At 43.3% G+C, this 53,312-nt stretch carries 50 protein-coding genes, 4 tRNA genes and 1 pseudogene (1 of these 55 only partly in view); 30 read left to right on the top strand and 25 right to left on the bottom strand.

The window, feature by feature from the left end; genetic code table 11:
• Positions 1 to 105 precede the first annotated feature (105 nt).
• From OCV82_RS10005 to OCV82_RS09960, 10 genes are all read left to right on the top strand, one after another.
• Positions 106 to 1,074, top strand: a complete 969-nt coding sequence (locus OCV82_RS10005; protein ID WP_004320565.1) for a DUF4465 domain-containing protein — start codon at positions 106 to 108, stop codon at positions 1,072 to 1,074.
• 1 nt (position 1,075) lies between these two features.
• The gene (locus OCV82_RS10000; RefSeq protein WP_004320567.1) at positions 1,076 to 2,977 is read left to right on the top strand and encodes a PKD-like domain-containing protein; all 1,902 of its coding nucleotides are present in this window, start codon (positions 1,076 to 1,078) and stop codon (positions 2,975 to 2,977) included.
• Positions 2,978 to 2,985: 8 nt separating this feature from the next.
• Positions 2,986 to 5,040 carry a DUF4971 domain-containing protein gene (locus OCV82_RS09995; RefSeq protein ID WP_004320569.1) on the top strand — a complete coding sequence of 685 codons (2,055 nt, stop codon included), beginning with the start codon at positions 2,986 to 2,988 and terminating at the stop codon, positions 5,038 to 5,040.
• An 84-nt stretch (positions 5,041 to 5,124) separates the two neighbouring features.
• Positions 5,125 to 6,204: a glutaminyl-peptide cyclotransferase gene (locus OCV82_RS09990; protein ID WP_004320571.1), complete on the top strand. Its 1,080-nt coding sequence runs from the start codon at positions 5,125 to 5,127 to the stop codon at positions 6,202 to 6,204.
• On the top strand, positions 6,201 to 6,701 hold the full coding sequence (locus tag OCV82_RS09985; RefSeq protein WP_004320573.1) for a transposase: 501 nt from the start codon (positions 6,201 to 6,203) through the stop codon (positions 6,699 to 6,701). Before OCV82_RS09990 ends, OCV82_RS09985 begins: the two co-directional genes overlap by 4 nt.
• On the top strand, positions 6,698 to 8,776 hold the full coding sequence (locus OCV82_RS09980; RefSeq protein ID WP_004320575.1) for a TonB-dependent receptor: 2,079 nt from the start codon (positions 6,698 to 6,700) through the stop codon (positions 8,774 to 8,776). Before OCV82_RS09985 ends, OCV82_RS09980 begins: the two co-directional genes overlap by 4 nt.
• Positions 8,777 to 8,780: 4 nt before the next feature.
• On the top strand, positions 8,781 to 9,920 hold the full coding sequence (locus OCV82_RS09975) for an ABC transporter substrate-binding protein (protein ID WP_004320576.1): 1,140 nt from the start codon (positions 8,781 to 8,783) through the stop codon (positions 9,918 to 9,920).
• Positions 9,921 to 10,901: a FecCD family ABC transporter permease gene (locus OCV82_RS09970; RefSeq protein WP_004320577.1), complete on the top strand. Its 981-nt coding sequence runs from the start codon at positions 9,921 to 9,923 to the stop codon at positions 10,899 to 10,901.
• Positions 10,898 to 11,656, top strand: a complete 759-nt coding sequence (locus OCV82_RS09965; RefSeq protein ID WP_004320578.1) for an ABC transporter ATP-binding protein — start codon at positions 10,898 to 10,900, stop codon at positions 11,654 to 11,656. Before OCV82_RS09970 ends, OCV82_RS09965 begins: the two co-directional genes overlap by 4 nt.
• Positions 11,653 to 12,249: a DUF2284 domain-containing protein gene (locus tag OCV82_RS09960; RefSeq protein ID WP_004320579.1), complete on the top strand. Its 597-nt coding sequence runs from the start codon at positions 11,653 to 11,655 to the stop codon at positions 12,247 to 12,249. Before OCV82_RS09965 ends, OCV82_RS09960 begins: the two co-directional genes overlap by 4 nt.
• An 80-nt stretch (positions 12,250 to 12,329) precedes the next feature.
• On the opposite strand, the gene OCV82_RS09955 is transcribed toward OCV82_RS09960, so the two are convergent.
• From OCV82_RS09955 to OCV82_RS09925, 7 genes are all read right to left on the bottom strand, one after another.
• Positions 12,330 to 13,730: an OmpA family protein gene (locus OCV82_RS09955; RefSeq protein ID WP_005680020.1), complete on the bottom strand. Its 1,401-nt coding sequence runs from the start codon at positions 13,728 to 13,730 to the stop codon at positions 12,330 to 12,332.
• A 54-nt stretch (positions 13,731 to 13,784) separates the two neighbouring features.
• Positions 13,785 to 15,242, bottom strand: a complete 1,458-nt coding sequence (gene mobV / locus OCV82_RS09950; protein WP_007482776.1) for a MobV family relaxase — start codon at positions 15,240 to 15,242, stop codon at positions 13,785 to 13,787.
• A 217-nt stretch (positions 15,243 to 15,459) separates the two neighbouring features.
• Positions 15,460 to 16,305, bottom strand: coding sequence for a helix-turn-helix domain-containing protein (locus tag OCV82_RS09945; protein WP_005680022.1), 846 nt, complete (start codon positions 16,303 to 16,305; stop codon positions 15,460 to 15,462).
• Complete coding sequence (locus OCV82_RS09940) at positions 16,295 to 16,885, bottom strand: hypothetical protein (RefSeq protein WP_005680023.1); 591 nt, start codon at positions 16,883 to 16,885, stop codon at positions 16,295 to 16,297. The genes OCV82_RS09945 and OCV82_RS09940 overlap by 11 nt, the downstream gene beginning before the upstream one ends.
• Positions 16,876 to 17,277: a hypothetical protein gene (locus tag OCV82_RS09935; RefSeq protein WP_005680024.1), complete on the bottom strand. Its 402-nt coding sequence runs from the start codon at positions 17,275 to 17,277 to the stop codon at positions 16,876 to 16,878. Before OCV82_RS09935 ends, OCV82_RS09940 begins: the two co-directional genes overlap by 10 nt.
• The gene (locus OCV82_RS09930) at positions 17,274 to 17,720 is read right to left on the bottom strand and encodes a hypothetical protein (protein ID WP_005680025.1); all 447 of its coding nucleotides are present in this window, start codon (positions 17,718 to 17,720) and stop codon (positions 17,274 to 17,276) included. The genes OCV82_RS09935 and OCV82_RS09930 overlap by 4 nt, the downstream gene beginning before the upstream one ends.
• Before the next feature lie 27 nt (positions 17,721 to 17,747).
• Positions 17,748 to 18,797 (bottom strand): hypothetical protein, encoded by a 1,050-nt coding sequence (locus tag OCV82_RS09925; protein WP_005680026.1) that lies wholly within the window; start codon positions 18,795 to 18,797, stop codon positions 17,748 to 17,750.
• A gap of 238 nt (positions 18,798 to 19,035) precedes the next feature.
• Here OCV82_RS09925 and OCV82_RS09920 point away from each other — a divergent pair, with 238 nt between their 5' ends.
• Both OCV82_RS09920 and OCV82_RS09915 read left to right on the top strand, forming a co-directional pair.
• Complete coding sequence (locus OCV82_RS09920) at positions 19,036 to 19,647, top strand: recombinase family protein (protein WP_005680028.1); 612 nt, start codon at positions 19,036 to 19,038, stop codon at positions 19,645 to 19,647.
• 263 nt (positions 19,648 to 19,910) lie between these two features.
• A complete protein-coding gene (locus OCV82_RS09915) occupies positions 19,911 to 20,204 on the top strand; it encodes an HU family DNA-binding protein (protein WP_255204174.1) in 294 nt (97 codons plus the stop codon).
• An 87-nt stretch (positions 20,205 to 20,291) separates the two neighbouring features.
• Here the strand turns inward: OCV82_RS09915 and OCV82_RS09910 are convergent, their stop codons facing one another.
• The 5 genes from OCV82_RS09910 to OCV82_RS09890 all read right to left on the bottom strand — a co-directional run bounded on the left by OCV82_RS09910 (position 20,292) and on the right by OCV82_RS09890 (position 22,457).
• Entirely contained in the window at positions 20,292 to 20,672 is a 381-nt protein-coding gene (locus OCV82_RS09910) for a single-stranded DNA-binding protein (RefSeq protein ID WP_005680031.1), read from the bottom strand.
• A 683-nt stretch (positions 20,673 to 21,355) separates the two neighbouring features.
• Positions 21,356 to 21,613 (bottom strand): hypothetical protein, encoded by a 258-nt coding sequence (locus OCV82_RS09905; RefSeq protein ID WP_005680032.1) that lies wholly within the window; start codon positions 21,611 to 21,613, stop codon positions 21,356 to 21,358.
• On the bottom strand, positions 21,597 to 21,956 hold the full coding sequence (locus OCV82_RS09900; RefSeq protein WP_005680034.1) for a hypothetical protein: 360 nt from the start codon (positions 21,954 to 21,956) through the stop codon (positions 21,597 to 21,599). Before OCV82_RS09900 ends, OCV82_RS09905 begins: the two co-directional genes overlap by 17 nt.
• A gap of 11 nt (positions 21,957 to 21,967) precedes the next feature.
• On the bottom strand, positions 21,968 to 22,144 hold the full coding sequence (locus tag OCV82_RS09895; RefSeq protein ID WP_005680036.1) for a hypothetical protein: 177 nt from the start codon (positions 22,142 to 22,144) through the stop codon (positions 21,968 to 21,970).
• Positions 22,145 to 22,163: 19 nt separating this feature from the next.
• On the bottom strand, positions 22,164 to 22,457 hold the full coding sequence (locus OCV82_RS09890; protein ID WP_005680037.1) for a hypothetical protein: 294 nt from the start codon (positions 22,455 to 22,457) through the stop codon (positions 22,164 to 22,166).
• A gap of 71 nt (positions 22,458 to 22,528) precedes the next feature.
• Here OCV82_RS09890 and OCV82_RS09885 point away from each other — a divergent pair, with 71 nt between their 5' ends.
• Positions 22,529 to 22,657: a hypothetical protein gene (locus OCV82_RS09885; protein ID WP_004301204.1), complete on the top strand. Its 129-nt coding sequence runs from the start codon at positions 22,529 to 22,531 to the stop codon at positions 22,655 to 22,657.
• 611 nt (positions 22,658 to 23,268) lie between these two features.
• Here OCV82_RS09885 and OCV82_RS09880 read toward each other — a convergent pair.
• The gene (locus OCV82_RS09880) at positions 23,269 to 23,553 is read right to left on the bottom strand and encodes a hypothetical protein (RefSeq protein WP_154044239.1); all 285 of its coding nucleotides are present in this window, start codon (positions 23,551 to 23,553) and stop codon (positions 23,269 to 23,271) included.
• Between the two features lie 389 nt (positions 23,554 to 23,942).
• On the opposite strand from OCV82_RS09880, the gene OCV82_RS09875 reads away from it, so the two are divergent.
• From OCV82_RS09875 to OCV82_RS09855, 5 genes are all read left to right on the top strand, one after another.
• Positions 23,943 to 24,845 carry a helix-turn-helix transcriptional regulator gene (locus tag OCV82_RS09875; protein ID WP_154044238.1) on the top strand — a complete coding sequence of 301 codons (903 nt, stop codon included), beginning with the start codon at positions 23,943 to 23,945 and terminating at the stop codon, positions 24,843 to 24,845.
• 1 nt (position 24,846) lies between these two features.
• Entirely contained in the window at positions 24,847 to 25,161 is a 315-nt protein-coding gene (locus tag OCV82_RS09870; protein ID WP_154044237.1) for a hypothetical protein, read from the top strand.
• Between the two features lie 2 nt (positions 25,162 to 25,163).
• A complete protein-coding gene (locus OCV82_RS09865; RefSeq protein ID WP_262543438.1) occupies positions 25,164 to 25,379 on the top strand; it encodes a hypothetical protein in 216 nt (71 codons plus the stop codon).
• Positions 25,380 to 25,661: a hypothetical protein gene (locus tag OCV82_RS09860; protein WP_262543435.1), complete on the top strand. Its 282-nt coding sequence runs from the start codon at positions 25,380 to 25,382 to the stop codon at positions 25,659 to 25,661.
• 303 nt (positions 25,662 to 25,964) lie between these two features.
• Complete coding sequence (locus tag OCV82_RS09855) at positions 25,965 to 26,603, top strand: HU family DNA-binding protein (RefSeq protein WP_154044236.1); 639 nt, start codon at positions 25,965 to 25,967, stop codon at positions 26,601 to 26,603.
• A 61-nt stretch (positions 26,604 to 26,664) separates the two neighbouring features.
• On the opposite strand, the pseudogene OCV82_RS15170 reads toward OCV82_RS09855, so the two are convergent.
• Positions 26,665 to 29,157, bottom strand: a pseudogene (locus OCV82_RS15170) (family 78 glycoside hydrolase catalytic domain); the annotation flags it as partial.
• A 263-nt stretch (positions 29,158 to 29,420) separates the two neighbouring features.
• Between OCV82_RS15170 and pyrB the strand changes: the two are divergent.
• From pyrB to OCV82_RS09815, 6 genes are all read left to right on the top strand, one after another.
• A complete protein-coding gene (gene pyrB / locus OCV82_RS09840; protein WP_154044235.1) occupies positions 29,421 to 30,362 on the top strand; it encodes an aspartate carbamoyltransferase in 942 nt (313 codons plus the stop codon).
• A gap of 26 nt (positions 30,363 to 30,388) precedes the next feature.
• Complete coding sequence (gene pyrI / locus OCV82_RS09835; protein ID WP_204400978.1) at positions 30,389 to 30,847, top strand: aspartate carbamoyltransferase regulatory subunit; 459 nt, start codon at positions 30,389 to 30,391, stop codon at positions 30,845 to 30,847.
• 2 nt (positions 30,848 to 30,849) lie between these two features.
• The gene (locus OCV82_RS09830) at positions 30,850 to 31,416 is read left to right on the top strand and encodes a flavin reductase family protein (protein WP_154044233.1); all 567 of its coding nucleotides are present in this window, start codon (positions 30,850 to 30,852) and stop codon (positions 31,414 to 31,416) included.
• A 7-nt stretch (positions 31,417 to 31,423) separates the two neighbouring features.
• On the top strand, positions 31,424 to 32,152 hold the full coding sequence (locus OCV82_RS09825; protein ID WP_235340824.1) for a porin family protein: 729 nt from the start codon (positions 31,424 to 31,426) through the stop codon (positions 32,150 to 32,152).
• A 42-nt stretch (positions 32,153 to 32,194) separates the two neighbouring features.
• On the top strand, positions 32,195 to 33,475 hold the full coding sequence (gene glyA / locus OCV82_RS09820) for a serine hydroxymethyltransferase (protein ID WP_154044232.1): 1,281 nt from the start codon (positions 32,195 to 32,197) through the stop codon (positions 33,473 to 33,475).
• Between the two features lie 93 nt (positions 33,476 to 33,568).
• Complete coding sequence (locus tag OCV82_RS09815) at positions 33,569 to 34,285, top strand: OmpA family protein (RefSeq protein ID WP_154044231.1); 717 nt, start codon at positions 33,569 to 33,571, stop codon at positions 34,283 to 34,285.
• A 37-nt stretch (positions 34,286 to 34,322) separates the two neighbouring features.
• Here the strand turns inward: OCV82_RS09815 and OCV82_RS09810 are convergent, their stop codons facing one another.
• From OCV82_RS09810 to OCV82_RS09800, 3 genes are read right to left on the bottom strand one after another with little or no spacing between them, the layout of a single operon-like run.
• Entirely contained in the window at positions 34,323 to 35,159 is an 837-nt protein-coding gene (locus tag OCV82_RS09810) for an N-acetylmuramoyl-L-alanine amidase-like domain-containing protein (RefSeq protein ID WP_154044230.1), read from the bottom strand.
• Positions 35,149 to 35,781 carry a trimeric intracellular cation channel family protein gene (locus tag OCV82_RS09805; RefSeq protein WP_375338092.1) on the bottom strand — a complete coding sequence of 211 codons (633 nt, stop codon included), beginning with the start codon at positions 35,779 to 35,781 and terminating at the stop codon, positions 35,149 to 35,151. Before OCV82_RS09805 ends, OCV82_RS09810 begins: the two co-directional genes overlap by 11 nt.
• A 22-nt stretch (positions 35,782 to 35,803) precedes the next feature.
• On the bottom strand, positions 35,804 to 37,318 hold the full coding sequence (locus OCV82_RS09800) for a DUF3078 domain-containing protein (protein ID WP_154044229.1): 1,515 nt from the start codon (positions 37,316 to 37,318) through the stop codon (positions 35,804 to 35,806).
• Between the two features lie 307 nt (positions 37,319 to 37,625).
• On the opposite strand from OCV82_RS09800, the gene OCV82_RS09795 reads away from it, so the two are divergent.
• The 4 genes from OCV82_RS09795 to OCV82_RS09780 all read left to right on the top strand — a co-directional run bounded on the left by OCV82_RS09795 (position 37,626) and on the right by OCV82_RS09780 (position 43,718).
• Positions 37,626 to 39,224, top strand: coding sequence for a CTP synthase (locus OCV82_RS09795; protein ID WP_154044228.1), 1,599 nt, complete (start codon positions 37,626 to 37,628; stop codon positions 39,222 to 39,224).
• Between the two features lie 21 nt (positions 39,225 to 39,245).
• The gene (gene yidC, locus OCV82_RS09790) at positions 39,246 to 41,102 is read left to right on the top strand and encodes a membrane protein insertase YidC (protein WP_154044227.1); all 1,857 of its coding nucleotides are present in this window, start codon (positions 39,246 to 39,248) and stop codon (positions 41,100 to 41,102) included.
• A 95-nt stretch (positions 41,103 to 41,197) separates the two neighbouring features.
• A complete protein-coding gene (locus OCV82_RS09785) occupies positions 41,198 to 43,303 on the top strand; it encodes a S9 family peptidase (RefSeq protein WP_154044226.1) in 2,106 nt (701 codons plus the stop codon).
• A gap of 4 nt (positions 43,304 to 43,307) precedes the next feature.
• On the top strand, positions 43,308 to 43,718 hold the full coding sequence (locus tag OCV82_RS09780) for a secondary thiamine-phosphate synthase enzyme YjbQ (protein WP_154044225.1): 411 nt from the start codon (positions 43,308 to 43,310) through the stop codon (positions 43,716 to 43,718).
• A gap of 67 nt (positions 43,719 to 43,785) precedes the next feature.
• Here the strand turns inward: OCV82_RS09780 and OCV82_RS09775 are convergent, their stop codons facing one another.
• The 8 genes from OCV82_RS09775 to rlmD all read right to left on the bottom strand — a co-directional run bounded on the left by OCV82_RS09775 (position 43,786) and on the right by rlmD (position 49,130).
• Positions 43,786 to 44,436, bottom strand: coding sequence for a carbohydrate-binding family 9-like protein (locus OCV82_RS09775; RefSeq protein ID WP_154044224.1), 651 nt, complete (start codon positions 44,434 to 44,436; stop codon positions 43,786 to 43,788).
• Between the two features lie 129 nt (positions 44,437 to 44,565).
• Complete coding sequence (locus tag OCV82_RS09770) at positions 44,566 to 46,071, bottom strand: TrkH family potassium uptake protein (RefSeq protein ID WP_154044223.1); 1,506 nt, start codon at positions 46,069 to 46,071, stop codon at positions 44,566 to 44,568.
• A gap of 44 nt (positions 46,072 to 46,115) precedes the next feature.
• Positions 46,116 to 46,190 (bottom strand) — tRNA-Pro (locus OCV82_RS09765).
• A 44-nt stretch (positions 46,191 to 46,234) separates the two neighbouring features.
• Positions 46,235 to 46,309: transfer RNA gene (locus OCV82_RS09760), tRNA-Pro, on the bottom strand.
• A 43-nt stretch (positions 46,310 to 46,352) separates the two neighbouring features.
• Positions 46,353 to 46,427, bottom strand: a tRNA-Pro gene (locus tag OCV82_RS09755).
• Between the two features lie 35 nt (positions 46,428 to 46,462).
• Positions 46,463 to 46,537 (bottom strand) — tRNA-Pro (locus tag OCV82_RS09750).
• Positions 46,538 to 46,758: 221 nt separating this feature from the next.
• Entirely contained in the window at positions 46,759 to 47,682 is a 924-nt protein-coding gene (locus OCV82_RS09745; protein WP_154044222.1) for an RluA family pseudouridine synthase, read from the bottom strand.
• 23 nt (positions 47,683 to 47,705) lie between these two features.
• Positions 47,706 to 49,130 (bottom strand): 23S rRNA (uracil(1939)-C(5))-methyltransferase RlmD, encoded by a 1,425-nt coding sequence (gene rlmD / locus OCV82_RS09740; protein ID WP_154044221.1) that lies wholly within the window; start codon positions 49,128 to 49,130, stop codon positions 47,706 to 47,708.
• Positions 49,131 to 49,399: 269 nt separating this feature from the next.
• Here rlmD and ppdK point away from each other — a divergent pair, with 269 nt between their 5' ends.
• Together ppdK and OCV82_RS09730 are read left to right on the top strand one after the other, a co-directional pair.
• The gene (ppdK, locus tag OCV82_RS09735) at positions 49,400 to 52,120 is read left to right on the top strand and encodes a pyruvate, phosphate dikinase (protein WP_154044220.1); all 2,721 of its coding nucleotides are present in this window, start codon (positions 49,400 to 49,402) and stop codon (positions 52,118 to 52,120) included.
• 329 nt (positions 52,121 to 52,449) lie between these two features.
• On the top strand, positions 52,450 to 53,312 hold the 5' portion of the coding sequence (locus OCV82_RS09730) for a tyrosine-type recombinase/integrase (RefSeq protein ID WP_115648708.1). The gene runs 634 nt beyond the window's last position; the window shows 863 of its 1,497 coding nt (coding positions 1-863); it begins with the start codon at positions 52,450 to 52,452; its stop codon lies off the right edge, out of view.

Below are 53,312 nucleotides of genomic sequence, written 5' to 3'. Positions count from 1 at the left end.
GTGTTTTCATGAATGCTAATCTTTCTTTTGTCAAAATACTCGGTTTTATATCAATTTTAGTATAAACCTGTCCTACTTTATGTGTAGGACGCTTAATATTTACGTATGAAAAAGAATTTTAGATTCTTGGCAATGGCTGTTGTAGCAATGGCCGCCGCAGTGTTCACGGGATGTTCATCCGACGATGACTTCCTTGCTCCGTATGAGGAGAGTGCGATTCAAACCCGCGCGATAAGTTCTACCAATGCGCTTATCGATTTTGATAACGTACCTTCCAGCGTAATGGCTTCTGACCAGTATGGAAACAATCTCTATTCTGCCACGGCCAACGGCAAGCAGGTAACGACCGGCTACATCACTCAAATCGGGCAAACCGGTACGTACATTCAGTTCCCGATTAACTATTTGGAACAAGAATGGGTAAGCGGACAGCCTTGGGAATATGAATTTTGGAATGGTGGTTTTGCCATCTCTAATTTCCATAATCTGACACAGGGGGATTATCAAAACCAATGTAGCGTGTACTGGCCCAACGGCGGTCATAGCGGTAAAAATTTTGCTGTAGCTTTCGGTTATAGCGATTCATACAATGATTCACAAGCAACCTATGACAAATGTGCGAAGATTTACCTGACCGATGCAACCGGCTACAGAGTCGTTACCACAAACACTCCTGTCAAGGGTACACCGAAATATGGTAAATTCAACAGCGTATGGGTTTGTAATACGACTTATACCTACTTAGTCATGAAGGATGGCAACTCGTTTACACAAGGCTCTTTGTCGGCACAAAAAGGATGGTTTAAGGTGGTATTTGTTGCGTTGGATGCGACGGGTAAACCTACAGGTAAGGAAGTAGAATACTATTTGGCAAACTTCGATTCCAGTAAAGATGCAGAATCAGGTTTGACCAATAAAATCCGTACCGGATGGAATCAAGTGGATTTAAGCGGTTTAGGTGACAGCGTATGTACTGTAGCTATCAATTTCGAAGGAAGCGATTCAAGCGCATACGGATTGAACACTCCTGCTTACGTTGCTATAGACGATATTGATGTAACCGTAAACGAATAACATGAATTTGGGGCAAATGCTTTTTAACGGCAAGTGCAAAGTATTTGCCCCTTTTTATTATATCCCAATGGAGATTGGAATCAAATACTTTCTTCAAGGGAATTTCAGCATTAAAATTATAAATATAATGAAGAAGTATTTGCTTTTATTCTCCTTGACGATATTTCTATTTGCATGCAACAAAGACGAAGAAATATCGCAGGACGTGATATTGCCTCCTGTCATTGAGTTGGATAGCGAGGACGGAATCTACGTTGTAAAGATAGGAAAAGAGGTCGTTATTGAGCCGACCTATCAGAATGTCGATTACGCCGTTTATTCATGGAAATGCAACGGTCGTATCATTTCCGACGAGCCTCAATTGAAATACATTTTCAACGAATGCGGTTCGTATTACGTTACCCTGCGTGTGGATACGAGGGATGCCAGCACAGAGGAAGAAATTCGTGTGGATGTCAATGAATTGGCTCCGCCCGTTATTTCATTGGTAACCCCCTCTATAGGGCTTAAAGTTGTCGCAGGACGTGAGTATATCCTTACACCCGACATTCAAAATGCAGAAGGAGCTACTTATTTGTGGACTCTTAACGGAAACGAAGTCGGAACGGAAAATACTTATACATTCAAGCAAGATGAGTTGGGAACTTATGAACTGACCTTAACCGTAACAAATGAAGACGGACAATCAAAGAAGACAGTTTCTATTGAGGTTGTCGATAAACTTCCGATTGAAATCGTAGTTCCGTCATCTTTATATTTTACCGAGAATAATACCAAATACGTAGAATTAGGACGTACTTTGTTTGTCCGCCCCTTTGTATCAATAAGTGCCGAGCCTTCTTATCAATGGAGTTTGGACGGGCAACCGATTGAGGGAGCCAATTCTTTGGTTTACGGTTTCAAACCCGCTAAAACCGGAGAACACACGCTTACCTTTACTGTGAAATACGACAATCAAGATACAAAAGCAGTGCTCACCCGTAATATTTCGGTCTCCGGTGTCGATGAAGTCAGTGTCAATATTCCGGTGAAATGTTGTGAAGCGGCCGGAAAAAGACCTTTTGCTGCCGGAAATTCCATTTACAGCAATAAAGTATATGAATTTGTTCCGGCTCCGGGACAATTTGTAAACGAAACGAATACAGCAGGTTTCAATGGGGAAAGCACGCACGAAGCAGCCTGTGCTTACGCACAAAAACGTCTTGATAATGAACAATATGTTTCTCTCGGAGGTTGGGGAGGATATATTGTAGTAGGATTCGACCACAGTATCGAAAACAAAGGCGGTTATGATTTTTCCATCAAAGGAAATGCCTTTGATTCGTCAAATGAACCGGGCATTGTATGGGTAATGCAAGATGTCAATGGAGACGGCTTGCCCAACGATGAATGGTATGAACTGAAGGGTTCTGAATATGGAAAACCCGAAACCATTCAGGACTATGCCGTAACTTATTTCCGTCCCGGTCCCAACATGGACACCCAATGGCAAGACAACAAGGGAAATAAAGGGGCGATTGACCGTCTCGGCAACTATCACCCGCAAGAGTTTTATTATCCTTTGTGGATTGAAGAGGATTCCTATACGTTATACGGCACATGCCTGAAAGCACGTACCGAACAAAGCCCGTCGACAGGCATGTGGTCCAATAATCCGTTCGGGTGGGGATATGCCGATAATATTGGTGATGATATGCCCAATAAAGACAATCCTAACGCGGGAGCACTTGGAAACTATTTTAAGATTTCCGATGCGCTCAATATCGACGGCACGTCTGCAAACCTTTCCCATATCGACTTTATCAAGGTGCAGACCGGAGTCAATGTAAAAGCCGGATGGTTAGGGGAAAATTCCACGGAAGTTTTCAAGTTCTGTGATGAAAACAACAATAACGACAAATAAAATTCATTATGAACAAAATATATCATTTCATCCTATTCTGTTTCGCTACGCTCTGCCTTGCTGCATGTAGTGATGACGACCCTGAAGTAAGCGGAATAGACGGCAAGGATCACTTCATCTCCGAGTTTGCTCTAACTGTAGATGGCATTACCTATCAAGCCATGATAGTCGGGGACAAGATTACAGTTGAGATACCTTATAATACCAGTCTGAAAGGGGCTACCGTAGAGTATGCCCTTTGCGAGGGAGCCTCTATTAACCCGAATCCATCGACCATAGAGGATTGGGAGAATGAATGGAAATTCGTAGTTACCTCCAAAATGCAGGATAGCAAAGTATATTCCTATACTTATCAATATACAGACATCGAACAGAGCGGCAGCGTAGTACTTGCCACGCAAGCCGAGGTTGATAATTTTGCAAAGACAGGAATAAACAAAATCGAAGGCAGCCTGACCATCGGAACGGCAGACGGAGAAGAAATCACCAATCTGGACGGACTTGCCAACCTGAAACAAATCAGTAACTCCCTTGTCATCAATCCGTCTTACAAAGGAACGGATTTGACCGGGTTGGATAATCTGGAACAACTCGGAAGTTTCAAATTAGGTTCGACAACTTCTGCCAGTAAAAACATAATGCTCAAAACGGTTAATCTGCCCTCTTTGCTTGGAGTGACCGGTGATTTTGTCGTTAACAGTTCTGTCATTGAAAAAATATCTATACCCAAAGTCGAGTTCATTGGTGAGGATATGTATATAACTTCCGATGCTTTACTTGATTTGGATGCAAATGCCGTTGAATCTGTCGGAGCTTCCTTAATTGTCAAAGGTTCGGTAGCACAAAAAGAATCAGCGACAACCGAAGCCATTGTTTTCTCAGCGCTCAAACAGGTCGGGAATGAACTTACAATCCAATATTTTCCCAAACTGCAAGGAATTTATCTACCGGCATTGGAAAGTGTGGCCGGTACTGCCTCATTCTCCGATATGTCCTCCATCGGAAGTCTTGCAATGACCGAATTACATTCGGTTGGAGGACTAACTATAAAAAATTGCAAAGAAATTTCCATTGTTGAACTTCCCGGTCTTATTTCCTGCGGAGAGACCAGTGTGGATGCGAATAAAGTCAATAAACTCAATATAGCTTCTTTGAAAGATGTACTCGGTGATATGACTTTAACTAATCTGCTCATAGAAGAACTGGATTTGTCCCAGATAAATTTTAACGGAAATACACTTACCCTACAATGTAAGCAACTAAATAAAATCGTAGGATCGGAAACATTTAACGGTAGCCTTTTTCTACTTCCTAAAGATTGTCGATTGACAGAATTTACGTTGGAAGGAATCTCAAATATACAGGGTGACTTCCAATGCATAGATTATTTTTATGTAAAAGAATTTGTTATGCCATTTATTCGTGTGGCAGGAGATATGACTATTGCATTGAATTCGGGAAGTGTTAATACGGCGGCGGAAATCGAATTTCCTAAATTGCAGGAAATTGGAGGGACCTTAACATTAGGGACAAATAGGAATGCAAATAATATTACCTTCCCGTTATTGAAAAAAATTCTCGGTTCATGTTCAGTTACGACTTACAAACTTAAGAATGATATTGAGTTTACCAATCTGGAAAGCATTGGAACGGATGGAGCTGATGCACAAATTAAGTTTGAGATTGAGGCTACTAATATTCTATGTCCCAAATTAAAAACGATAAATGGGAAGTTTGATATTGCAACATCTTCTTTTATGTTTGATATGGAAGTAGATAAAGTATCTTATCCTAACGTAGAATCAATATCCGAAAATCTTTCAATAACATGCCCGTATTCTGATTTTGGTTCTAATGGTATTTTGTCCATTGATTTTTCAGGTCTCAAATCAGCAAAAGGGATTAGTATAAGCGGGCAAGGAGATGTTACTGATTTCAGTTCTTTCAAATACCTGTTTGAAAACAATGTTCTAACAGGAGAATCTCAATGGTCTGTCAAAGAATGTGGTTACAACCCCACTTTCCAAGAGATGAAAGACGGGAAGTACAAGCTTGCCGAATAGATAACGAAACAATAAATTTTCTGCCAATCCTCGGTATGCTTACCGTAAGGTAAGCTGCCGGGGATTAACTATAAAAATAACGGTATGACCTATCACCAATTGAAATATCTGCTATGGAGCGTAGTTGTCGGAGTGACACTATCCTTGACATCCTGCATGAAGTGGGACTACGGCGATGCCGTGGAAGATTTCAACGCCACGGGAGCCGGACTGTTCATCACCAACGAGGGCAACTTCCAGTACGGCAATGCTACCTTGTCCTATTACGACCCGGCAACCAAACAGGTGCAGAACGAAATCTTCTTCCGTGCCAACGGCATGAAACTCGGCGACGTGGCACAGTCGATGACCATCTACGACAACAAGGGCTGGGTCGTGGTGAACAACTCCCACGTGATTTTCGCCATCGACCTGAACACCTTCAAGGAGGTAGGACGCATCGAGAACCTGACCTCACCGCGCTACATTCATTTCCTAAGCGACGAAAAAGCATACGTCACCCAATTGTGGGACAACCGCATCTTCATCATCAACCCGAAGAAATACGAAATTACCGGCTATATTCAAGTGCCGGACATGACGATGGAAAGCGGCTCGACGGAGCAAATGGTGCAGTACGGCAAATACGTCTATTGCAACTGCTGGAGTTACCAGAACCGCATCATCAAAATCGACACCGAAACCGATCAAGTAGTCGATGAACTGAAGGTCGGCATACAACCGACATCGCTGGTCATGGACAAGTACAACAAAATGTGGACGGTGACCGACGGCGGTTATGAGGGCAGCCCCTACGGTTACGAAGCCCCGTCGCTCTACCGCATCGATGCCGAGACCTTCACCGTGGAGAAGCAGTTCAAGTTCAAGTTGGGCGACTGGCCCTCGGAGGTGCAGCTCAATGGCGACAGGGACAAACTCTACTGGATCAACAAGGCCATTTGGAGCATGGACGTGACAGCCAGCCATGTGCCGGTACGTCCGTTCCTCGAATACAGCGGCACGATTTATTACGGACTGACGGTAAACCCCGCCAACGGAGAAGTGTACATCGCCGATGCCATCGATTACCAGCAGCAGGGCATGATATACCGCTACTCGCCCGAAGGGAAATTGATAGATGAATTTTATGTCGGGATTATCCCCGGTGCATTTTGTTGGAAATGAAGAATAAATTGCGGCATATATACCATATTATTTTCATCACGAAAAGACAGGAGATGACGATTCCAATGACAACCAAAGGAATGATTCTCGATCAGATGGTACAAATTTTCACAAGGAAAGGCTGTCATGTCTATGCCTGCAATGCTTTTCTCAATCATGTTCATATACTTGTAGAGATACCATCTCCCACGGACTTCGCAAAGATTATCAATAAAGTAAAAAGTTCTACAGGCGTTGTCTATCGAAAATATCCGGAATATGCGGATTTTTCAGGATGGGCAGCCGGATTTGATTCGTTTAGCGTGTCATTCAATGATCTGAATCGGGTAAAACACCACATTGAGAAACAAGAGACGGTTCATCAGGAACTTTCATTCGAGGACGAATACGACCAACTGCTTGAAGAAAACGGATTCAATGCCTATCAAGATTTTATGCGGGCATCATTCTCTGCATATGCTGCGGTAAATAACCATATTAAAAACAAAAGGAAATGACATATACAAAATATTTACTTTTCTCAATATTGGTTGTCTGTCCATCCGTGCTGTCTGCGCAGGGAATCACCCGGCGTATTCACCAGATAGACGAGGTGACCGTATGGGGCAAACGGCCGATGAAGGAAATCGGCGTGCAGAAGACGAAGTTCGATTCACTCGCACTGAAAGAAAATATCGCCCTCTCGATGGCGGACATCCTGACGTTCAACTCGTCCGTGTTTGTCAAGAGCTACGGCCGCGCCACGCTCTCGACCGTCGCCTTCCGAGGCACGTCGCCCAGCCATACGCAGGTGACGTGGAACGGGATGCGCATCAACAACCCCATGCTCGGCATGACCGACTTCTCCACCATTCCGTCCTACTTCATCGACCAGGCATCGCTGCTGCACGGTACTTCATCGGTGAACGAAACGGGCGGTGGACTGGGCGGTCTGGTCAAACTCGGCACGGCTCCTGAAGTCGCTGAAGGGTTCAACGCCCAGTACGTGCAGGGCATCGGCTCGTTCAAGACCTTCGATGAGTTCGCCCGCTTCACCTACGGAAGTGAGCGGTGGCACGTCTCCACCCGTGCGGTCTATTCTTCCTCGCCTAACGATTACAAGTACACCAACCACGACAAAAAGATAAACATCTACGACGAGGATAAGAACATCGTCGGACAGTATCACCCGAAAGAGCGCAACCGCTCCGGGGCGTTCAAGGACCTGCATTTGCTTCAGGAAGTGTATTACAATACCGGGAAAGGCGACCGTTTCGGGCTGAACGCCTGGTATATCAACTCCAACCGGGAACTTCCGATGTTGACGACCGACTATGGAGATGCAACCGACTTCGAGAACCGCCAGCGAGAACAGACGTTCCGCAGCGTCTTGTCCTGGGATCACATGAAAAGCAACTGGAAACTCGGCGTGAAAGGCGGTTACATACACACATGGATGGCCTACGACTACAAGCGTGAGGTCGCACCTGACAACTGGGCGTCGATGACCCGCTCCCGCAGCAAGGTAAACACGTTTTACGGTCAGGCGGAGGGAGAGTATTCTTTGGATAAAAAATGGTTTTTCACCGCCAATGTATCGGCACACCAGCATTTGGTACGGAGCGAGGACAAGAACATCATCTTGCAGGACGGTGGCAAGGCCATCGTGGGCTATGACAAGGGGCGCGTGGAACTCTCCGGCTCCGTATCCGCCAAGTGGCAGCCGATAGACCGCTTGGGTATGTCGGTGGTACTGCGGGAAGAGATGTATGGTTCCGATTGGATTCCACTCATTCCGGCTTTCTTCATTGACGGTATCATTTCCCCGAAAGGAAATGTGATGCTGAAAGCATCCATATCGCGTAACTACCGTTTCCCAACTCTGAACGACCTATACTTTTTGCCGGGAGGTAATCCCAACCTGAAAAACGAACAAGGTTTCAGTTATGATGCCGGGGTGAGTTTCGATGTCGGCAAGAAAGGCATTTACAAGTTGAGCGGCGGTGCGAACTGGTTCGACTCCTACATCGACGACTGGATTATCTGGCTGCCCACCACCAAGGGCTTCTTCTCGCCCCGCAACGTAAAGAAGGTCCACGCCTACGGCGTCGAGGTCAAAGCGAACTTCGCCGTGCAGCCGGCGAAAGATTGGCTCATCGACTTGAACGGGTCCTATTCGTGGACACCCTCCATCAATGAAGGTGAGAAGATGTCGCCTGCTGACCAGTCAGTGGGCAAGCAGTTACCCTACGTGCCGAAGCACTCCGCATCGCTGACCGGACGGTTGTCGTGGCGGACTTGGGCGTTCCTTTACAAATGGGCGTTCTACTCGGAACGTTACACCATGTCGAGCAACGACTATACGCTGACAGGACACCTGCCCGAATATTTCATGAGCAATGTCTCGTTGGAGAAAAACCTGTTTTTCAAACCGGTGGACATCCAGTTAAAATTCGCCGTCAACAACCTCTTCAACGAGGACTACCTTTCGGTACTCTCGCGCCCCATGCCCGGCATCAACTTCGAGTTCTTCATCGGCATTACCCCGAAGTTCGGGAAAAACAAGAAAAAGTCCGAAAATACAAATATGTAACGATATGAAAGCATTAAAGAATTTAAGCCTGCTGTTGCTACTTGTATTGGCATTCACAGGCTGCCACAATAAAAGTTCAAAACTCGCCGATTTCAACCGAACGGTCTATACACCTGAATACGCTTCGGGGTTTGACATAAAAGGTGCAGACGGCAAAAAGAGCGTATTGGTTACCGTCACGAACCCTTGGCAGGGCGCCGACAGCATCACTACGAACCTGTTCATTGCCCGTGATGACGAAGAGGTTCCGGCGGATTTCACCGGTCAGATGCTCAAGGGGGATGCCGAGCGCATCGTCTGCATGTCCTCGACCCATATCGCCATGCTCGACGCAATCGGCGAAACGGGACGCGTAGTCGGCGTGTCAGGCATCGACTACATCTCCAATCCCGACATTCAGGCACGGCGGGACAGCGTTGGAGATGTGGGCTACGAAGGGAACATCAATTACGAACTGCTGCTCTCGCTTGACCCCGACCTCGTGTTGCTTTACGGCGTGAACGGGGCAAGCTCGATGGAGGGTAAGCTCAAAGAGTTGGATATCCCGTTCATGTATGTCGGCGATTACCTCGAAGAGTCTCCGCTGGGCAAAGCCGAATGGCTGGTGGCACTTTCGGAGGTTATCGGAAAACGGGCGGAGGGCGAAAAAGTATTCGCGGAAATCCCCGTCAGATACAATGTCCTGAAAAAGAAAGTAGCGGACAATATCCTCGACGCTCCGTCAGTCATGCTCAACACGCCTTACGGCGACAGCTGGTTCATGCCCTCGACCGAAAGCTATGTCGCCCGGTTAATCAAAGATGCCGGAGGCGATTACATCTACAAGAAGAACACAGGAAACGCTTCCGCGCCCATCGACCTCGAAGAGGCGTATCTGCTGGCCTCGCAAGCCGATATGTGGCTGCATGTGGGGATGGCGAACACGCTTGATGAACTGAAAGCCGCATGCCCGAAGTTCATCGACACCCGCTGTTTCCGTGGTGGACAGGTCTATAACAACAACGCCCGCACCAATGCTGCTGGCGGCAACGACTACTATGAGTCGGCGGTCGTAAATCCCGACCTCGTGCTGCGAGACCTCGTGAAGATATTCCACCCCGAACTGGTCGAGGAAGATTTCGTCTATTACAAGCAACTGAAATAGATGCGCTCCCGTTCCGCCATATTGTTTGCCATGCTGGCCGCCCTCACCCTTTTCCTGTTTCTGCTGGATTTGGCGGTGGGGGCAGTCGCCGTACCGCTCGGCGATGTATGGGCGGCTTTGACGGGCGGCGACTGCCCGCGGGCGACGGCGAAAATTATACTGAATATCCGACTGATTAAGGCGGTGGTCGCGTTGCTGGCCGGAGCAGCTCTGTCGGTCAGCGGTCTTCAGATGCAAACCCTCTTCCGCAATCCTCTTGCCGGCCCCTACGTGCTCGGCATCAGTTCGGGCGCGAGCCTCGGCGTGGCACTCGTCGTGCTTGCAGGCTTCGGTTCGTCGATAGGCATTGCCGGGGCGGCTTGGCTCGGAGCGGCGCTCGTGCTGGTCGTCATCGCCGCCGTCGGCCACCGCATCAAGGACATCATGGTGATTCTGATTCTCGGCATGATGTTCTCGTCGGGAGTCGGCGCGATTGTACAGATATTGCAATATCTCAGCAAGGAAGAATCCCTGAAAGCCTTTGTCATTTGGACGATGGGGTCGCTCGGCGACGTGACCTTCGACCAGCTTGCGGTACTCGTCCCGTCGATTATCGCCGGACTGTTGTTGGCGGTGGTGACGATCAAGCCGCTCAACTTACTGCTGTTCGGCGAGGAGTATGCCGTGACGATGGGGCTGAACATCCGACGCTCGCGCGGGCTGCTGTTCCTCTCCACGACGCTGCTTGCTGGTACGGTGACCGCCTTTTGCGGTCCGATAGGCTTCATCGGACTGGCCATGCCCCACGTCACGAGAATGCTGTTCCGCAACAGCGACCATCGGGTACTCGTACCGGGAACCGTTCTTTCGGGTGCGGCGGTGCTGCTTCTTTGCGACCTCGTTTCTAAAATGTTCACCCTGCCGATCAACGCCATCACCGCATTGCTGGGAATCCCCATCGTGGTGTGGGTGGTCTTGCGCAATAAATCCGTCACCGCATGATAAAGTTACACGATTTTTCCATAGGCTACGGCGAGCGCACCTTGCTCTGCGAGGTGGAAACCACCATAGAAAAGGGCAGGCTGACTGCCCTTATCGGGCGCAACGGCACGGGCAAATCGACACTGCTTCGAGCCATCGCCGGACTGAACCGCCGTTATACCGGCCGAATCCTGCTCGACGGGCATAACGCCGCCGATATGCGAGCAGCAGAAATGGCCAGAACGCTGGCATTCGTCACGACCGAGCGCACACGCATCGCCAATCTCAAATGCAAGGATGTCGTGGCTATCGGCCGCGCACCCTATACCAACTGGATTGGAAAGATGCAGGAGGTCGACAAGGAGATCGTCATGCGGTCGCTCGCCTCGGTGGGCATGGAGGCTTATGCGGAGCGCACGATGGACAAGATGTCGGACGGCGAGTGCCAGCGCATCATGATCGCACGGGCGTTGGCGCAGGATACGCCGATTATCCTGCTCGACGAACCCACCTCGTTTCTCGATATGCCCAACCGCTACGAATTGTGTACACTGCTGGCACGGCTGGCGCATGAAGAAAACAAGTGCATCCTTTTTTCCACGCACGAGCTGGATATCGCCCTCTCGCTTGCCGATGCGATAGCCCTTATCGACCCACCCCAGTTGTCGTATATGCCGACCGAAGAGATGCGCCGGAGCGGCTGCATCGAGCGGCTGTTCCGAAATAATTGTGTGACGTTCGATGCCACGACAGGATTCATAAAAGTGGGACAATGACTAAGGAATATATCATAGAGAATTTCACAGCAAATATCAGCGTGGACGAATATATTTCACGCTTCCGGGACGAAAAACGTTTTGTCGAATTTTGCAAACAATGCCCCAACTACGGTAATAGTTGGGGATGCCCGCCGTTCGATTTCGATACCGGAGAATTTCTGCGCCAATATGAATATGCCCACCTGATGGCCACGAAAATAATTCCGGTCGAGAAAAATATTCCGATAGACAGAACGCAGGAATTGATTAAACCGGAACGGCTCAGGATAGAAAGGGAATTGCTGGAAATGGAGCACAGATACGGAGGTCGGGCATTCGCCTATGTAGGAAAATGCCTATACTGTCCCGATTCCGAATGCGCCCGCAAATGCAACCGTCCTTGCCTGCATCCGGACAAAGTACGTCCCTCGCTTGAAGCATTCGGGTTCGATATGACACGAACACTCTCGGAACTTTTCGGGATAGAGCTGCTTTGGGGAAAGGATGGTATTCTACCGGAATATCTTGTGATTGTAAGCGGATTATTTCATAATTCGGCAGAAAATATTATCAGTCATACGAAGCGTAATCAGGATTCAGGAAACCTATAATCTTATTACCCTCATTGATAACAAAAGTCCCTGCAATCCGAATTATAGATTGAGGGACTCGATGAAAGTGAATGTAAAAACTAAAAGAACAACTCTACTTTCGTATGCCTGTTGACTTCGACCGGTACATGGTCGGCTATGCCGCCTCTGCTTACCTTGACGATGCGTTCGATCGGTATGCCACGCTTTTTCAATTCTGCAACGATATAATCCGCTCTCGATGTACTTAATGAACCATTAAGCACAGGAGTTCCAGTCGAACTGTCGGCCGCACCGGTTACTCTCAAGGATAATCCGTATTTCTTGGCCACGCGAGCCAGTTCATCAAGGTTAAGCATTTGGGAAGCATCCGTCAGGTGCGCCGTATTGAGGTTAAAAAAGAAATAGACAGGCGACCCGATGCAATTCCCGGCTTGTATGAGTTCCGTCCTTTCAGAGACGATTATGCCCGGTTTCTCGGCATCATCTCCGTTGTTGCCATATCCAATACTTGCAGAATCAAGCGGCGAGATTCCATCCCAATGCCGGTTTTTCAATCTTGCCCGTAGTGAGTTCAATCCGCTGTAATTATTTCTGGGATAACCTTGACGGCGGTCGGTCTCATCGTCATTAACCAGATGACCGTACTTGTCAAGCAATCCTTCTATTTCCAGAATTTTCTTCAATTCTGCGACCGTCCGTCGGTTGCGGTCGTACCAGTCTTTATAACGCTTGTTTTCTCCGGATAAGATATTGGCATGATCCACGAGCCACTCATTCTGACGAATGTAAGATGTCGCATCAACCGCGCGTTTCCAACCGACCTTTCCGAGATGAAACGTGAAACCGGCGGTCAGCGATACCATGTGGTCGCCGAGGCGGTTCGGGCGTCCGTAACCATCGAAGTCCTGAAAGGTGGTCGTGCCGGAGAGTTCCAACATGGCACTTACTCGTTTGGAAATCCGATATTCTCCCTGTACGCCATACGAAACAGTAAAGGGATTATTCCCGTTAGAGGCATTGTGCAACAGGCCGACACCGGCAAAGGGAGCAAGATTCCAGCGTACCTGTTCTTGCCGGGCATATCTGCAGCCAAGGACATTCCACAGCAGATCCGCATGGATATGGTGGTAGTCCTGATTGGACAATGTTCCATCTTTGAACTGCACACCGCTGTAATTGATACGTGCGCCGACGGACGGAGTGAACCATTTTCCGACTGCGAAACTGTACGAGGGTTTCAAGCGTCCGAAGAGGTCTTCGCAGCCGAGAGGTGTGCCGAGAAAGGCGGACGTACCCCCGGCAATACTGACAAACCAGTTGCCAGTCAGGGATGCCGGAAGTACCACTCCGTCAAGATAGACGGGCTGTATCGGTTGCAGTTCCTCCGAGACATTATAGTACGGTGTATGTTGTACAGTATCCACCTGTACGGGTTGTATACTTGCCTGTGCCTGCAACGTGCAAAGCACGGCCAATATAAAAAAGATTTGTTTCGTCATATTCCAATGATATTATTCGTTATACTTTTTGATTTGTCATGAGACGTATGCCACTTACCGTTTGGGTTTCTTGCCAATGGCCGGACGCATCATGCGGCTCGCCATCCTCATGCTGCGGAGTGCCCATGCACGGTTGTCCTCGTCCTCATCGCGCCCCCATTTCAGGTCGCTGCCGCCACCTCCGCCGCCACGAGTTTCGGCAAAAGTGGTGGCATCATCGACCATACCGAGAAACAGCATCGTCGCGCAGTGCATCACGTCTGTACCTTGTTCCGCTATGGACTGGACGAGCGAGCCGTCGAACAGTTGCCGTTCCGCCACGTCCATCTGTGCCGATACGTTCCTATACTCGCCGACCACATTTTCCAGCAGGACATCCTTGAGCAACGTGTCCACTTTGGAATGTATATCATGGGAGTATTTGTAGGCTTCCTCCTTGAGTTCCCCGGTACGTTCCTCAATGGCATCCATGTTCTCTTTCAGCTCGGCAAGCTGCCGGTCAGCCGTCTGTAACTTCTCCTGCTTGTCTGCCAGTTGCCTGTTGATGCCTGCCAGCTCTTTCTCCAGACTTTTAACTTGTGCGGCTAATTGTTCCGCATCGCCCTTGTTCGCTTTCAAATCCTGTTCGGCTGCCGATAGCAGAGCCTCTTTTTCGGCTTTCGACTTCTCAAGGTTATCGACCATTGTCGTAAGCCCCTTGACCCTGCGCTCTGCCAGACGGATGTCCGATTGAAGGGTTGCCAGCACCTTTTGGTGGCGGTCTATATTTTCCTCGATGGTCGTACATTCTTCCGATAGCATACGGCGGTATTCTTCGGTAGTCCTGTGCCGTGCGCCTGTTTCGGATATGCTTGTTCCTCTCGACATTCCCCACCTTGTATTGACTTCGGCGAAAAAGTCGGTATGAAGCTGTTTCATCCTTGCGCTGTATTCAAACTTGTCCTTTCCGGCGAATATTTCCTTGTACGCAAAGCGGCCGTCTTTGATTGGCAACAAAGTACAATGCACATGAGGGTTCAATTCGTCAAGGTGTACGATGAATGCGGCGATGTTCTGCTCGCCATATTTGCCACTCACGAATGAATAGACGTCTTTCGCCCAGCGTTCAATATCGCTCATTCTTTTGATACGGGTATTGTTCGCACCTTCATCAAAATCCACGTTCTGCGTGCCGAACGCGAGTTCGTGCATCCGCTTACGGGAACCGCCGAAAATGAAGTTCACCACCGTGCGGTACTTCGGTTCTGCCAGTCCTTCGTTGGGGTCTTTGATTCCACGCCTCTCCAATATGTCCGCCATCCGTTCGGGAATGTTGCGGCTCGTGTCAATGGGACGTACCTTGCCTCCGGGCGCAATCTCGAAGTTCAGGTGTTTGCGTGTGGGGTCGTAATTCCCCTTATTCATAGCGTACTTTTCCGCCCTTTCACTGCGGTCACGCAAATGTTCGTTGCTTTGGGCTGCGGTGATGCCTTTCGACACCTGCATATCAAGTACCTGTTTTTGATCTGCCATACTCTTTTCGTGTTGTTTGGACAATCCGTCCTGTCCCAGCTTGCTGCTTGCCCGGACAGCCTACCGACGGTCGGAGACCTATCGGGGTATTAGGCTCCCCCTTCCCTTTGTTTCGTGGCAGACGGGCAAGCCCGTGTGCCTCCTATAACCGGCAGGATAACCGTTAAGGGATGGAGGTGGATTGTTCGCGTTATACAATCTGTTTTCGACTCCCGGTTCAATCCACCATCGCCTGTGCCTTTGCCAGAAGCGATAAAAAAGGTTTGCGAAGCGATTTGAGGCGTTCTTGGTCTTCGTCCATGTCGAAGTCCGTCACTGATGCCTCGGTGTCGAGAATCAGCCCGGCGAGGTCTTTGGCGGACTCGATGAAAGCAGCCCATTCTTCACCGAGGTCAAACCGGAAGAAATCCACAAGCGGCGAACTGTCATCGAATCTCGACTTGTGCAGGATTTTTTGCAGGGCGGCGTGGGCGATGCAGCACAAGGCTGTTTCACGATGTTCCGTGACCAAAGTGCCGGAATGTGCGGAGGTCGTGTTGGAATGGGTGTCCAAACAGAGTCCGGTGTCACGGTCGGCAATTTCAGTCTTTGCCAGACTTACGAGTTGTCCACATATTACGCCAGTTTCGGCAGCGGTCGTTTTGCCGATTACCCAATCGGACAATACCTCACGGAGCTGTCTGGCAAAGTCCGGCTGCTCCTGTGCATTGCGGGGCTGTGCTGCCTGACCGGATTGTACGGTCATGGTAATGACCACGCTTTTGGGAAGCTGGATGCGGGTCAGCAAACCGAATGCCTCCATTGCACTCAAAAAAGAACGGACGGTAGCCCTGTGCCAATGCCACTCCGATGCGAGGTCGGAAACGGTCAGGTGGCACTGGTTGGGTTGCAGCACGTAGGCCTTCTTTCTTAAAAACGGAGAAACGAAACCTGCCAGTGATTTGTCCAACAGGTCACAGTACGCTTCGGTGCGTGTTTTGCGTTCATCCCCTTTCTCCTTGAGATATTCGAATACCTCCCTGTCTGCCAATATGGAAACAGGTATCTTTTGGTTATTTTTCATTTTCATTCGGTTTTAATGATTCATATTGTGCGGATATATCAGTGTTGCCGCTGTCCGCTTCATGCGGCAGATTTGCGTGATGATTCTCGTGATAGGATTCTGACAACATTCCGGGATGCTTTGCCCATCCGGAAAGTGTGTCCGTATCCTTGCATTCGGACATGACCCGAACGGAGGGATAGAACAGGGCTGCCAGAAGAAGATAGGCAATGGTTATCGCCAAGGTGTACAGATGCGGCACAAAGCCGATGACCAGTGCGCCCGATGCGAGTGTGACAAATGCACGGGGGCGGTCAAGCAACCTGCGTAACCAGTTGTCCGTCCGTCGGAACGAAAACATTGCGGCACAGACACCGGTAGAGAGTAGGATTCCAAACTCACCCATATGTCCACAGGCATATACATAATGGAAAAGAAGCAGGCATATCAGCCATACTTGCACATACAGTTTACGGGCGTTGCCGCTTCGTGCCATTGCCATGTAAAAGGGTGTCATGAACCGCTTGTTGTTCTTGTACAATGACATTGATACCCCGAAAGGTATCGCGCAGAAAATGAGTAGCAGGATATTCAGTAACATAAGTAATAGGGCTTTTCGGGTATGGGAGTGGGACGCACAATGAGTTCCAACTGGACAATACCGTATGTCGCCAGCCGGATAAGGGTTTCGGCATCCTTGGGCGAAAAGTACATGGCCGCTTTCTTGATGCGCTGCTTGAATGTAATGTCTTGCTTTCGGTAGATGGCCAAAGCCTTGTCCAGTTCGTGTTCGGGAATAGTCCATGTCGTACCCTCGGCGTGTATGCCGTTCGTCTTGAAGGCACGCAGTACCAATGTACGGGAAACGAGGTAGTCGGTGCGGTCGGTTCTTGAGATGATATGCTCCTTGTAGAGATTGTCATCGGCAACCTCTATCCACGTCCGGTAGGCATTGATGCAATAGACCATCTGTCGGTATAAGGTGTTTCTCATATAAAATTCATCAGCACGTCGGACTTGTCTTTCTTGTATTTCAGGAACCCGCTTTTGGAGTGTAGTTCCAAGTCGAGGCATAAGTCCCCGTACATCTGCTCCAAAGAATCATAGATGGTGACAAGGATGCTGTTTACATTGCCCTCCGTATCCGTCTTGGCGTTCATCTTGAACATCTGTCCGAAAGCGGGATTCGAGTATGCACAAGTGCTGTGACCGAATTTTTCCGTCCGCATCGGAATATGGTGGTAGAGCGTGATCAACTCCATGTCGTCCTCGAACATATCCATTACTTCGTCCAGTTCGTAAGGGGTGCGCAACGGAAACGTAAGCAGCACATAGTCGCCGTAGAACTGCGGTTCTTCCATCGTCGTCACATCGAGCAACTGCGGAAGTTGCAGGGGGACGAATGCCATGAAGTCATTATAAAAATGTCGTAACATATTCATATCTTTTTCTGTTGTTATATTTTACAGCGTGTGTATGAATGCCTCCATCAGCATTCCGGGCAGCTCGTCCAAGCGGTTGTCTCCGGGGTGCAGCATCCTGCCCAACTCCCTGAAAGCGTCGGGTGTCTGCGAGGCAAGCATATCGAGTTGCTCTCTTTCTTCGGCTGAAAGCAACGCCAGGCAGAAACCGTCCAACGACGAATAAGGCTGGAGAAGCATCCAGATGTAGGCTTGTGCCTGTGCCGGTGTCTTGACTTTTTTATTGCAGATGTCGTCGATACAGGTTCGGATATTCTGAATCAGCCTGCGGTTGGTGCGCATGGCCAGATAAATCATGGCATTGCGATAGGTGATGTCGTTCCGTTCGGCGGCAAGGAATATCTGTGCACAGCATCGTTCCGTGTCATGAGTGATGTCGGAAAGATTCTCGCCGTCGAAATCAGGCAGACGTGAAAGGAATGCCCGGTACACGGCATCCTCCTTTTCGATAAAGGTCGTCAGGTCTGCCATACAATGAATACCGTAATCAATCGTTTCAGCAAGGGTAGTTCGATAAGTGGCAAGAATGTGTTGTCGGTTTCTCTGACTGACGGGCCGGTTATCCAATGAGGCAAAGAACGGTCGGATTGTTTCAGCCGCACGATGCAACTCTTTGTCTTCAAGATGCGGTGAGATTTGTTCTTTTACCCACAGTATATCCTTATAAGTGCGTGTTTGAGACAGCACCATCCGTGAAAATTCCATGCGGATGGAATCATGTATCTGTTCACACTCTTCTCTTACAGTGGAATGAAGCCGGCCAAGCGTATCACATTCGAGATGCAGGAATACGGAATCCCTCAATGTTTGCCATTGCTTGAGGTGTCCGGCCAATTCTTTAATGGAGAGTTTTTTCTGCCTGCGTATGTCGGACAGGTATTCCCTGTATGTTCCGGCAGGGTCATTCTTGGCTTTCGCCAATCGTTTGCCATTGCCGTTGTCGCATGACGCGCATAGGAATATGGCAATCGAAACGGCAATTATTTTGGCAAAGATTATCGGCTGTTTTAAGTTCGATTTTAATGTTTTCATACTATATCATTTCGTACTATTTAGTGCAAAACTATATATTATTTTTGATACTTCGCATCCGAAAAACCGTATTTTGTGCATTTTTTAATATCGTACTTAATAGTATGATTACCAATGAAAACAAGTGAAGATAAAACACGTGGAAATGTACGATTTTCGTTTTTTAATATAGTATGATTCATATACTCGAATAAAACTTGTATATTTGCACTTGTTATCATGAATATTGTATATTGATATGGCAAAAGTCGGTTATATATTCGAGGCTAATTCCTACGATGCGTTTGATGCGGATAAGGAATGGATGCGCCAATATGGGTGTGTACAGGTGGTTGAAGAATCGGTCGGACACGAGACGCTTAGGCCGAGATGGAAACAACTGATGTCGAATCTTGAAAGAGGAGACGAATTGGTGATGTCAAAATTCAGCAATGCCGTTCGTGGTTTACGGGAACTATCGGCATTGATTGAGCTATGCCGCATCAAGGTCGTGCGTATTATCTCCATTCACGATAAAATTGACACCGACAACAAATTGTTTCCGGACACGACACCGGCGGAAGTATTGGCCATGTTCGGGGCATTACCGGAGGAAGTGGCTGTTTTGCGGAAGTCGTCGGATAAAATTATACGCCTGCAGCAGAGTATCAGTATTCCGATTTCCAAAAAAAGTATGAGTAAAACTGAACGGGACAAAAAAATCGTGGATATGTATAACAATGGGTATTCAATCCGTGATATTTGGAAAGAAAGCGGTGTCCAAAGTAAAAGCACCGTGTACAGCATTCTCAATAAATACAAGGTTCAGCTTAACCGAACACCGGGACGAGTGCCGGGCATCCGGAAATAGAACTTATAAATCAATATGGATATTGAAAATCAATAGATTGCTTGCGTAATTCATCGTTTTTTCGTATCTTTAAGTTGGATATAACTATATAAAAACAAGACCTATGGGAGATATTATAATTTTATTGCTGGTGTTCTTGGTAGTGGGCAGGCTTTTGAGGGGCGTGTTCGGAGGATTCAGCAAAAGCAGTTTTCGGGATGACAAATAACTCCGGATTGTTGTAACTGGCAGATATTTGTTAATTTTGCACCGTATTCATAAAAATCAAGAACAATATGACAAAAGCGGAAATTGTCGCTCAGATCTCACGGCAGAGCGGAATAGAGAAAACGGTGGTGATGACTGTGATAGAATCATTCATGGAAAATGTAAAAGAGTCGATGGTTGCGGGAAACGAGGTGTTCTTGCGCGGGTTCGGTAGCTTTATCATCAAACGGAGAGCTGAAAAGACGGCCCGGAACATTTCGAAGAATACGACAATTAAAATTCCCGCTCACAATATCCCTGCATTCAAACCTGCCAAAGCATTTCTGAATGCGGTAAAAGAGAACAAGTAGAGTATAAAAGTACAGATGGTGCAACAACACCGTAATGAGTAAAACAAAAGCGACCCGAAGGCCGCTTTTGTCGTGATAAGGCAAGGATTATTTCTTGCCTTTTTTCGCTGGTTTGGCCGGCTTTTCAGGAGTTTCCTCCTTCTCGACGGGCGGATAGAACTTGACGGCGACCATCACGATACGGTTGTGTTTCACACCGCTTTGGTCGCTCCATTCTTCGGGCTTGAAATACCCCTCGACGGTCAGCATCGTACCCTTGGTCAGTTGGTCGAACGACCCGGTGTTCTCGTTTTTACGCCACGCCTCAAAATTCATAAAGGCGGAAACGCGTTTGGATTCCTCGCCATTATTCTCCAATCGGCTTACTGCCAGAGGGAAACGTGCTACACTTGCGTTGGTGAACTGACGGATTTCTGCATCCTTTCCTACGAAACCGGTTACTACGAAATTGTTTTCAATCTTTTTCATAATGAATTGTTTTTAGAAGTTATTAAATCAATTTTACGCTGCCTCAAAAAGTAGGTGCAGTTAAGGGGATGCACCAAGGCCGGACGCATCAATACTCTTTATTTTTGTCCGTAGGCAAAACCGGAAGGCTCGATAAAGGAAGATTGTACGGCTGTGCCATTGGTCAAGACTTCCAAAGTCGTTCCCGTCTGCATACTATCTTTGCATCGGAAAATGATGATGACTTCGGCGGAAAACTATTCTGAAAATGAGCGGAAAACCGTAGTTGCAGGGGAAGTGAAAGTGCAATCCGTCCACCGGCACAATGGTGCGCGTTTCGGCTGTAAGTCCGCAGAATCGGCAGGTATTTTCGTGTAATTCGGTCGGACTGAATTGAGGTGGCTACAAACAGAACACTGAACTGACAACAGGTTGCGGTACCGCAGAAGGGAATATCAACGAAGTGGCGACAAAAGGCGGAACGGGATATCGGGGTACTGCCATGTTCCCGTCCGGCAGAAAGAAAAGGGGACAAAAGGGAAAAAGGAAAGAACCCTGCTTTTCGGAAAAGCGGACGGAGCTTTTCACGAATGGCTGTTTTTTACAAAAGGATATGGCGCAGCCAAAAGAGAGAGATAGATGTAAAAAAGGGAATGCGGCGTGGCAGGAATGGAAGATTATCCCGTTCCTGCCTGCCTGTATCATCAAAATTCTGCCATGATTACCCGATGCTCGAAAATCTTTTTTTGATTACTGGGACGTCTTTGGCAAACCCATAGGTGATGCTTGCCATAGCCGAAGACGAAATAATCATCAAGGCGTGTTTTTTCTTGTAGGCGTTCCATGCCGGTACGCAGTTCCGCTTCATCGGTTGAGAAAAGAATCGTGTTGATGATACGGAAGTAGAGTTCTGTTACCTCGTCACAATAAGGACAAAAGCTATGCTCAATCGTTGCTTTCATGTTTCTTTGATTTTAATTCTACTTCTACTATGTCTTCTATTCGACCATACAGGACAGAGCGCAACGCTGTTTTGTCAATGGCGTAATACTCGGCGATATGTCCGTGCTGTTTTACGAAATATCGTTTGAGAACATCGGAGAAATCAAAGAAGTAGCCCATCAATGCGATACCTCTTTTGAAATGGATGCACTCTTTCACGTTTCGGGTAATCCAGTTCTTGTCTTCACGGCTCAACTTGTCTCCGTTATCAAGTTGTTCCCGTAACTGGTAAACCCTGCTGTCTTTCAGCTTCTCTAATTCGGGTACGTCCCATTGGACGAATTTCATTGCTATCTGCTGCATCGCTCTTGTATTTAATCGTAAATAATCACTTCATCACGATACTCGACCACCTCTTTGCCACTACTAAGACGCACCACTATTTTATTGCCGAAGTCGCCGACAACTGTTCCCTCAGAGTAGCCTTTATAGGGGGTAAGCAAGGTGCAGTGCGCACCTATAATTTCGCTATTTTCTTCGTATTCGTACATAAGTCATGTCATTTTACGGTTACAACTTGATATCCCATTTCCCCTGTGAGAAGATTCTGAAGCTCACGTATTCGTCTGTAAATTCGTAGGACAGAATTTTGATATAAGTTTTGTCTTTGGCTTCCAACGAAGCTATCAGTCTGTCGATTTCTTCTTCCGGATAAACCCAACGAGAGGTAAACTCCGCATCCACGCTATCGCTGTGTCTATTGACAAAGCCGTCGAAAGTGTCATCCAAGAATGCCTCTATCTTGTCGAGGTCTGCTTTGTTTTCCGTCCTTGCGTAGAAAATGTTTGTTGCATAGTTTGCCATAATCCTAAGTTTTAAGTTTTTTATTTTCCCTCTTTTAGCATTTCAGCTACTTTCGGGCTTGATTGAAAATTATGTCGCCTCAAAAGGTGTTATGGCTCTTTATGCAGGGTTTCACGACCAAATACGACCTCTGCAAAGCGGAGCGTGGAGATTTTGTCGGGAACCGTCAGGCTGTGACCTTGAATACAAGAAAGACATGACAAGTACCTTTGCGACACAATTCTCATCAGGCAGACCGAAAGTTGGGATGCGAGGATAGAATGCCTATGGCAGAAGTTACGATAAAAGGAACTTCCGTAAAATTGGGATGCAGCGAAAAAAGAAAATATCGGTGCGATTATCTTCTCTTTTGACTGTGAATATAAAAGTAAGGGGGAGAACTTCGGTAAAGGTTTAGTTTAGTCTATTAGCTTATATATATGCTAAACTAAAGTAAACTAAATATAGGCAGATATATTGGACTGCCTGTATAGGTGTTTTGAGGGAAATGGTTACCTTTGCAAAAAACAATGTTCCTTGAAAGAAACAGAGATTTGTCCTTTTTTCTTTTGGCTGTGGTTATTCATCCATAGATGACTGCAACAATCACTCTTGGCGAGAGGATGAAAATCGTGTGAAAAGACTTGGAAAAATACTCAAAGTACGAACAAGTGAAGAGAAAGAAAGGTAGTGCAAACAAAAAAACAAGAAAATAAGATAATTCGTGTTTCTGTTCCTAATTTGTTTCTTGATAAAAACACATCACAATATAAACTATTAATTTACAAGATATTATGATGTGAAATTTTGAGATATAACTAAATTTACCAGTTCATTTATCAAATTCGGTTTCATGGTATTTTCTAAGTTGATTATAAATTTCATTAATGCAATTGCTGTCAGCACCACTAATATTTTCCGTCTCTCTAAATTGTCTATATGCCTCTTTTACAACATTCTTGTCAACTTGGAGAAGCATTTCTACTGAATTAGTAACCTCTGAACTTGTTTTAATAAACTCTTCTATTCTGTCTAAAGAACGGTATCTTACATTTGATGCTAAATTACGTCTGTCGTATTCCTCAGTTACAAGCTTTTTCAGTTCTGTCCATTTCATAATTTTCTAATATTAAATGTTTCTATTATAAAAACTTAGACTTTGGTCTATATACAAAGAATCATCATTTATCACCTGTTCACGATTAATAACGCTTAATATTTTATCTTTTAGACTTTCACATTTATGTGTAAAATAATTCCGATCAAGATAAGCCTATCATGCGAAAAAACTATATAATGAGTTTGATTAATATAACACAAATGAACATCAAATTAAATCGCATCAGACTTATTAAGTTTAAATTAATTCAGTTTTACAAAAATAAGCAATTTATCACCAATAACAAAAAATCTCCATAATAACTTACATTTTCCAACAACTAACCTTTATAAACGACATGTTTTGTCGTTCTAACAACATATATTTGCAAAAAATCATACAAAGACATGAAAAAATTCAACGTTATAGCAAGGTTACTGCTTATAATAAGAAGGCTGAAAAGAAACAGATTTGTATCGTCAGAAGCACTATTAGACTATATTAATAAGGAAATGAGAATAAGAGGTGAATATGACAACATATCACAAAGGACTCTGCAAAGAGATTTCGCACTTATCAGAGAAACATTCGGAATAGAAATATCACACAGGAAAGGTGCAGGACATTATATAGACGAAGAATATCACGACCCGAATAACTACTACGACACTCTCCTAAATGATTTCGACCTGCTGTGTGCCCTTGATGCTGATACTGGAAAAGATAAATACATCCTTGCCGAACATCACCGCCCATCCGGAAACAACTACCTGCCTGAATTAATTTACGCTACAAAAGAATCCAGACTGATAGAATTTGATTACACTCTTGTAAGGCAAAACAACAAAATAATACACAAATGCCTAAGACCATATTTCCTGAAAGAATCCAACCAAAGATGGTACATCATTGGCTACGACGGCAATGTATTGAAATCTTTCGGAGTGGAAAGAATGCAAAACCTGACAGTAAAAATGGACTGCAAATTCAAAAGGGAAGAAATCAATGCCGACGAACTGTTTAAAGATTGCTACGGTATATGGAGTCAGACGGATATGCCGGTGGAAGACATAGAGGTGGAATACAACGCATTGGACGGAGCTTTTGTCAAAACACTACCTATACATCATTCGCAGAAAATAATTTATGAGAATGAAAACACGGTAAGAATAGGATTAAAGCTAAAGGTAACCAACGACTTCGTGATGGAACTTCTCTCGCGAAGTAACTCGCTGAAAGTGATTAAACCGGAATCGCTGAGACAAAGGATAAAAGATATTTACACGGAAGCATTAAAACGTAATTCATAATATGGAAAGCATCAGATCATTACTCGGAATAATATTAATGATTATCATAATCGTAATAGCTGGAAGTATAGCACCATGGCTGCTCTTAATATTCATACCGTACCTAATTTACCTTGCTTTTGAAAGAGAAAAAAGATTGAAAGAAGTCAATAATCTGCTTGAAAGCGAATTCAAAGGAAAAACCACACAAGAGATAGAAGCTATGCGTATATCACTGATAAACATCATGAACAATCCTTATTCCACACAGATAGAAAAAGATAATGCAAAACACGCAATTAAATACATAGAAGAACATTTTTATAACAACAAATAGCCATGAATACAAAAAAAGACTTGGAAGCCCTTGGATTCAAGGGATTTATCGCTGTTAAAGATTTACAGAATGACACTTCCGCCATACCTCGAACAAATGGTGTATATGCGGTAGTAAGATTATGCAAAAGCCAACCTACATTTTTAAAGAAAGGCACAGGCGGTTTCTTCAAAGACAGAAATCCAAATGTTGATATACTGACTTTAGAAGAGAAATGAGTGGACGGAACAGAGATACTATACATAGGAAAAGCCGGAGGTGGTACATCATCAAGTACTCTATACAAAAGAATTAAACAATATCTCGACTTTGGCAACGGAAAGAAAGTCGGCCACTGGGGCGGACGATATATATGGCAGCTTCAGGACTCTGACGATTTATATTTCTGTTGGAAAGAGACACAGACCGGAAACCTGCCAAGAGAGGAAGAGACAAGCCTTATTACCATCTTCAAAGAATCGCATGAAGGAAAACTTCCTTTCGCTAACCTTACAGAATAACAAGCTATAATAACCAAATACAGTATAAAATCCGATAAACATCTTATGTCTGTTTATCGGATTTTTTTGAAAACACATATTATTGCATTAAAAAATTGCAAACCTTACCATAAAAAAGTATTTTTGCCATGAATAATTCTATAAACCACAGTGTGGTTTATAGAAACTACACTGTAATTTTTACAAACCACACTGTGGTTTGTAGAAACACAACTTTTATTTACAGATAATAAAAGCATAAAACAAACTTTATTACAGCAAGCAAATAACTTTTCATACTAACAAAGTAAACTTATACAGACTATGGCAAAATACGTGATGCAGGAAATGAATAATCTGCATAAGGAAGGAGAAACGCTACTCTACCCAAGAATGGTGATAGACGGCTGTTGCGAAACCGAAGAACTGGTGGAGATGATTACCAAAGGCTCCACACTGAGAAAAGGCGAAGTTATGGCAGCTTTGCAACTGGTAGCAGACGGAATGGCTTCGATGATGGCACACGGCCGTTCGGTACGGCTTGAAGGTATAGGCCTGTTCACTCCAAGCCTGTCATTAAAGGACGGAAAGGAAAGAGAAGACACTGAAGGCGACTCTCCACGACGCAACGCGCAAAGTATAGAAATAGGCGGCATAAACTTCCGTGCGGAAAAGACACTCGTAAGAGATACAAACATGCAGTGTAACCTGCAGAGACAGAAGGGTGACTGGCGATGCAACAGATCGAAATTCTTGCCCGAAGAAAGGTTATCCATCGCGCTGAATTATCTTGAAACAAACCACTCCATGACAGTTGCCGAATACAAACAACTGACAGGACTAAGCCATACTACCGCCGGAAAAGAGCTAAAGAAATGGGCGGCTACACCCAATTCCGGTATATATTTCAAGGGCAAAGGCTCTCACAAGATTTATATAAAGAAGAATCAGGATAATATATAAAAAACACATAGCCAAGTCCGCGACAGGATTTGGCTATGTGTTTAAAAAAGTAAGACAATTATCAACGTACTATATTATAACTTCCGGCAACATATTCTTTCGGCTCGGATTCACCCGGTACAGTTACAGAAGCTGTACAGCCTTCAGGAATGGTAAACTCCCATATCCATTTATCGCCTTCATACCTCCACGCACTCTTGATAAGTCCTGAGGCCGAATTATATACAGCGTTGACAGAACCTAACCTCTTGTCCGGTACAGGTTTCATAATAATATGTCGGAAACCAGGATTGGAAGGATCGGAAGCTATACCGGCAACACTCTCCCAAATCCACTCGCAAACAACACCGTATGCGTAATGATTGAAACTGTTCATTCCTCTCGGTCCCATACCTTTTTCAATCATATAGCTATTCCATCGTTCCCAGATTGTAGTAGCGCCATTATCAACAGAATATAGCCAGCTCGGATTTTTTCTCTGAAGGAGTAATTCCCATGCTATATCCGACATTCCGTTTTCCGTAAGTACAGGCATAAGGATTGATGTTCCGAGGAATCCTGTCTGAAGACAATTACCGTGGTCGGCAAAATTTTTCCTTAAACGGATTATCATGTCATCTTTAGCCTTACCTTCCACTATACCGTTCTTCAGAGCAAAAAGCGCGGGTGTCTGCATTGTATTGAGAACAGAAGTCTTAAATTCTCCATTGGCATTAAGGAACTTATTTCTGATATATGCTTTTGCCTCTGAAACCATATTTTCATAACGTGAAGCGTCTCTACCGGTAGCGACAGCCATATCACGCATCATACCGGCATCAATTACCCAATATGAGGCACTAAGGTAGTTCCAATAGTCTATGGCATCGGGCAGAGGGGTACGCTTACCTTTCGCGTCTTTATGGAACGCTCCACCTCCACAACTTTCCAACGGTTCATAACTAAGCCAGTCTGCCCACTGATAATTTCTGTTCTCCTCTTTCAGTAGATTATGGTCATAACGGGTTTCATTGACGTGATTCATATATTTTTCCATTGAATCCCAACAACTGTTTATTATATCGGTATCTCCATATTGTTTCCAAACGGTCCATGGAACTATTATTCCGGCATCAGCCCAACCAACTCTCATCATCTCACCGCCATACTGCGCCAATGGGGCCACACCAGGAAAACCACCTGTCGCGCTCTGTGTATCCATCATGTCGCGCATCCATTTATGAAAGAATGAAGACGTATTGGCAAAGAAAGAACCTGTTTCCGCAAAGACCTGGGTATCTGCCGTCCAACCCAAACGTTCATTACGTTGTGGGCAATCGGTAGGCACTGAAAGATAGTTTGAACGCTGTCCCCACAATGTATTGGAAATCAATTTATTGACAAGTTCATTTCCTGTCGTGATGGTTCCAATTTCCATCTCTTTTGAAATTGAAGTTACGGGTACCGACTTTATGCTGTTTATACAAACCTTATCTGACGCGGAAATTGATACAAAACGATAGCCGAAAAACGTATTGCGCGGACAGTATTACACATCTGAGCCGGAACCCGCAAAAATATATTTAAGTTTCATACCACTGTCCGGTGTCCTCAAATTCAAGCGATGCACACTACCTTCAGGACCGTCCATACCACGGCTTTTCAAACCATTTCCGTCATTCAGAAGTTCTGAAGGGAAACACTCAAGAACAGTTCCTTCTGCCGCACTGAACACAAATGAAGGAACGGCAGCGCAATTCTGACCAAAATCAATGACAAGATTTTCGCCGGGGTTGACTGTCATCGGCTCACCCGCCTTGTATTCTCTTTCAATAATGACCTTTCCGTAAGCGTCATCACTCTCGCCTGTTACGCCTTTCCATACGTATGCCTTAACAGGAGAGAGAACAAGGTCCGGACGAAAATATATTTCACCGGCATTGGAAGGCAATATTTCTCCTCTGAACTCGGTATTTATCTCCGGAGTTGACAATTTTTCGGGAGTTTCATAACCGGGCTTTATGCGCGCGTCATACTCCTCACCGCCGAATATTGAGGCATGAGTAACAGGTCCGGCTATACCGGCTTTCCAATCATCAGTATTAGTTCCGAACAGTTCCTTGCTCCCATCATCGTATGTCAGCTCAAGAACTGAACAGAAAGCACATTTTTCTCCAATCATTCCTTCGTGACCGCCCGGTGTAATAATCTTATCCGCCCACCAGCCCGGCGTTACCTGTGCTGAAAATATATTCTCATCACCCTTGTCGGTATTCATAGCTCCGGTAACATCATAAGTAAACGATAATTTCGTTTTTTCATAATGTGTAAACCCTGGCTTTAATATCTCATTTCCTATTATCTCACCGTTAATATAGATATCATAAACACCCAATCCCGTAGTCATCCAACGTGCGGCCACCACATCCTTACTGTTTTTTACAGAAGAAAGGAACCAGCTTGCGCCGTCGGCAGACCTTGTACCATTCGTGACCTTACCTGTCACCACCGGAGCATTGACAACAGAAATCCATGATGAAGAATCCCACGCAGAAGTATCCATCGCGTCAACACGACAAACATCATTCCCCTTTTTACTCTCGCAACCAACTGTGCACAAAGACATTCCGACAATGATATACGGAACACTTTTCTTAAAGAAATTTGTTTTCATATAAATAAATAGATTATTGAGTTATAACGCAAACTTACGGAATTTCTTTTTCATTGTCAATCTCTTTATCAAAACTTATCACAAATATCCATAATTGGGCGGAACTTTGAAATATTTTATGTACCTTTGGACTTCGGTATAAAAAATAACATAAAACTGCTTATATGGAAAATAGAAGTTTAGTTACAATTGCCGGACATTCCAAGGAGAAAATACTTTACCTTCTGGAAATGGCAAGAGAATTTGAGAAGAAGCCGAACCGTAGCCTTCTGGACGGAAAAATAGTGGCAACACTGTTTTTTGAGCCATCTACCCGTACACGCCTCAGTTTTGAAACAGCCGCAAACCGCTTGGGCGCAAAAGTAATAGGATTTACTGACCCGAAGGTGACAAGTTCATCGAAAGGCGAAACGCTGAAGGATACCATAATGATGGTGAGTAACTATGCGGACATAATAGTTATGAGACACTATCTGGAAGGTGCGGCAAGATATGCCAGCGAAGTGACAAAAGTGCCTGTAGTAAATGCCGGAGACGGAGCGAACCAGCATCCTTCGCAAACCATGCTGGACTTATATTCCATATACAAGACTCAGGGAACTCTGGAGAACCTGAACATCTACATGGTGGGAGACTTGAAATACGGTCGTACCGTACATTCACTGCTTATGGCCATGCGCCATTTCAATCCTACATTCCATTTCATCGCGCCTGACGAGCTGAAAATGCCGGAAGAATACAAGATTTACTGCAAGGAGCATAATATCAAATATGTGGAACACACGGAGTTCAACGAAGATGTCATAGCAGACGCCGACATCCTCTACATGACACGCGTGCAGAGGGAACGCTTTACAGACCTGATGGAGTACGAAAGAGTTAAAGATGTATATATTCTGAACAACAAGATGCTGGACAAGACACGCCCCAACCTGCGTATCCTGCACCCGCTGCCACGAGTGAACGAAATAGCTTACGACGTGGACGAGAACCCTAAGGCTTACTACTTCCAGCAAGCACAAAACGGACTGTACGCCAGACAGGCAATACTCTGCGACGTTTTGGGAATCACGCTGGATGACGTGAAAGCCGACACAGATAAATAATAACAGGATATAAACATGAAATGATTATGAACGAGAAAAAAGAACTCCAAGTGGCCGCACTAGAAAACGGCACTGTTATAGACCATATACCGTCCGACAAACTTTTCACAGTAGTCTCCCTGCTGAACCTGAAGGACATGGACAGCAATATCACTATAGGATATAACCTTGAGAGCAAGAAACTAGGCAAAAAGGGTATTATAAAAATAGCTGACAAATTTTTCACAGACGAAGAAATCAACCGTATCTCTGTAGTTGCGTCAAACATCAAGCTGAACGTGATAAGAAATTATGCGGTTGTGGAAAAGAAAGAAGCAATCATGCCTGACGAACTGAAAGGTATTGTGAAATGCAACAATCCTAAATGTATCACAAACAACGAGCCGATGCAGACATGGTTCCACGTGACAGACAAGGAGAAAGGACTGTTGAAATGTCATTACTGCGAAAAAGAACAGCAGAAGGACAATATTAAACTTATTTGATAATGAAGCAGGACTGGAAACCCGGAACAATGGTTTATCCGCTTCCTGCCGTAATGGTGAGTTGCGGCAGTTGTGAAGAAGAATATAATATAATTACTGTAGCGTGGGTAGGTACTATATGTACCAACCCACCTATGTGTTACATATCGGTAAGGCCGGAAAGGCACTCCTATCCTATTCTGAAAAAGAATATGGAATTTGTGATAAACCTTACCACTAAAGATATGGCATATGCCACAGACTGGTGCGGAGTGAGATCGGGCAAGAACTTCAACAAGTTCAGCGAAATGAAACTAACACCGGGAAAAGCATCTGTGGTCAATGCTCCCATTATAGAAGAATCACCACTCTGTATAGAATGCAGGGTAAAAGAAGTGATATCACTGGGATCGCACGATATGTTCATAGCCGATGTGGTAAACGTTAAAGCCGACGAGAAATACCTAAATTCGGAAACAGGTAAATTCGAACTTGCACAATCCAACTTATTGGTGTATGTGCATGGCGGATATTATTCTTTGGGTGAAAAAATAGGTAAATTCGGATGGTCGGTCGAAAAGAAGAAATAAGCCGACAATGAGACATATACTTATATATATATTTTCTGTTGTAATGATTGCATGCAGTTCACAGCTGTATGCACAAGATATCATGCGACATGAGAAAAAGCAGAGAGTTAGTATAGGTATTAAAGGGGGATTTAACTCCACTATGACATTTACAGACGAAATATCATATGGAGACCAAGACATTACAGACATACAGAACAACTACAAGGTGGGATATATTGCCACTCTTTTCACACGAATAAATCTGATAAAAAAGCACTTCATACAACCGGAAATTTCGTATGCCGTTTCACATGGAAGTATAAGCATGAGCAATCTGCGCGAAAATGCAACCATACTTGAAGACAATGCCCTGATTAAAACAAAAATATCGTCATTGGAGGTTCCAATTCTGTACGGATATAAATTTATTGATTCATATCCATACGGGATGTCGTTCTTTCTTGGGCCTAAAATAGCATGGACAATAAAAAAACAAAGCTACAGCGAGTACTCTGGTTTCTACCAGAAAAATATCGTTGAACATATAAAACCTATAAACTACAGCGCAGTACTTGGCATAGGAGTCAATATATCAAATATATTCTTTGACTTCAGATATGAAATAGGATGCAACAATATCACCAAGTCTGTTTCATATGATCACGCATCTACTCCGGAACCATATAACGAAAAGGAAATTACGCTTAAAAGACGTAAAAACATTCTGAGTTTCTCTGTAGGTGCAATATTTTAATACGGGAAAAACCATTTACAAACAAATAAATTATTCACAACTATGAAAAGAGATGATTTAATTTTCGGAATTATAGAAAAAGAACACCAGCGTCAGCTTAAAGGTATAGAACTGATTGCATCGGAAAATTTCGTCAGCGACCAGGTAATGGAAGCTATGGGATCATGCCTTACTAACAAATATGCTGAAGGATATCCAGGAAAAAGATATTACGGAGGTTGTGAAGTAGTTGACCAGAGTGAACAGATAGCTATTGACAGACTAAAACAGATTTTCGGAGCTGAATGGGCTAACGTACAGCCACACTCAGGAGCACAGGCTAATGCTGCAGTATTTTTGGCAGTATTGAACCCTGGCGACAAGTTTATGGGACTTAACCTTGCTCACGGAGGACATCTGTCACATGGTTCTGCCGTAAACACATCAGGAATACTTTATACTCCATGCGAATATAACCTGAACAAGGAAACAGGAAGAGTTGACTACGACCAGATGGAAGAAATCGCTCTGAGAGAAAGACCGAAACTCATCGTAGGTGGAGGCTCTGCATATTCAAGAGAATGGGACTATAAGAGAATGAGAGACATTGCTGACAAGGTAGGCGCATTGCTTATGATTGACATGGCTCATCCTGCAGGACTTATCGCTGCCGGTTTGCTTGACAACCCAGTGAAATATGCTCATATCGTGACTTCTACTACTCACAAGACATTGCGTGGCCCTCGTGGTGGTGTCATCATGATGGGTAAGGACTTCCCTAACCCATGGGGAAAGAAAACTCCTAAGGGTGAAATCAAGATGATGTCACAATTATTGGATTCGGCTGTATTCCCAGGTATTCAGGGTGGTCCGCTGGAACATGTAATAGCAGCCAAAGCTGTTGCATTCGGCGAATGTCTGCAGCCTGAATATAAGGAATATCAGATGCAGGTTAAGAAGAATGCTGCTGCATTGGCACAGGCTCTTATGGACAGAGGATTCACTATCGTATCAGGTGGTACTGACAACCACTCAATGCTTGTCGATCTGAGAACAAAATACCCAGACCTTACAGGTAAAGTAGCTGAAAAGGCTTTGGTATCTGCTGATATCACAGTTAACAAGAATATGGTTCCATTTGACACTCGTTCTGCTTTCCAGACTTCGGGAATCCGTCTTGGTACACCAGCAATCACTACACGCGGTGCAAAGGAAGATTTTATGTACGAAATAGCCGAAATGATAGAAACAGTTCTTTCAAATGTTGACAACGAAGAAGTGATAGCATCTGTAAGAGCAAGAGTAAACGAAAAGATGAAAAACTACCCTATTTTCGCTTATTAAAAGAAATCAATAAAAAAATCAATGTCCGATGTAAACAAATTATATCGGACATTTGTATATATGGATATAACTAAACAATCAATTTAAATTACAATGACAAATTACAAACATGTAGCTTTAATTCTATCTGCCGGAATTTTGATGGGCAGCTGCGGTATGAGCAATACTGCTAAAGGTGGTATGATTGGCGGTGGCAGTGGAGCCGCTTTAGGAGCCTTAATCGGCGGATTGGCAGGAAATGGAAAAGGTGCAGCAATCGGCGCTGCTGTAGGTGCTGCCGTTGGTACAGGAGCCGGAGTACTGATTGGAAAGAAGATGGACAAGGCGGCTGAAGAAGCAGCTAAAATAGAAAACGCACAAGTGGAACAGGTGACAGACAACAATGGCCTGCAAGCTGTAAAAGTTACTTTTGCTTCCGGAATATTATTCAGTACCAGCAGCTCAACATTAAGTGCATCAGCAAAAAGTTCATTAACTGATTTTGCAAACAATGTACTCAAACAGAACCCTAACATGGACGTGGTAATCTATGGGTACACAGACAACACTGGATGGAAAAACTCTACAGCTGCTGAAAGCGTACAGAAAAACATTGAACTATCAAAGCAACGTGCGGCAAGCGTTTCGGGTTATCTTCTGGCTTGTGGCGTATCAGGAAACCAAATAAAAGCAGTAGAAGGACTTGGTGAAGAAAATCCTGTTGCCAGCAACAATACAGAAGCTGGACGTCAGGAAAACAGACGTGTTGAAATTTATATGTATGCCAGTGAAGAAATGATCAAACAAGCCGAAAACGGTACACTTCAATAATAAAAAAAGTTGTTCAGGATAACCTGAACAACTTTTTTTATTTTACTCTTATCACCCTTACCCCGGTATGTTTTTTCCTGTCTTTCAGATACTCATAAAGTGACATACGGTCAATAACAACCCTACCATACAAAGATGAGGCATGAAGAAGATGGATATTACCATCAACCCAAATTGCAAATCCCAAATGCAATACGTCAAGACCGTCTATATTAGTGGTTAGAGCAAGTATATCACCATTACATATATCAATATTATTATATGTCTTCAGGTAATCCTTTGGGATGTAAGGCATATCATAATTTCTCCATTTTTCCTCTATACGCAACATTTCACTTACCGATAATGAATCTCCTTTCAAATGACGGTACAACAAGGGATGCTTTGTCATATAATTTATAGAGAAATGTCTTTGCGAGTGATTACTACGAGATGTAACCTCATACAAAATTCCTTTTTTTTCATTATCAGCCACCCAGTCTGAAAAATAATGCAGTCTTGACGAATATCCTTTTATCACTCCATCACGATATCTGATTTTGGTGAGCGCTTTTTTAAAATCATCATATCCGCCATGCTCTATCTTTGAAGCCAGATACATTGCCAGTACGGTTTCTACATATGTAGTGCAATCTACCGAATCAGTCCGCACAACCAGACTTTCATTTTCATTGACATCCAATGTCCCTCCACAATAAGGTATCCCAATCATACTCCTTGCAAAGAACATTATTCTATCTGCATCTGACTTTAAATCGGCCTTTGCACTGTTCTCTATTATACTGTCAACAAATAATGAATCGTGACTTATGGAGAAAGCCGGATTGGCAAGCAATGATATTACAATGAAAATAAAAAGCTGTTTATTTATCATCTACAGGTTCCCCTTTCAAAATAGGTAATGTGATTTTATACTTGACTGCTATTATACGAACTATAAAGACTGTAGCTCCGCAAGCTATTTGCGAAATATAGCTTTCAAAACCTACAATAGAACATAACCATAAAACGATTCCACCTACCACGCATGCCATGGCATATATTTCCTTTCGGAATATAAGCGGAATTTCATTGATGAAAACATCACGAATGACTCCACCGGCAGCACCTGTAATGCTTCCCATGATTATCGCTACCCAAAACGAATATCCTAAATCAAGACTTTTTGTAGCACCTACCACTGTAAACAATGCCAAACCTATACTGTCGAATATAAAAAATGTATTATTAAGATGTATAAGATATTGACGAAACAGTATGACAAAAAACATTGCCAAAGCCGTACAGATAAGATACATAGGATCGATCATCCAGGCAGGGGTTACATCTAGAAGCAAGTCACGTAATGTACCACCGCCAATAGCCGTTGCAAGACCAACCACATAAGCGCCAAACCAGTCAAAACTTTTTGCAGAAGCCAATCTGATACCACTTATTGCAAAAGCAAAAGTTCCTATAAAATCAAGTATCTCAACAAAAGATGGAATTTCAAACATATATAATTACAAATTATAAAAATCACCATGTATAATTCAAACCAAAACTAAACAGTTCCTGCAGCTGGAAATAACTTTCATCAGGCTCTTTGGTTACCCCATCGTCATATCTTGCGTGAACAAACAGTTTTGTAGATAAGTACTTATTCACTACAAACGTGAAAGTATTTTCCCATTCACTGAACACCTTCTCGTAATTGGTTGTATAAGAGAATTTCGATTCCCACAATAATGACGGGATAATTTTCCATGTCAAAGTGGCATTAATACGCGAACCTAATACATTTTCACGCTTATGACCTTCTTCGATATTAAATTTCGTAGGATCTACCTTATCACTCCTTACACTATACAAAGTGTAGTTTATAGGGTTAAGCAGTACAGACAAATCTACTTTTCCATCTTTTACAAACTTATAGTCCATACCAAGACCAATGTTAAGAGTAGCCGGTGAAAGTAAAGCAGATACCAGATCGTCCGAATTAGTAGCGTAGTTTGAGAAGAACTGTGTCTGGAATTCACCAGAGAGTGTATAATACCAATTTTGTATCGCCTTATATCCCAACTTAGATGTAAGACGCAGCAAGTCGTTGTTGGCTTTATATGTATGTACCGTATCGGATGGCGCTGTTATAAATCCGAGCTTCCATTCCAATTTTGTTTCAAACTGTGTTTTCTGCTTATCATCGTATTTTACCTGCCATGTAAATCCGGAAACAAGCGATTTAGTACTTTCACCTCCTTTATACCAGTTTTCAGAAATATAGTTTTGTGAGAACTGAAGATATCCGTTTCCTCCATATGACCAGAAATTAGGCTTCAACACCAATAATTCAGAATCAGACATTTGATCAAAACCGGCATTGTTCTGTATCAGACTTATGATATTATCTTCACGATGCGCTGAAGTCATGTCTTCGGAAGACATAAAATCAAGTCCTCTCAAGCTAGTCTCGTTCTTTTTTACCAATTGCGGATATTGCACATAAAAATCAAGCAACTGTCTATTGATACGTCTATCTACCTCGGATGATATCTGCATATGAGGCATACCGATTTCCAACATTGACGCCTTACGCAAAGAGTCATTCACAAGTATATCTCGCGGGAACCACGAATCAATGCTTGAAGCCTGATCAAATGACTTGGAATAATATGTAAGAGGCACTACGAATTTATAATAATCAGACTTCATATCTATCTCCGACAACGAGAGATAAATATCATCCCATCTTTCTTGTGCCCATTCCGAATATTTTCTGTAGTCAGAATATATTTTATTGAGTTCTATAACCGACTTTGGAATAACCACAACAGGCTTTTGCGGAACGACTTTCTTGGCGATTGTATCTGATTTCTTAACCAAAACAGTGTCAACATTTGACTTCAACAAAGAATCAGCCTTTATTGAATCAATCGCCAATGTATCATTGTTTATACTATCTTTTACTTCCTTAAATATGGTTGTATCATTCAACAATAAATCAATATCAATTACAGAATCAGGAGAAAGAGTAATGATTGAATCCTGCACCATAGAATATCCTTTTAAATCTGAAGCAAAAGAATAATCAAATAAAAAACTATTAACAAATAGAGATGCCAATAATAATAAAACAGTTAATGATTTCATCGTTATATTTTTGTGTTTAAACTTATCGCAAAAATACAAATATTTCTTTTATACTATATTATATATCATGGAAATATGTAACAAGAATGAAACTTCTTGCACAATTAATAATGTTTTGCCTTTTTACTCCTTGACTTTCGGCTTTTTTTTATAAATTTGCACACTTGTAGAAATATTTCTTATTGAATCAAATTTTTAAACATACATTATTGTGGCAGAAACAAAGTACATTTTCGTAACAGGTGGTGTTGCCTCTTCATTAGGTAAAGGTATCATTTCATCTTCAATAGGTAAATTGCTGCAAGCAAGAGGCTACAGCGTGACTATCCAAAAGTTCGACCCGTACATAAACATTGACCCGGGTACTCTGAATCCGTACGAGCACGGAGAATGCTACGTTACAGTTGACGGACATGAAGCCGATCTTGACCTTGGACATTATGAACGTTTCCTTGGTATCCAGACTACTAAGGCCAACAACATTACCACAGGACGTATTTACAAAAGCGTAATTGACAAAGAACGTCGCGGTGACTATTTGGGAAAGACTATACAGATTATCCCTCATATCACTGATGAAATTAAACGTAATGTTAAATTACTTGGTAACAAAAACCAGTTTGATTTCGTTATAACAGAAATTGGTGGTACTGTAGGTGATATCGAATCATTGCCATACCTTGAAAGTATCCGTCAGTTGAAGTGGGAACTTGGCAGAAACGCCTTGTGTGTTCACCTGACATACGTTCCTTATCTTGCTGCTGCCGGCGAATTGAAAACAAAACCGACACAGCACTCTGTAAAAGAACTTCAGTCTGTAGGTATCCAGCCTGATATTCTCGTATTACGTACAGAACATGAACTGAGCCTTGGATTGAGAAAGAAAGTAGCATTGTTCTGCAATGTTGACGAGAATGCTGTAATCCAGTCAAAGGATATGCCTACAATCTACGAAGTTCCTCTCCGCATGCAGGAACAGAAACTTGATGTTACAATTCTTGAAAAGATGGGATTGCCTGTAGGCGAAACACCTAGCCTTGGTCCTTGGAAAGACTTCCTGAACCGCAGATACAACGCTACAGAAAAGGTAAGAATTGCATTGGTCGGCAAATACGATTTGCAGGATGCTTACAAATCTATTCTTGAAGCATTGTCACAGGCTGCTACTTACAACGACCACAAGGCAGACATTCATTTCGTGAACAGTGAAAAGCTTACTGATGACAATATTGCCGAAGCTCTGAAAGACATGGACGGTGTTATCATCTGCCCGGGATTCGGACAGCGCGGTATCGAAGGTAAATTTGTTGCAATCAAATATTGCCGTACACACAATGTTCCTACATTCGGTATTTGCCTTGGTATGCAGTGTATGGCTATCGAATTTGCAAGAAACGTACTTGGCTACGAAGATGCAAACAGCCGTGAAATGGACGAAAAGACTCCTCACAATGTTATTGACATCATGGAAGAACAGAAATCTGTTACTAACATGGGTGGAACAATGCGTCTTGGAGCTTATGAATGTGTACTCGACAAAGATTCAAAAGCATATGAAGCTTACCAGAGCGAACACATTCAGGAACGTCACCGTCACCGCTATGAGTTCAACAATGACTACAAGGAAGAATATATTAAGGCAGGAATGAAGTGTACAGGTATCAACCCTGAATCAGATTTGGTTGAAATCGTAGAAATACCTGCTCTGAAATGGTTTGTAGGTGTTCAGTTCCACCCTGAATACAGCAGTACTGTTCTGAAACCACATCCATTGTTCTTGTCATTCATTAAAGCAGCTATTGAAAAGTAATTAATAAACTACTAAGAAAAAATGGATAAAAACACGTTAGTAGGCTTCGTCTTGATTGGAGCTGTTATAATTGGTTTTGGTATATATAACACTCCTAATCAGGAAGAAAGAGCTCGTGCGCAACATTATCAGGATTCTATACAGCAAGTAATCAAGCAGAAAGAAGAGCTGATGCAGAAACAGGAAGCCGCAGCCGAACAAAAGGCTATGATGGTTGACTCTACTTCTATCTTCTTTAATGCTACAAAAGGAACTGAACAATTCATTACTTTGAGTAATGATCTTATTGATTTGACAATATCAAATAAGGGAGGACGTGTCAGTAAAGCTGTATTAAAGGAATATAAAGACCAGAAGAAAGAACCGCTTGTACTGTTCGACGGTACTGACGCTTCGTTAAATATCGGATTAGAAGGCAAAAATGAAAATATCATGAGTAGCCAGATGTATTTCGATGCAACAAACGTAACAGACAGTACAGTAACAATGCGACTGAACGCCGCTAATGGCGGTCATCTGGATTTCTGCTACAAGCTTATTCCAAATTCATACATGGTGAACTTTACAGTACAGGCTACAGGAATGCAGAATTTCTTCTCGCCTTCTGTCAAGACCATGACTATCGACTGGAAGCAGAGAGCACGCCAAATGGAGAAGGGTTATACTTTCGAACAGCAGTACACTTCTTTGACATATAAGCCTGTAGATGACAACTTCGACAATCTTGACAAGGCTAAGGATGAAAAAGAATCCATCAAAGAAGTTCTTGACTGGGTAGCTTTCAAAAACCAATACTTCTCATGCGTGTTCATGGCTGAGAAAAATTTTGAGAACGCTACATTGGAATCGAAAATGGAACAGAAAGGCAGCGGCTACATGAAGAACTATCATGCAGACATGCAGACTGCTTTCGACCCTACAGGTGCGCAGCCAAGCAACTTCCAGTTCTATTTCGGACCTAACCACTTCAAGACTCTCCTTGCAAGCAACGATTTGAGTTTTGCAGACAAAGATCAGGAACTTGAAGACCTGGTTTATCTGGGATGGCCTATTATCCGCTGGATAAATCGCTGGTTCACAATCAACCTGTTCGACTGGTTGTCAAGCTGGGGACTGAGCATGGGTATGGTTATCCTGCTTATGACTATCATCGTTAAGGTTCTGGTTCTTCCTACAACATGGAAATCATTCATTTCATCAGCTAAGATGAGAGCATTGAAACCATACGTAGAAAAGATTAATCAGAAATATCCGAAACAGGAAGATGCACTGAAGAAACAACAGGAAACAATGGCACTTTACAGCCAGTACGGAGTAAGCCCGATGGGAGGATGTCTGCCTATGCTGCTTCAGACACCGGTGTTCATGGCATTGTTCTTCTTTGTTCCGAACGCAATAGAATTGCGCCAGCAAAGTTTCCTTTGGGCAGATGACCTTTCTGCTTACGATGACTTGATTAGCTGGAGCACTTCAATACCTCTTTTGGGTAATCACTTGAGTCTGTTCTGTTTGTTGTTCAGTGTTACAACAATTATCAACCAGCTGGTTATGATGAAACAGCAGAATATGGGTGATAATCCTCAGATGGCGGCAATGAAATGGATGATGTACATCATGCCTGTGATGTTCTTCTTCATATTCAACGAATATGCATCAGGATTGAGTTATTACTACTTCATATCAAGTTTGATTGGTATCCTCACTACATGGATCATGTACAAGGTTACTGACGAAAAGAAACTCCTTGCACAACTTGAAGCAAACAAGAAAAATCCGGCTCAGATGAAACAGAGCAGCCTGTTGTCAAGACTTGAGGCTTTGCAGAAAGAGCAGGAACGCCTTCAGAAAGAACGCCAGGAGAGAATGAACAAGAAATAACATTCTGACACCGATAATAATATTGTCATTCAGAGATAAGATGTTCTCTCTGGATGACAATATTTTTTATTGTAAAACACATAAAAAATACAACAATGAATAAAAACCTAATCACAATGACTGCTGCTACATTAATGTTAGCCACATCAGGATGCGTAAGCACCGAACAGTCTGCCGAAAATGAAGCGACCATAATAGGCAAACAGGAAATAAAAATTGAAGACGGGCGTCTGACTCCGGAAGTTCTTTGGGCTATGGGACGTATAGGAAGTTCAACTGTTTCGCCTGACGGAAAGAAAATAGCATATACAGTTTCATACTATAGCGTAAAAGAGAACAAAAGCCATACTGTCATTTACATAATGAATGCAGACGGAAGCGAAAACAAGCTCCTCACTACTACTGCTGCAAGTGAATATGAACCTGCATGGATCAAGAATGGAGAAAAACTCGCATTCCTTTCAAATGGTCAGATATGGGAGATGAATCCTGACGGTACTGAACGCAAACAGCTTTCCGATTATGAAGGAGGAATAGACGGTTTCAGTTTTTCACCTGACGGAAACAAGGTATTGTTTATCTCACAAGTAAAATATGGAGAACGTACAGTTGACAAATATCCTGACCTGGACAAAGCTACAGGTATGGTGATTGACGATCTGATGTACAAGCATTGGGATGAATGGGTACAGACTGTTCCACATCCTTTCATAGCCGATTTTGACGGAAACAAAGTTGGTACAGCTACAGATATAATGGAAGGTGAACCATATGAATCGCCAATGAAACCTTTCGGAGGTATCGAGCAGCTGACTTGGAGTAACGATTCAAAGCAGATTGCATACACATGCCGCAAGAAGACAGGCTTGGAATATTCTGTTTCTACAGATTCTGACATCTATCTTTACAACATCGAAAGCAAGGAAACAAGAAACCTTTGCAAAGAAGATGCAAATGACAAGAACATGGGGTACGACACAAATCCTCTGTTCTCACCAGACGGAACAATGATTGCATGGCAAAGTATGGAACGCGACGGATATGAAAGTGACCGCAACCGCCTTTGCGTAATGGAACTGGCCAGTGGCAAAAAAACATACGTCACAGAATCATTCGAATCGAGTGTTGATTCATACTGCTGGGCAAATGATAGCAAGACACTATACTTCACTGGTGTTTGGCACGGAACAAGCATGATTTACAACACTAACATTAATGGTGAAGTAAACAAACTGACTGACGGTATGTACGACTATGCTTCAGTAGCATTACTTAATGACGGACAGCTGTTGACAAAACGTCACTCAATAAGCGAAGCTGATGAACTTTATACTGTATCACTGAACGATAATAACTCAGTAAGCCGTATAACAAAAGAAAACGACCATATCTTCAGCCAGCTCAAAACAGGTAAAGTTGAGCCGAGATGGACAAAGACAGTTGACGGCAAACAGATGCTTTCATGGGTTATATATCCTGCCGATTTCAATCCAAACAAAAAATACCCTACCCTTCTGTTCTGTCAGGGAGGTCCTCAAAGCCCTGTCAGCCAGTTCTGGAGCTACAGATGGAACTTCCAGATTATGGCAGCCAACGACTATATAATCATAGCCCCTAACCGCCGCGGACTTCCGGGTTTCGGTATGGAATGGCTTGAAGATATTAGCACTAACTACGGCGGCCACTGTATGGACGATTATTTGAGTGCAATAGACGATATAGCAAAAGAACCATATGTTGACAAAGACCGTTTAGGATGCGTTGGTGCAAGTTTCGGAGGTTATTCGGTTTACTGGCTTGCCGGACACCACAACAAACGTTTCAAGGCATTTATTGCACACGATGGTTTCTTCAACATGGAGCAGCAGTATCTTGAAACAGAAGAACTCTGGTTCACTAACTGGGATCTGGGAGGTGCTTACTGGGAAACTGAAAATCCTGCAGTAAAACGTAGTTACGCAAACTCTCCTCACCTCTTTGTTGAGAAATGGGATACCCCTATCCTATGCATCCATGGTGAAAAAGACTACCGTATTCTTGCTTCACAGGGAATGGCAGCCTTCAATGCTGCCAAACTGAGAGGAGTTCCTGCACAGCTACTTGTTTTCCCTGATGAAAACCACTGGGTGCTGAAACCACAGAATGGAGTTTTGTGGCAACGCACATTCTTCGCATGGTTGGACAAATGGTTGAAGAAGTAATATCATGGTACAGCAAGTTGAATTTTCACTCAGTCCGAAGAGGAAAGGATTTCATCTGGTGACACAGGAGATAATGAAAAACCTCCCTGTACTGCCTGAACAGGGAATACTGAACCTCTTCGTAAAACATACAAGCTGCGCACTGAGTATAAACGAAAATTACGATCCAAGCGTACGCTCAGATATGGAACAGATTTATAATCGCCTTGTAAAGACTAACGAGCCTTACTATAGTCATACAGACGAAGGTGAAGACGACATGCCAAGCCATGCAAAATCGAGCTTGACAGGAGTCTCAATAACCATCCCGATTACAAACGGACGGCTAAACCTGGGAACATGGCAAGGCATATATCTTTGCGAGTTCAGATATTCCGGAGGAGCACGTAAAATCGTAGCGACGATAATATCATAATAAAAGCCAAGAGACCGTCTCAAAATAAACTTGGAATGGTCTCTTGGCTTTTATTTACGAACAAATTTTATTTTTCAAAAACAAGTTTTCCGAAAAACTCAGGACAGTGGAAACAAGGTTGAGGCAAGTTTATCGGACTCCATGAAAGGAAATGCGGAGTCTGAAGCAGGTCGCCACACTTATAGAAATTACCACGAAGAGTCATTCCTGACAAATCTTTTACGTCATGCTTGAAAAGTGATGATGCAGGAATAATCAGCGAAAGTTCCCAGCTGCAATCACCTATACGCTCTTCAAACGGATCGTTTCCCAATGAAGACCATCTTTTCACATTTTCAAGAACATTCTGAGGAGCATGGTGTCTGTCACCTTTCTTTCCGTAATTAACAAGCAGTTTGCATGCACAGTTACATTCAAAGTTATAATATTCTTCCTCTCCTTCAAAGTTTACAAAAAACTCACAACATGAATCTTCCCAAACTCTACCTAAATCGGCAGAAGCAACAGCTCTCACACTTGCCTCTGAAACTACAAAATTTAGCAGAATAGCATCACCGGTATGTAATACTCTGAATTTTACATCAGGAGAATAAGGGAAATCAGACCAATTAACAACATCAATAGAATTGAAGTTTACCGACAAATCATTCATCAGTTTACCTACCTGTTCAGCGCTTTCTACGCCACCGGCAACCTTCTTAACTGTAATTTCTTTCATTATTAATAAAGTTTAGACATATGGTACTTTGCAAATATAGCAATATTTTCGCAACTGCCGCACCTATTCTTCAATAATTTAAGATTTAAGCTTTAATATTATAAATATATTTCCTTACTTATCTTGATTTTATCTTTTCTCCCAAAAACTAGGAGCAAACATCAACAATATACCGAAAAGCTCAAGACGGCCGATCAACATTAAAAAAGAAGAAACCCATTTTGCCGCATCAGGAAGAGCACTCCATGAAAATGCTGGTCCAAAACTTCCAAAACCCGGCCCAACATTACCTATACTGGATACAGCAATTCCCATGGCTTCAGTCATTTCAAGACCTATTACCATAAAGATAAACCAACCTACAAATGTACATATTAAGTAAAGCATTGCAAATGTTGTTACCGTCGATATAGTAGAAGTAGAAACGGACTGACCGTTAACCTTAACTGGAAGCACGGCACGTGGGTGCATTAGCCTGTTGAATTCATTCTTCACATTCTGAAGAATAATGAGCAGACGCATTGATTTCATTCCTCCAGCCGTAGAACCCGTACAACCACCCGCAAACATTATATAAACTATAAGTATAAGCGTAAAATGTGGCCATGTAGAATAATCATCTGTGGCATATCCACATGAAGTATGGATTGTTACAACCTGGAAAAAAGCACGACGGAATGCCAGTTCAAGACCATATCCTTTTATGAAATACAATGCAAAAGTTATTATTGCAGTGACAACACCTACAGATATCAGGAAAAATCTGGTTTCCGCATCCTTAAACCACCTGAAAGTTTTTCCTTTCAGAATGAGGAAATAAAGAGAATAGTTTATTGCAGCCAGCATTGTAAATATGGTTATCACATATTCTATAAAAGGAGAATTCCAATAGGCAACACTACTCTGTTTAGTAGAAAATCCTCCTGTTGCAGTAGATGTAAACGAATGGCATACGGCGTCAAATACTCCCATACCACCAAACCACAAAAGAATGGCCTCTACCGCAGTAAGAACCAGATAAACCATCCACAATCCCTTTGCCATCTTACTTATCTTAGGATGGATTTTATCATGATTTACCCCAGTAGCTTCGGCAGAGAAAAGTACCTGGTTTCCCACTCCGAATATAGGCAATATTGCTATCGTGAAAAATACTATACCAAGTCCTCCGATCCATTGAGTAAAACTTCGCCAAAACAACATTCCATGAGACAAAGACTCTATATTATCAAGTATTGACGCACCTGTAGTGGTAAATCCTGACATGGTTTCAAAAAACGCGTCAGTCACAGAAGGGATACTGCCACTTATATAGAACGGCAGCATACCAAAGAGTGTAAAAAAGAGCCATGTAAAAGCAACGATACAATATCCGTCTCTGCGTGAAAGTCTTTTATCGGCATTCTTACCAAAGAAAAACAATATACTCCCAACACCAAAATTTATTAGCATGGAATATACAAAATATATATAGTCACTTTCATTATAGAAAAGAGAAACCAAAGTGCACACCAAAAACATCATCCCCTCAAGATAAAGAAGTATGCCCAAGATTCTGAATATCATTTTACGGTTCAACAGGCTATGACCACGACCGTCTTCGACATGCATTTGTGTACTGATGAAGTCTTCCATATCGTTTATAAATTAAAAAAGAGGCCATAAGCCTCTTCTATCCGTCGGGGTACCAGGATTCGAACCTGGGACCCCCTGCTCCCAAAGCAGGTGCGCTAACCGGACTGCGCTACACCCCGAAAGTTTATTAATATTTTAAAGATATGTATCTTCTTTCATTTTGTCGGGGTACCAGGATTCGAACCTGGGACCCCCTGCTCCCAAAGCAGGTGCGCTAACCGGACTGCGCTACACCCCGAAAGTGTCTGATATTTTGAAGATACATCTTCTTTCTCATCTTGTCGGGGTACCAGGATTCGAACCTGGGACCCCCTGCTCCCAAAGCAGGTGCGCTAACCGGACTGCGCTACACCCCGAAGATGTTTTTGCATATTTGATTTCTTTTACCTTGTCGGGGTACCAGGATTCGAACCTGGGACCCCCTGCTCCCAAAGCAGGTGCGCTAACCGGACTGCGCTACACCCCGAAGGCGTTTTTCTCAAATGCGGTGCAAAGATACATGTTTATTTTTAAACAAGCAATAGTTTGTACAATCTTTTTTCAAAAAAATGCTTTGTCGTTTTAAATCGAATGACAAAGCATTTTGTTTAAAACGACAAAGCGTTTTTATAAAACATTTCAGGCATATCAAAAGCCTATATAATTATATCCGTATATAAAGAACATACAGACGATATTTCTGTGACTTTATTTCTTAAGCATCAATGTCTTGAACGGTGCAGGATAAGGAGTTTCAAACTGCATCACCTCACCGGTAACAGGATGATAGAAGCAAAGTTTGAATGCATGAAGCGCCAATCGGCCAAGAGGATCAGTCTCGCATCCATATCGATGGTCTCCAACAACCGGATGTCCTAACGTCTGCATGTGCACGCGTATCTGATTTTTACGTCCTGTCTCAAGATTGAGTTCAACCAGAGAATAACCATTTGCACGCTTTATTGTCTTGAAATGAGTAATAGACAGCTTGCCGCCATCATCATAATCGCATGAACTTACGTATAGTTTACGGTCTGTCAGCCATGACTTCACGGTACCCTGATCTTTTTCCATATCCCCCATTACTATTGATACATAACGGCGGTCGAACACTATGTCATGCCAATTGTCACGCAAAGTATGCTGTGTTTTCTCATCTTTGGCATACATCATTATACCTGAAGTTTCACGGTCAAGACGATGCACCACAAACACTCGGTTTCTTGGATGCTGACGTTTTACGTATTCATTCAGAATATGCTGTGCTGTACGTTCTTTCTGACGATCTGTTGCTACAGAAAGAAGCCCCTCCTTCTTTTCCACCACAATCAAATAAGCGTCTTCGTACAGTATATTAAGAAGCGGGTTATGGAATTCATGCTTGTTCTTCTCCTTGCTAATCTGAACCTTCATTCCTGGTTTAAGAGGAAAGTTATAATGTGTCTGGATATTATTATCAACCATAACTACACGATTTGTAAGCAAAGCCTTAACTCGTGTACGGCTTATTCCGGACATTTTTTTCATAAGGAATTCCATCAGCTCAGACGGCTCCGTTACATTATATACAGTATATTTTGCAGCCGCACGTGCCACCGGACGTCTTTCCGGTCTGTTTTTTCTTTCTTCCACTTTTTTCTGTTTTTAGTTTGAACTTATACTTTCCTTTTCTCAAGGAGTACCACATTCTCCACATGATGTGTATGAGGGAACATATCAACAGGCTGCACAGCCATTACCTTATACATAGGATCAAGCAACTGCAAATCGCGTGCCTGTGTGGCCGGATTACAGCTTACGTAAACAATTCTTTCCGGAGCGGCAAACATTATCACATCTATCACATCATTGTGCATTCCGGCACGTGGAGGGTCGGTAATAATAACGTCAGGACGTCCGTGTTCATTGATGAAATCCTGAGTAAGTATATCCTTCATGTCGCCTGCATAAAACAGAGTATTATCTATACCGTTTATTGCAGAGTTCACCTTTGCATCTTCTATCGCTTCAGGTACATATTCAATACCTATTACTTTCTTGGCCTGGCGCGAAACAAAGTTGGCAATAGTTCCTGTTCCTGTGTAAAGGTCATAAACAAGTTCGTTTCCTGTAAGTCCGGCAAACTCTCTTGCCACTTTATACAGATTATATGCCTGTTCGGAATTTGTCTGATAGAATGATTTAGGTCCTACTTTAAATCTCAGACCTTCCATTTCTTCGAATATATGATCGTTGCCCTTGAATACCTCTACATCAAGATCTCCAATGGTGTCATTACATTTATTATTAATAACATACATAAGAGATGTTATTTCAGGGAATGAATCGGCCACAAACTGAAGTATCTCCATCATCTTGGCACGGTCATCGTCTGTCACAACCTTACATTGTAACAAAACCATCAATTCGCCTGTAGAAGACGTACGCACCATCATGTTACGAAGCAATCCTTCCTGCGAACGGAGGTCGAAGAAAGAGAAATTATGCTCGTACGCATAATCACGTATCGCATTTCTTATCCTATTTGAAATATCGTCTTGAAGCCAGCACTTCTCTATGGCCAGAACTTTATCAAAAGCCCCCGGTATATGGAAACCAACGGCATTCATCTGGTCATACTTTACATCCTGTTTCACTTCTTCCTCAGTAAGCCAGCGCTTGTTTGAAAATGTAAATTCGAGTTTGTTTCTATAGAATTTGGTCTTCTCCGAACCAAGTATAGGTCTGAATTCCGGAAGTTCTACCTTTCCTATACGTGTGAGATTATCAAAAACCTGTTTCTGCTTATACTTTATCTGATCTTCGTACGAAAGACACTGCCACTTACAGCCTCCACATACACCATAATGCTGACAGAAAGGTTCTGTCCTCATAGGAGATTTTTCGTGAAACTTCACTGCCACTGCCTCAGCATAATGGTTCTTTTTACGTTTCACTTGCAGGTCAACCACATCTCCCGGTACTACATAAGGTACGAACACCACCAAATCGTTCACTTTAGCCAAGGCCTTGCCTTCTGCGGCCACATCTGTTATCGTTACCTTTTCCAATAAAGGTAGTTCTTTTTTCTTCCTTGCCACGTTATTTTTCAATAAAACCAATTTGGGGCAAATTTAGTCATTTTTTCTGACAAAACACCATGATTTCAAAAATAGTTATTTTTGCTATATAGACATAGCAAAAACATGTTGTAGAATATAATATATATGTTTGTTTATATACAAATAATATATAGTTTTGCCATCGTTAAAGAAAAACAGACAGTATTTTACATTATTTACGGTCTGCACAAAAGGATAGAAACTAATACTTAAAATAACTAATAACTTTAAAAACCTTATCATTAAAAATGGAAACAAAAAGAGTCTATACCTTCGGAAACGGTAAGGCCGAAGGAAAAGCAGACATGAGAAACTTACTTGGGGGAAAAGGTGCAAATCTTGCAGAAATGAATCTTATTGGCGTTCCGGTACCTCCAGGCTTCACCATAACTACAGATGTATGTAACGAATATTACGCCGAAGGCAAAGATAAAGTAGTAGCCCTGCTTAAAGAAGATGTAGAAAAAGCCATCAAAGGCGTAGAAGAACTTATGAAATCAAAATTCGGCGATGTAGAAAATCCGCTTCTTGTTTCAGTACGTTCAGGTGCCCGCGCTTCAATGCCCGGTATGATGGATACAATTCTAAACCTCGGACTTAACGATGAGGTAGTAGAAGGTTTGACACGTAAAACAGGAAACGAACGTTTCGCTTGGGACTCATACCGCCGCTTCGTACAGATGTATGGTGACGTAGTTCTCGGCATGAAACCTACAAACAAAGATGATATAGACCCGTTTGAAGCAATTATAGAAGACGTAAAGAAAGCTAAAGGTGTACGTCTGGACAACGAACTTGAAGTTGAAGACCTGAAAGAACTGGTAGTAAGATTCAAGGCTGCAGTAAAAGCTCAGACAGGAAAAGATTTCCCATCAAACGCATACGAACAACTTTGGGGAGCTATCTGTGCCGTATTCGATTCATGGATGAACGAACGTGCTATCCTCTACCGTAAGATGGAAGGAATACCTGCCGAATGGGGTACTGCTGTAAACGTACAGGCAATGGTGTTCGGTAATATGGGTGATACTTCAGCAACAGGTGTTGCATTCTCTCGCGACGCCGCTACAGGAGAAGACCTCTTCAACGGTGAATACCTTATCAATGCACAGGGAGAAGACGTTGTGGCAGGTATCCGTACACCACAACAGATTACAAAAATCGGTTCACAGCGTTGGGCAGCTCTTCAGGGAATCTCTGAAGAAGAACGAGTTGCAAAATATCCTTCTATGGAAGAAGCAATGCCTGAAATATATAAGGAACTCGATGCCATCCAGACAAAACTTGAAAACCACTATCATGACATGCAGGATATGGAATTCACAGTTCAGGAAGGCAAACTTTGGTTCTTGCAGACACGTAACGGAAAACGTACAGGTGCAGCTATGGTACGCATAGCAATGGAAATGCTTGAACAGGGAATCATAGACGAAAAGACAGCTATAAAGAGATGTGAACCTAACAAACTTGATGAATTGTTACACCCTGTATTTGACAAGGAAGCATTGCGCGCCGCTAAAACTCTTACACGTGGGCTTCCAGCTTCACCGGGTGCAGCATGCGGACAGATAGTATTCTTCGCTGAAGATGCCGCACAGTGGAGAGCAGATGGACAAAGAGTTGTTCTTGTTCGTATCGAAACCTCACCAGAAGACCTTGCTGGTATGACAGCTGCCGAAGGTATCCTCACAGCACGTGGCGGTATGACTTCACACGCTGCCGTAGTGGCACGCGGTATGGGTAAATGCTGCGTATCAGGTGCCGGAGCAATCAATGTTGACTATAAGGCCCGCACAGTGGAAATAGACGGTACTGTTTTGAAAGAAGGAGACTATATATCACTGAACGGTAGTACAGGTGACGTTTATTTTGGAGAAGTTCCGACAAAAGCAGCAGAGGTATCTGGTGACTTTGCAAAACTGATGAACCTGTGTGATAAATATACAAGACTTAAAGTTCGTACAAATGCCGACACTCCTCACGATGCGGAAGTTGCACGCAGCTTTGGTGCAGTAGGTATCGGACTTTGCCGTACAGAACACATGTTCTTCGACAATCAGAAGATTATCGCAATGCGCGAAATGATTCTTGCAAACGATGTTGAAGGACGTAAGAAAGCACTTGCAAAACTTCTTCCATATCAGAAGGCTGACTTCAAAGGCATATTCAAGGCTATGGACGGCTGTCCTGTAAATGTACGCTTGCTCGACCCGCCTTTGCACGAATTCGTACCACACGATTTGAAGGGACAGGAAGAAATGGCACAGGCTATGGGTGTGACAGTAGAATATATTCGTCAGAGAGTTGACAGCCTTTGCGAACACAACCCAATGTTAGGACATCGCGGTTGCCGTTTGGGTAACACATATCCTGAAATAACAGAAATGCAGACCCAGGCAATTCTTGGCGCAGCAATCGAATTGAAGAAAGAAGGCTACGATCCTCATCCTGAAATCATGGTTCCGCTAACCGGTATCCTTTACGAATTCGAAGCTCAGGAAAAGGTTATCCGCAAAGCCGCAGCTGAACTGTTCGAAAAAGAAGGAGTGGAAATACCATTCAAGGTAGGTACAATGATTGAAATTCCTCGTGCCGCTTTGACAGCCGACAGAATAGCATCAAAAGCTGAATACTTCTCATTCGGTACAAACGACTTGACACAGATGACATTCGGTTATTCTCGCGACGATATCGCTTCATTCTTGCCTGTATATCTTGAAAAGAAGATTCTTAAGGTTGACCCATTCCAGGTACTTGACCAGAATGGTGTAGGTCAGCTGGTAGAAATGGCAGTAGAAAAAGGTCGTTCAGTACGTCCTGATTTGAAATGCGGTATCTGCGGTGAACATGGTGGTGAACCTTCATCTGTTAAATTCTGCCACAAGGTTGGATTGAACTATGTATCTTGTTCTCCATTCCGTGTGCCTATCGCAAGATTGGCTGCGGCACAAGCTGCGATAGAGGAATAAGACTACTTTTTATGTACTATTGCCAAGAATGATAATCACAGACTTACAAATCACTTGCTAAAGTTGCATAAGATTCTGATTATCAATTCTATCTGAAAGTGGCGCAGGCTGCAATAGAGGAAGCATAAATAGTATAATATAATCATTGATTTAGGCTGTAATGGACTGTTTTTCAGACATTACAGCCTAAGTTGTTTTTAGACGGTTCGTGCATTTGACCGCAAAAAATGAGCCAAATAAACGGTACTTGCTTACAAATAGCTTACTAAACTGAGAGGGTACGCTTACAAAGAACTTACAAAAGTAAAACAACTGTAAATCAATAAGGTATGGCAACATTTAAGACTATTGTAAGGTATAAGCGAGCTGATGGCTTTTACCAAGTGTACATTCGAGTACTTCATCGTTCAAAATCAGGATATATTAAGACAGACAAATTCGTTACAGACAAACAACTATCCAAATCTGGAGAGATTAAGGATGCTGTTATAAATAAATATTGTGCACAAGAAATACTTCGTTATACCGAACTGGTAAACCGTAAAGATGTGTCAGGATACTCTGTAACAGAATTGATAGAATACTTAATGAACTCTGATATGGAAGTATGCTTTAGTGACTATGCAACAAAGTTCATTAATCGTATGGCCTCTGAAGGACATGAACGTAATGCTAAGAACTACCGTCTGGCTGTAAACCACCTCGAAAGATATTTGGGAACAACCAGAGTTATGTTTACTCACTTGTCATCTTCTGTTTTGACAAGATGGATTAATAGCCTTTCGTTAACGAACAGGGCGAAAGAAATGTACCCGACTTGTTTAAGACAGATATTCAAAAGGGCACTTATAGAGCTGAACGATGAAGAACGTGGTATCGTGCGAATCAAATACAATCCTTGGTTAAAGGTATCCATTCCTAAATCTGACAGTACGGTTCAAAGAGCCATCAGTGCAGAGGCATGTAGGGAATTTTTCAATCGCCCCCTACCGGAAACCAAAATGATTTCCTCTCTTCCGGAACTGGGCAGAGACGTGGCACTCCTATCCTTATGTTTGGGCGGAATAAACACCGTGGATATTTTTGAGCTTAAAAAAGAAAACTACAAGGATGGTATTATCGGATATAAAAGAGCTAAGACAAAGCACAGCCGGAAAGACGAAGCCTATATTGAAATGCGTGTGGAACCGTT

Origin of the sequence: Bacteroides cellulolyticus, from assembly GCF_025567135.1 — a bacterium.
In the GTDB taxonomy this organism is placed as follows: domain Bacteria; phylum Bacteroidota; class Bacteroidia; order Bacteroidales; family Bacteroidaceae; genus Phocaeicola; species Phocaeicola cellulolyticus.
Note: the sequence above shows the minus strand (reverse complement) of the source record. Positions and strands in the feature narration are given on the sequence as shown.

Excerpts from the sequence above, each read along its gene's own strand:
- OCV82_RS10005 (WP_004320565.1), top strand. The coding sequence starts at position 106 with ATGAAAAAGAATTTTAGATTCTTGGCAATGGCTGTTGTAGCAATGGCC.
- OCV82_RS10000 (WP_004320567.1), top strand. The coding sequence starts at position 1,076 with ATGAATTTGGGGCAAATGCTTTTTAACGGCAAGTGCAAAGTATTTGCC.
- OCV82_RS09995 (WP_004320569.1), top strand. The coding sequence starts at position 2,986 with ATGAACAAAATATATCATTTCATCCTATTCTGTTTCGCTACGCTCTGC.
- OCV82_RS09990 (WP_004320571.1), top strand. The coding sequence starts at position 5,125 with ATGACCTATCACCAATTGAAATATCTGCTATGGAGCGTAGTTGTCGGA.
- OCV82_RS09985 (WP_004320573.1), top strand. The coding sequence starts at position 6,201 with ATGAAGAATAAATTGCGGCATATATACCATATTATTTTCATCACGAAA.
- OCV82_RS09980 (WP_004320575.1), top strand. The coding sequence starts at position 6,698 with ATGACATATACAAAATATTTACTTTTCTCAATATTGGTTGTCTGTCCA.
- OCV82_RS09975 (WP_004320576.1), top strand. The coding sequence starts at position 8,781 with ATGAAAGCATTAAAGAATTTAAGCCTGCTGTTGCTACTTGTATTGGCA.
- OCV82_RS09970 (WP_004320577.1), top strand. The coding sequence starts at position 9,921 with ATGCGCTCCCGTTCCGCCATATTGTTTGCCATGCTGGCCGCCCTCACC.
- OCV82_RS09965 (WP_004320578.1), top strand. The coding sequence starts at position 10,898 with ATGATAAAGTTACACGATTTTTCCATAGGCTACGGCGAGCGCACCTTG.
- OCV82_RS09960 (WP_004320579.1), top strand. The coding sequence starts at position 11,653 with ATGACTAAGGAATATATCATAGAGAATTTCACAGCAAATATCAGCGTG.
- OCV82_RS09955 (WP_005680020.1), bottom strand. The coding sequence starts at position 13,730 with ATGACGAAACAAATCTTTTTTATATTGGCCGTGCTTTGCACGTTGCAG.
- mobV (WP_007482776.1), bottom strand. The coding sequence starts at position 15,242 with ATGGCAGATCAAAAACAGGTACTTGATATGCAGGTGTCGAAAGGCATC.
- OCV82_RS09945 (WP_005680022.1), bottom strand. The coding sequence starts at position 16,305 with ATGAAAAATAACCAAAAGATACCTGTTTCCATATTGGCAGACAGGGAG.
- OCV82_RS09940 (WP_005680023.1), bottom strand. The coding sequence starts at position 16,885 with ATGTTACTGAATATCCTGCTACTCATTTTCTGCGCGATACCTTTCGGG.
- OCV82_RS09935 (WP_005680024.1), bottom strand. The coding sequence starts at position 17,277 with ATGAGAAACACCTTATACCGACAGATGGTCTATTGCATCAATGCCTAC.
- OCV82_RS09930 (WP_005680025.1), bottom strand. The coding sequence starts at position 17,720 with ATGTTACGACATTTTTATAATGACTTCATGGCATTCGTCCCCCTGCAA.
- OCV82_RS09925 (WP_005680026.1), bottom strand. The coding sequence starts at position 18,797 with ATGAAAACATTAAAATCGAACTTAAAACAGCCGATAATCTTTGCCAAA.
- OCV82_RS09920 (WP_005680028.1), top strand. The coding sequence starts at position 19,036 with ATGGCAAAAGTCGGTTATATATTCGAGGCTAATTCCTACGATGCGTTT.
- OCV82_RS09910 (WP_005680031.1), bottom strand. The coding sequence starts at position 20,672 with ATGAAAAAGATTGAAAACAATTTCGTAGTAACCGGTTTCGTAGGAAAG.
- OCV82_RS09905 (WP_005680032.1), bottom strand. The coding sequence starts at position 21,613 with ATGAAAGCAACGATTGAGCATAGCTTTTGTCCTTATTGTGACGAGGTA.
- OCV82_RS09900 (WP_005680034.1), bottom strand. The coding sequence starts at position 21,956 with ATGCAGCAGATAGCAATGAAATTCGTCCAATGGGACGTACCCGAATTA.
- OCV82_RS09895 (WP_005680036.1), bottom strand. The coding sequence starts at position 22,144 with ATGTACGAATACGAAGAAAATAGCGAAATTATAGGTGCGCACTGCACC.
- OCV82_RS09890 (WP_005680037.1), bottom strand. The coding sequence starts at position 22,457 with ATGGCAAACTATGCAACAAACATTTTCTACGCAAGGACGGAAAACAAA.
- OCV82_RS09885 (WP_004301204.1), top strand. The coding sequence starts at position 22,529 with ATGTCGCCTCAAAAGGTGTTATGGCTCTTTATGCAGGGTTTCACGACC.
- OCV82_RS09880 (WP_154044239.1), bottom strand. The coding sequence starts at position 23,553 with ATGAAATGGACAGAACTGAAAAAGCTTGTAACTGAGGAATACGACAGA.
- OCV82_RS09875 (WP_154044238.1), top strand. The coding sequence starts at position 23,943 with ATGAAAAAATTCAACGTTATAGCAAGGTTACTGCTTATAATAAGAAGG.
- OCV82_RS09870 (WP_154044237.1), top strand. The coding sequence starts at position 24,847 with ATGGAAAGCATCAGATCATTACTCGGAATAATATTAATGATTATCATA.
- OCV82_RS09865 (WP_262543438.1), top strand. The coding sequence starts at position 25,164 with ATGAATACAAAAAAAGACTTGGAAGCCCTTGGATTCAAGGGATTTATC.
- OCV82_RS09855 (WP_154044236.1), top strand. The coding sequence starts at position 25,965 with ATGGCAAAATACGTGATGCAGGAAATGAATAATCTGCATAAGGAAGGA.
- pyrB (WP_154044235.1), top strand. The coding sequence starts at position 29,421 with ATGGAAAATAGAAGTTTAGTTACAATTGCCGGACATTCCAAGGAGAAA.
- pyrI (WP_204400978.1), top strand. The coding sequence starts at position 30,389 with ATGAACGAGAAAAAAGAACTCCAAGTGGCCGCACTAGAAAACGGCACT.
- OCV82_RS09830 (WP_154044233.1), top strand. The coding sequence starts at position 30,850 with ATGAAGCAGGACTGGAAACCCGGAACAATGGTTTATCCGCTTCCTGCC.
- OCV82_RS09825 (WP_235340824.1), top strand. The coding sequence starts at position 31,424 with ATGAGACATATACTTATATATATATTTTCTGTTGTAATGATTGCATGC.
- glyA (WP_154044232.1), top strand. The coding sequence starts at position 32,195 with ATGAAAAGAGATGATTTAATTTTCGGAATTATAGAAAAAGAACACCAG.
- OCV82_RS09815 (WP_154044231.1), top strand. The coding sequence starts at position 33,569 with ATGACAAATTACAAACATGTAGCTTTAATTCTATCTGCCGGAATTTTG.
- OCV82_RS09810 (WP_154044230.1), bottom strand. The coding sequence starts at position 35,159 with ATGATAAATAAACAGCTTTTTATTTTCATTGTAATATCATTGCTTGCC.
- OCV82_RS09805 (WP_375338092.1), bottom strand. The coding sequence starts at position 35,781 with ATGTTTGAAATTCCATCTTTTGTTGAGATACTTGATTTTATAGGAACT.
- OCV82_RS09800 (WP_154044229.1), bottom strand. The coding sequence starts at position 37,318 with ATGGTGCAGGATTCAATCATTACTCTTTCTCCTGATTCTGTAATTGAT.
- yidC (WP_154044227.1), top strand. The coding sequence starts at position 39,246 with ATGGATAAAAACACGTTAGTAGGCTTCGTCTTGATTGGAGCTGTTATA.
- OCV82_RS09785 (WP_154044226.1), top strand. The coding sequence starts at position 41,198 with ATGAATAAAAACCTAATCACAATGACTGCTGCTACATTAATGTTAGCC.
- OCV82_RS09780 (WP_154044225.1), top strand. The coding sequence starts at position 43,308 with ATGGTACAGCAAGTTGAATTTTCACTCAGTCCGAAGAGGAAAGGATTT.
- OCV82_RS09775 (WP_154044224.1), bottom strand. The coding sequence starts at position 44,436 with ATGAAAGAAATTACAGTTAAGAAGGTTGCCGGTGGCGTAGAAAGCGCT.
- OCV82_RS09770 (WP_154044223.1), bottom strand. The coding sequence starts at position 46,071 with ATGGAAGACTTCATCAGTACACAAATGCATGTCGAAGACGGTCGTGGT.
- ppdK (WP_154044220.1), top strand. The coding sequence starts at position 49,400 with ATGGAAACAAAAAGAGTCTATACCTTCGGAAACGGTAAGGCCGAAGGA.